At 59.9% G+C, this 56,564-nt stretch carries 52 protein-coding genes (1 of these 52 running past the window's edge); 21 read left to right on the forward strand and 31 right to left on the reverse strand.

Features of this window, described 5'->3' with window-relative positions:
* Window positions 1-11 precede the first annotated feature (11 nt).
* The 3 genes from ACM6IV_RS12770 to ACM6IV_RS12780 form a co-directional block, all read right to left on the reverse strand.
* Window positions 12-782 carry a MetQ/NlpA family ABC transporter substrate-binding protein gene (locus ACM6IV_RS12770; protein WP_414870270.1) on the reverse strand — a complete coding sequence of 257 codons (771 nt, stop codon included), beginning with the start codon at window positions 780-782 and terminating at the stop codon, window positions 12-14.
* Between the two features lie 76 nt (window positions 783-858).
* Entirely contained in the window at window positions 859-1,533 is a 675-nt protein-coding gene (locus tag ACM6IV_RS12775; RefSeq protein ID WP_414870271.1) for a methionine ABC transporter permease, read from the reverse strand.
* Window positions 1,533-2,540 carry a methionine ABC transporter ATP-binding protein gene (locus tag ACM6IV_RS12780; protein ID WP_414870272.1) on the reverse strand — a complete coding sequence of 336 codons (1,008 nt, stop codon included), beginning with the start codon at window positions 2,538-2,540 and terminating at the stop codon, window positions 1,533-1,535. Before ACM6IV_RS12780 ends, ACM6IV_RS12775 begins: the two co-directional genes overlap by 1 nt.
* 261 nt (window positions 2,541-2,801) lie before the next feature.
* Between ACM6IV_RS12780 and katE the strand changes: the two genes are divergently transcribed.
* Window positions 2,802-4,943 carry a catalase HPII gene (gene katE / locus ACM6IV_RS12785; protein ID WP_414870753.1) on the forward strand — a complete coding sequence of 714 codons (2,142 nt, stop codon included), beginning with the start codon at window positions 2,802-2,804 and terminating at the stop codon, window positions 4,941-4,943.
* A gap of 123 nt (window positions 4,944-5,066) precedes the next feature.
* Here katE and ACM6IV_RS12790 read toward each other — a convergent pair whose 3' ends face one another.
* The 4 genes from ACM6IV_RS12790 to ACM6IV_RS12805 are packed head-to-tail and all read right to left on the reverse strand — an operon-like array spanning window position 5,067 to window position 7,866.
* On the reverse strand, window positions 5,067-5,780 hold the full coding sequence (locus tag ACM6IV_RS12790) for a PA5502 family lipoprotein (RefSeq protein ID WP_414870273.1): 714 nt from the start codon (window positions 5,778-5,780) through the stop codon (window positions 5,067-5,069).
* 37 nt (window positions 5,781-5,817) lie between these two features.
* Window positions 5,818-6,606 (reverse strand): zinc ABC transporter permease subunit ZnuB, encoded by a 789-nt coding sequence (gene znuB / locus ACM6IV_RS12795; RefSeq protein ID WP_150595857.1) that lies wholly within the window; start codon window positions 6,604-6,606, stop codon window positions 5,818-5,820.
* Window positions 6,599-7,384, reverse strand: coding sequence for a zinc ABC transporter ATP-binding protein ZnuC (gene znuC / locus ACM6IV_RS12800; protein WP_414870274.1), 786 nt, complete (start codon window positions 7,382-7,384; stop codon window positions 6,599-6,601). Before znuC ends, znuB begins: the two co-directional genes overlap by 8 nt.
* On the reverse strand, window positions 7,384-7,866 hold the full coding sequence (locus ACM6IV_RS12805) for a Fur family transcriptional regulator (protein WP_007911760.1): 483 nt from the start codon (window positions 7,864-7,866) through the stop codon (window positions 7,384-7,386). The genes znuC and ACM6IV_RS12805 overlap by 1 nt, the downstream gene beginning before the upstream one ends.
* Window positions 7,867-7,932: 66 nt before the next feature.
* Between ACM6IV_RS12805 and ACM6IV_RS12810 the strand changes: the two genes are divergently transcribed.
* Window positions 7,933-8,853: a zinc ABC transporter substrate-binding protein gene (locus ACM6IV_RS12810; protein ID WP_414870275.1), complete on the forward strand. Its 921-nt coding sequence runs from the start codon at window positions 7,933-7,935 to the stop codon at window positions 8,851-8,853.
* 87 nt (window positions 8,854-8,940) lie between these two features.
* Here ACM6IV_RS12810 and ACM6IV_RS12815 read toward each other — a convergent pair whose 3' ends face one another.
* On the reverse strand, window positions 8,941-9,894 hold the full coding sequence (locus tag ACM6IV_RS12815) for a homoserine kinase (protein WP_414870276.1): 954 nt from the start codon (window positions 9,892-9,894) through the stop codon (window positions 8,941-8,943).
* 54 nt (window positions 9,895-9,948) lie between these two features.
* Entirely contained in the window at window positions 9,949-10,239 is a 291-nt protein-coding gene (locus tag ACM6IV_RS12820; RefSeq protein ID WP_064389732.1) for a DUF2782 domain-containing protein, read from the reverse strand.
* A gap of 74 nt (window positions 10,240-10,313) precedes the next feature.
* Here ACM6IV_RS12820 and polA point away from each other — a divergent pair, with 74 nt between their 5' ends.
* Window positions 10,314-13,118, forward strand: coding sequence for a DNA polymerase I (gene polA, locus ACM6IV_RS12825; protein ID WP_414870277.1), 2,805 nt, complete (start codon window positions 10,314-10,316; stop codon window positions 13,116-13,118).
* A 411-nt stretch (window positions 13,119-13,529) separates the two neighbouring features.
* On the opposite strand, the gene yihA is transcribed toward polA, so the two are convergent.
* Window positions 13,530-14,171 (reverse strand): ribosome biogenesis GTP-binding protein YihA/YsxC, encoded by a 642-nt coding sequence (gene yihA, locus ACM6IV_RS12830; protein WP_123470193.1) that lies wholly within the window; start codon window positions 14,169-14,171, stop codon window positions 13,530-13,532.
* A gap of 191 nt (window positions 14,172-14,362) precedes the next feature.
* Here yihA and ACM6IV_RS12835 point away from each other — a divergent pair, with 191 nt between their 5' ends.
* From ACM6IV_RS12835 to ACM6IV_RS12865, 7 genes are all read left to right on the forward strand, one after another.
* Window positions 14,363-14,668 (forward strand): c-type cytochrome, encoded by a 306-nt coding sequence (locus tag ACM6IV_RS12835; RefSeq protein ID WP_045123119.1) that lies wholly within the window; start codon window positions 14,363-14,365, stop codon window positions 14,666-14,668.
* A 30-nt stretch (window positions 14,669-14,698) separates the two neighbouring features.
* On the forward strand, window positions 14,699-15,310 hold the full coding sequence (locus ACM6IV_RS12840; RefSeq protein WP_016986443.1) for a c-type cytochrome: 612 nt from the start codon (window positions 14,699-14,701) through the stop codon (window positions 15,308-15,310).
* A gap of 187 nt (window positions 15,311-15,497) precedes the next feature.
* Complete coding sequence (locus tag ACM6IV_RS12845) at window positions 15,498-16,139, forward strand: thiol:disulfide interchange protein DsbA/DsbL (protein WP_414870278.1); 642 nt, start codon at window positions 15,498-15,500, stop codon at window positions 16,137-16,139.
* 14 nt (window positions 16,140-16,153) lie between these two features.
* Window positions 16,154-17,032 carry an endonuclease/exonuclease/phosphatase family protein gene (locus ACM6IV_RS12850; RefSeq protein WP_414870279.1) on the forward strand — a complete coding sequence of 293 codons (879 nt, stop codon included), beginning with the start codon at window positions 16,154-16,156 and terminating at the stop codon, window positions 17,030-17,032.
* Window positions 17,029-19,095, forward strand: coding sequence for a GGDEF domain-containing protein (locus ACM6IV_RS12855; RefSeq protein ID WP_414870280.1), 2,067 nt, complete (start codon window positions 17,029-17,031; stop codon window positions 19,093-19,095). The genes ACM6IV_RS12850 and ACM6IV_RS12855 overlap by 4 nt, the downstream gene beginning before the upstream one ends.
* 101 nt (window positions 19,096-19,196) lie before the next feature.
* Window positions 19,197-19,979 carry an N-acetylmuramoyl-L-alanine amidase gene (locus ACM6IV_RS12860; protein ID WP_414870281.1) on the forward strand — a complete coding sequence of 261 codons (783 nt, stop codon included), beginning with the start codon at window positions 19,197-19,199 and terminating at the stop codon, window positions 19,977-19,979.
* Window positions 19,980-20,055: 76 nt separating this feature from the next.
* Window positions 20,056-21,669, forward strand: a complete 1,614-nt coding sequence (locus tag ACM6IV_RS12865; protein WP_414870282.1) for an EAL domain-containing protein — start codon at window positions 20,056-20,058, stop codon at window positions 21,667-21,669.
* Here ACM6IV_RS12865 and ACM6IV_RS12870 read toward each other — a convergent pair.
* Window positions 21,666-23,453, reverse strand: a complete 1,788-nt coding sequence (locus ACM6IV_RS12870) for an ATP-binding protein (protein WP_414870283.1) — start codon at window positions 23,451-23,453, stop codon at window positions 21,666-21,668. The genes ACM6IV_RS12865 and ACM6IV_RS12870 overlap by 4 nt on opposite strands.
* A 10-nt stretch (window positions 23,454-23,463) precedes the next feature.
* Entirely contained in the window at window positions 23,464-24,810 is a 1,347-nt protein-coding gene (gene algB / locus ACM6IV_RS12875) for a sigma-54-dependent response regulator transcription factor AlgB (RefSeq protein WP_016986437.1), read from the reverse strand.
* Between the two features lie 428 nt (window positions 24,811-25,238).
* Between algB and ACM6IV_RS12880 the strand changes: the two genes are divergently transcribed.
* From ACM6IV_RS12880 to ACM6IV_RS12900, 5 genes are all read left to right on the forward strand, one after another.
* Window positions 25,239-25,523, forward strand: coding sequence for a hypothetical protein (locus tag ACM6IV_RS12880; RefSeq protein ID WP_414870284.1), 285 nt, complete (start codon window positions 25,239-25,241; stop codon window positions 25,521-25,523).
* Window positions 25,524-25,595: 72 nt separating this feature from the next.
* A complete protein-coding gene (locus ACM6IV_RS12885) occupies window positions 25,596-25,760 on the forward strand; it encodes a DUF1328 domain-containing protein (protein WP_003177151.1) in 165 nt (54 codons plus the stop codon).
* Window positions 25,761-25,762: 2 nt separating this feature from the next.
* Window positions 25,763-26,227, forward strand: a complete 465-nt coding sequence (locus tag ACM6IV_RS12890; RefSeq protein WP_414870285.1) for an inhibitor of vertebrate lysozyme family protein — start codon at window positions 25,763-25,765, stop codon at window positions 26,225-26,227.
* A 702-nt stretch (window positions 26,228-26,929) separates the two neighbouring features.
* Window positions 26,930-28,261, forward strand: a complete 1,332-nt coding sequence (gene gltP, locus ACM6IV_RS12895; protein ID WP_414870286.1) for a glutamate/aspartate:proton symporter GltP — start codon at window positions 26,930-26,932, stop codon at window positions 28,259-28,261.
* A 199-nt stretch (window positions 28,262-28,460) separates the two neighbouring features.
* Window positions 28,461-29,690: a nucleoside recognition domain-containing protein gene (locus ACM6IV_RS12900; protein ID WP_007911793.1), complete on the forward strand. Its 1,230-nt coding sequence runs from the start codon at window positions 28,461-28,463 to the stop codon at window positions 29,688-29,690.
* 118 nt (window positions 29,691-29,808) lie between these two features.
* Here the strand turns inward: ACM6IV_RS12900 and ACM6IV_RS12905 are convergent, their stop codons facing one another.
* From ACM6IV_RS12905 to ACM6IV_RS12945, 9 genes are all read right to left on the reverse strand, one after another.
* Window positions 29,809-30,432, reverse strand: coding sequence for an ABC-type transport auxiliary lipoprotein family protein (locus tag ACM6IV_RS12905; RefSeq protein ID WP_414870287.1), 624 nt, complete (start codon window positions 30,430-30,432; stop codon window positions 29,809-29,811).
* Entirely contained in the window at window positions 30,429-31,367 is a 939-nt protein-coding gene (locus ACM6IV_RS12910; protein ID WP_414870288.1) for an MlaD family protein, read from the reverse strand. Before ACM6IV_RS12910 ends, ACM6IV_RS12905 begins: the two co-directional genes overlap by 4 nt.
* 1 nt (window position 31,368) lies before the next feature.
* Entirely contained in the window at window positions 31,369-32,172 is an 804-nt protein-coding gene (locus tag ACM6IV_RS12915; protein ID WP_414870289.1) for an ABC transporter ATP-binding protein, read from the reverse strand.
* On the reverse strand, window positions 32,169-33,317 hold the full coding sequence (locus ACM6IV_RS12920) for an MlaE family lipid ABC transporter permease subunit (RefSeq protein ID WP_414870290.1): 1,149 nt from the start codon (window positions 33,315-33,317) through the stop codon (window positions 32,169-32,171). Before ACM6IV_RS12920 ends, ACM6IV_RS12915 begins: the two co-directional genes overlap by 4 nt.
* Window positions 33,318-33,371: 54 nt before the next feature.
* Window positions 33,372-34,400, reverse strand: a complete 1,029-nt coding sequence (locus ACM6IV_RS12925; RefSeq protein WP_414870291.1) for a DUF5924 family protein — start codon at window positions 34,398-34,400, stop codon at window positions 33,372-33,374.
* Between the two features lie 191 nt (window positions 34,401-34,591).
* The gene (locus ACM6IV_RS12930) at window positions 34,592-35,986 is read right to left on the reverse strand and encodes a M16 family metallopeptidase (RefSeq protein WP_414870292.1); all 1,395 of its coding nucleotides are present in this window, start codon (window positions 35,984-35,986) and stop codon (window positions 34,592-34,594) included.
* Window positions 35,987-36,154: 168 nt separating this feature from the next.
* Window positions 36,155-37,813 carry a Na/Pi cotransporter family protein gene (locus ACM6IV_RS12935; RefSeq protein WP_414870293.1) on the reverse strand — a complete coding sequence of 553 codons (1,659 nt, stop codon included), beginning with the start codon at window positions 37,811-37,813 and terminating at the stop codon, window positions 36,155-36,157.
* Window positions 37,814-38,141: 328 nt separating this feature from the next.
* A complete protein-coding gene (locus ACM6IV_RS12940; protein WP_258710775.1) occupies window positions 38,142-38,909 on the reverse strand; it encodes a TerC family protein in 768 nt (255 codons plus the stop codon).
* 85 nt (window positions 38,910-38,994) lie between these two features.
* A complete protein-coding gene (locus tag ACM6IV_RS12945) occupies window positions 38,995-40,302 on the reverse strand; it encodes a CitMHS family transporter (RefSeq protein ID WP_414870294.1) in 1,308 nt (435 codons plus the stop codon).
* Window positions 40,303-40,623: 321 nt separating this feature from the next.
* Between ACM6IV_RS12945 and ACM6IV_RS12950 the strand changes: the two genes are divergently transcribed.
* Entirely contained in the window at window positions 40,624-41,025 is a 402-nt protein-coding gene (locus tag ACM6IV_RS12950) for a GFA family protein (RefSeq protein ID WP_414870295.1), read from the forward strand.
* Here the strand turns inward: ACM6IV_RS12950 and ACM6IV_RS12955 are convergent, their stop codons facing one another.
* Window positions 41,026-41,352 (reverse strand): DOPA 4,5-dioxygenase family protein, encoded by a 327-nt coding sequence (locus tag ACM6IV_RS12955; RefSeq protein WP_414870296.1) that lies wholly within the window; start codon window positions 41,350-41,352, stop codon window positions 41,026-41,028.
* Window positions 41,353-41,433: 81 nt separating this feature from the next.
* On the opposite strand from ACM6IV_RS12955, the gene ACM6IV_RS12960 reads away from it, so the two are divergent.
* The gene (locus ACM6IV_RS12960; protein WP_414870297.1) at window positions 41,434-42,099 is read left to right on the forward strand and encodes an NAD(P)-dependent oxidoreductase; all 666 of its coding nucleotides are present in this window, start codon (window positions 41,434-41,436) and stop codon (window positions 42,097-42,099) included.
* A 72-nt stretch (window positions 42,100-42,171) separates the two neighbouring features.
* On the opposite strand, the gene ACM6IV_RS12965 is transcribed toward ACM6IV_RS12960, so the two are convergent.
* Window positions 42,172-43,122 (reverse strand): choline sulfate utilization transcriptional regulator, encoded by a 951-nt coding sequence (locus ACM6IV_RS12965; RefSeq protein WP_414870298.1) that lies wholly within the window; start codon window positions 43,120-43,122, stop codon window positions 42,172-42,174.
* A gap of 114 nt (window positions 43,123-43,236) precedes the next feature.
* Here ACM6IV_RS12965 and betC point away from each other — a divergent pair, with 114 nt between their 5' ends.
* The 3 genes from betC to ACM6IV_RS12980 all read left to right on the forward strand — a co-directional run bounded on the left by betC (window position 43,237) and on the right by ACM6IV_RS12980 (window position 47,637).
* Window positions 43,237-44,751 carry a choline-sulfatase gene (gene betC / locus ACM6IV_RS12970; protein WP_414870299.1) on the forward strand — a complete coding sequence of 505 codons (1,515 nt, stop codon included), beginning with the start codon at window positions 43,237-43,239 and terminating at the stop codon, window positions 44,749-44,751.
* A 16-nt stretch (window positions 44,752-44,767) separates the two neighbouring features.
* Window positions 44,768-45,688, forward strand: a complete 921-nt coding sequence (choX, locus tag ACM6IV_RS12975) for a choline ABC transporter substrate-binding protein (protein WP_414870300.1) — start codon at window positions 44,768-44,770, stop codon at window positions 45,686-45,688.
* Window positions 45,689-46,068: 380 nt separating this feature from the next.
* Window positions 46,069-47,637 carry a SulP family inorganic anion transporter gene (locus ACM6IV_RS12980; RefSeq protein WP_414870301.1) on the forward strand — a complete coding sequence of 523 codons (1,569 nt, stop codon included), beginning with the start codon at window positions 46,069-46,071 and terminating at the stop codon, window positions 47,635-47,637.
* A 116-nt stretch (window positions 47,638-47,753) separates the two neighbouring features.
* Here ACM6IV_RS12980 and aroE read toward each other — a convergent pair whose 3' ends face one another.
* Window positions 47,754-48,575: a shikimate dehydrogenase gene (gene aroE / locus ACM6IV_RS12985; RefSeq protein ID WP_414870302.1), complete on the reverse strand. Its 822-nt coding sequence runs from the start codon at window positions 48,573-48,575 to the stop codon at window positions 47,754-47,756.
* A 9-nt stretch (window positions 48,576-48,584) separates the two neighbouring features.
* On the reverse strand, window positions 48,585-49,499 hold the full coding sequence (gene hemF, locus ACM6IV_RS12990) for an oxygen-dependent coproporphyrinogen oxidase (protein WP_414870303.1): 915 nt from the start codon (window positions 49,497-49,499) through the stop codon (window positions 48,585-48,587).
* Window positions 49,500-49,649: 150 nt separating this feature from the next.
* Between hemF and ACM6IV_RS12995 the strand changes: the two genes are divergently transcribed.
* Window positions 49,650-50,627, forward strand: a complete 978-nt coding sequence (locus ACM6IV_RS12995; protein ID WP_414870304.1) for an NADPH:quinone reductase — start codon at window positions 49,650-49,652, stop codon at window positions 50,625-50,627.
* A gap of 35 nt (window positions 50,628-50,662) precedes the next feature.
* Here ACM6IV_RS12995 and ACM6IV_RS13000 read toward each other — a convergent pair whose 3' ends face one another.
* From ACM6IV_RS13000 to ACM6IV_RS13025, 6 genes are all read right to left on the reverse strand, one after another.
* Entirely contained in the window at window positions 50,663-51,985 is a 1,323-nt protein-coding gene (locus ACM6IV_RS13000) for a phenylacetate--CoA ligase family protein (RefSeq protein ID WP_414870305.1), read from the reverse strand.
* Window positions 51,975-53,243 (reverse strand): aminotransferase class I/II-fold pyridoxal phosphate-dependent enzyme, encoded by a 1,269-nt coding sequence (locus ACM6IV_RS13005; RefSeq protein WP_414870306.1) that lies wholly within the window; start codon window positions 53,241-53,243, stop codon window positions 51,975-51,977. Before ACM6IV_RS13005 ends, ACM6IV_RS13000 begins: the two co-directional genes overlap by 11 nt.
* Window positions 53,240-54,334, reverse strand: a complete 1,095-nt coding sequence (locus ACM6IV_RS13010) for a DUF3419 family protein (protein WP_414870307.1) — start codon at window positions 54,332-54,334, stop codon at window positions 53,240-53,242. The genes ACM6IV_RS13005 and ACM6IV_RS13010 overlap by 4 nt, the downstream gene beginning before the upstream one ends.
* Before the next feature lie 42 nt (window positions 54,335-54,376).
* Window positions 54,377-55,111, reverse strand: coding sequence for an iron-containing redox enzyme family protein (locus ACM6IV_RS13015; protein WP_414870308.1), 735 nt, complete (start codon window positions 55,109-55,111; stop codon window positions 54,377-54,379).
* Window positions 55,089-55,757, reverse strand: a complete 669-nt coding sequence (locus tag ACM6IV_RS13020; protein ID WP_414870309.1) for a hypothetical protein — start codon at window positions 55,755-55,757, stop codon at window positions 55,089-55,091. The genes ACM6IV_RS13015 and ACM6IV_RS13020 overlap by 23 nt, the downstream gene beginning before the upstream one ends.
* A 268-nt stretch (window positions 55,758-56,025) precedes the next feature.
* Window positions 56,026-56,564, reverse strand: partial view of an L-threonylcarbamoyladenylate synthase gene (locus ACM6IV_RS13025; RefSeq protein WP_064389694.1) — the 3' portion only. Its footprint extends 19 nt past the window's final position; only the last 539 of its 558 coding nucleotides appear in the window; its start codon lies off the right edge, out of view — the gene reads right to left on this strand; the stop codon is at window positions 56,026-56,028.

Consider the following 56,564-nt stretch of genomic DNA (forward strand, 5'->3'; position numbering starts at 1 on the left):
CAGCCACCCAATCAGAACGCCGGCAATACCGCGCCTTTGTACTTCTCGGTAATGAATTTCTTCACTTCCGGGCTGTGCAGGGCAGCAGCCAGTTTCTTCATCGCGTCGCTATCCTTGTTGTCCGGGCGGGACACGAGGATGTTCACGTACGGCGAATCATTGCCTTCGATCACCAGCGCATCCTTGGACGGATCGAGCTTGGCTTCCAGCGCGTAGTTGGTGTTGATCAGCGCCAGATCGACCTGAGTCAGCACACGCGGAATGGTCGCGGCTTCCAGCTCACGGATCTTCAGGTCTTTCGGGTTGGTCGCGATGTCTTTGACGGTCGACAGGATGTTGGTCGGATCCTTCAAAGTGAGCACGCCCGCCTTGGCCAGCAGCAACAGGGCACGGCCGCCGTTGGTGGCGTCGTTCGGGATCACCACGTTGGCGCCGCCCGGCAGTTCTTCGAGCTTCTTGTACTTGTTCGAGTACGCGCCCAGCGGCTCCAGGTGCACGCCGGTAACGGCGACGAGGCTGGTGCCCTTGGCCTTGTTGAACTCATCGAGGTATGGCTGGTGCTGGAAGAAGTTGGCGTCCAGACGTTTTTCCGCGACCTGTACGTTCGGCTGAATATAGTCGGTGAAGACTTTGACCTTCAGATCCACGCCTTCTTTGGCCAGCGCTGGTTTCACGAACTCGAGGATTTCCGCGTGCGGCACCGGGGTGGCCGCAACGGTCAGGGTTTCGGCGTGGGCCGAGAATGCTGCAACGGCAGCAAAAGCAGCGATCAGTTTTTTCATTCAGCTAACTCCTTATGAGGCGCCCGTCTGGCGCCTGCCAGCGAATGGCCGGCTCATCTGTTCAATACAAAACCGGTTATTTGCGCGAGAAATGCACGACCAGTCGATCACCGACCATCTGCAACACTTGCACCAGAATCAACAGCAACACCACGGTGACGATCATTACGTCAGTCTGGAAACGCTGGTAACCGAAACGGATGGCCAGGTCACCCAGACCACCGGCGCCGACCACACCGGCCATCGCCGTGTAGGACACCAGTGTAATCGCCGTCACCGTAATCGCCGCGAAGATGCCCGGGCGGGCTTCCGGCAGCAAGGCGTTCATGATGATCTGCCGGGTGGTCGCACCCATCGACTGAGTCGCTTCGATGATGCCGCGGTCGACTTCACGCAGCGCGGTTTCCACCAGACGCGCGAAAAACGGCGTCGCGCCGACCACCAGTGGCGGAATTGCACCGGCCACGCCTAGCGACGTACCGGTGATCAGCACGGTGAACGGGATCATCACGATCAACAGAATGATGAACGGCAGCGAGCGCAGGATGTTCACCGCCAGCGACAAGAATGCGTAGAGACCGCGGTTTTCCAGCAACTGGCGCGGGCTGCAGAGGAACAGCAACACGCCCAGCGGCAGGCCGAGCAACACGGTGAACAGCAGGGAACCGCCGAGCATCAGCATCGTATCGCCGGTGGCCAGCCAGATTTCGTACCAGTCGATATTGGTGAAGAAACTGATCAGGTCTTCCATTAGCGCAATACCTCCATGTGAACGTCAGCGGCGGTGAAGCGGGCGAAGGCCGCTTCCATGTCGCCACCGGTGACGGCGAGGGTCAATTGCCCGTAAGGAATGTCTTTGATGCGGTCGATGCGACCGGCGAGGATGCTGTAGTCGACCCCGGTCTCCCGGGCGACCGTACCGAGCAACGGCGCGTAGGTCGCTTCGCCCTGAAAGGTCAGACGCACGATACGGCCGGGCACGTGAGCGAAGTCATCGCGCTGCTCGCTTTCGTCGATCTGCTCGCTTTCCTGGACGAAACGCTTGGTGGTCGGGTGCTGCGGATGCAGGAATACATCCGCCACCGAACCTTGCTCGACGATCACGCCGGCATCCATCACCGCCACTTGATCGCAAACGCGACGGATCACATCCATCTCGTGGGTGATCAGGACGATGGTCAGTTTCAGTTCGCGGTTGATCTCGGCCAGCAGTTGCAGGACCGACGCGGTGGTCTGCGGATCGAGGGCACTGGTGGCCTCGTCGCACAGCAGAATCTTCGGCTTGGTCGCCAGGGCGCGGGCGATGCCAACGCGCTGCTTCTGGCCACCGGACAATTGCGCCGGATATTTTTTCGCGTGGTCGGACAGACCGACTCGCGCGAGCAACTCGGCGACACGCTGGTCAATCTCGCTGGTCGACAGTTCGCCAGCCAGGGTCAGCGGCAACGCAACGTTGTCGGCCACGGTCTTGGAGGCGAGCAGGTTGAAGTGCTGGAAGATCATCCCGACTTGCTGGCGGAAACGGCGCAGGCCGTTGGCGTCCAGCGCGGTGACTTCTTCGCCGTCGACGATGATCTTGCCGCCGCTGGAATCTTCCAGGCGATTGATCAGACGCAGCAGGGTACTTTTGCCCGCACCGGAATGGCCGATCAGGCCGAACACCTGCCCGTTCTCGATAGAGAGACTGGTCGGATGCAGCGCGGGAATATCCTTACCGGCGACGCGGTAAGTCTTGTGGACGTTTTGAAACTCGATCACGTAGCGAACCTTGTGGGGCGCGTTAGAAAAGGATCAGCGGTTAGCCGGGCGCGCATTTTAGCCTGTCCGTATAGAGGTTCTTAGCATTTATTTCGCAATTAACCTTCGATTTGGCAATAACAAGATCAAAGGTCATAAAAAAGGAACGTCCAAAGCGCCTCATCAGTCATTAGGTAAGCGACTTGAAAACCCCGGGTGCCGTGCCCGGGAACCACTCAAGAGTCCCCGGTAAGGGATCGGGGTCAACCGAGGAGTTTACGTCTGATGAGCAAGAAGCCTACGACCGACAAAAGCCAGCTGGCCGGAACCGATACCCTGGACCGAGCCAACACCAACGCCAAACTCGACAGCCTGGAGAAGTTTCGCTCCGACGCCACCGGCCAGGCCCTGCGCACCAACCAGGGCGTGAAGATCGCCGACAACCAGAACACGCTCAAGGCCGGTCCGCGTGGGCCGTCGCTGCTTGAAGACTTCATCATGCGGGAAAAGATCACGCATTTTGACCATGAACGCATTCCGGAGCGCATCGTTCATGCGCGCGGCACTGGCGCCCACGGTTTCTTTCAAGCCTACGAGAACCATTCAGAGCTGACCAAGGCCGGTTTCCTGCAGGATCCGGGGAAAAAGACTCCGGTGTTCGTACGCTTTTCCACGGTGCAGGGCCCGCGCGGTTCCGGCGATACCGTGCGTGACGTGCGTGGTTTCGCGGTGAAGTTCTTCACCGACGAAGGCAACTTCGACCTAGTCGGTAACAACATGCCGGTGTTTTTCATCCAGGACGCGATCAAATTTCCCGACTTCGTCCACGCGGTGAAACCCGAGCCGCACAACGAAATCCCTACCGGCGGCTCGGCCCACGACACGTTCTGGGACTTCGTGTCCCTGGTGCCGGAATCGGCGCACATGGTGATCTGGGCGATGTCCGACCGGGCGATCCCGAAAAGCTTGCGCAGCATGCAGGGCTTCGGTGTGCACACCTTCCGCCTGATCAACGCCGAAGGTAAATCGCGTTTCGTCAAATTCCACTGGCGCCCTACCGCCGGCACCTGCTCGCTGGTATGGGATGAGGCGCAGAAGCTTGCCGGTAAAGACACCGACTACCATCGCCGCGACCTCTGGGAAGCGATCGAGATGGGCGACTACCCGGAATGGGAACTGGGCGTGCAGATCATCGAAGAGGAAAACGAACACGACTTCGATTTCGACATCCTCGACCCGACCAAGATCATCCCCGAAGAAATCGTGCCGATCACGCCGCTGGGCAAAATGACCCTGAACCGCAACCCGGACAATTTCTTTGCCGAGACCGAACAGGTTGCGTTCTGCCCTGGCCACATCGTGCCGGGTATCGACTTCTCGAATGACCCGCTGCTGCAAGGTCGGCTGTTTTCCTACACCGACACGCAGATCAGCCGACTCGGCGGGCCGAATTTTCATGAGTTGCCGATCAACCGTCCGGTGGCGCCGTTCCATAACGGCCAGCGCGATGCGCAACATCGCACCACCATCGATAAGGGCCGCGCTTCTTATGAGCCCAACTCGATCGACGGCGGCTGGCCGAAGGAAACGCCACCGGCGGCTCAGGACGGTGGTTTCGAGAGCTATCCGGAACGCATCGACGCAGCGAAGATCCGCCAGCGCAGCGAGTCGTTCAGCGATCACTTCTCCCAGGCCCGACTGTTCTTCAACAGCATGAGTGACCACGAGAAAGAGCACATCATCGCCGCCTATAGCTTCGAGCTGGGCAAGGTCGAGCGTGAATTCATTCGTGCCCGTGAAGTGAACGAAATCCTCGCCAACATTGACCTGACCCTGGCCAAACGCGTCGCGGAAAACCTCGGTTTACCAGCGCCGACTCAAGGTACCGTCGAAGTACGCAAGACCTCGCTGGAGCGCTCGCCCGCACTGAGCCAGGCCAACCTGCTGCCCGGCGATATCAAGACGCGCAAAGTGGCGATTCTCGCGGCCAACGGTGTTGATGCTGCGGCGATCGATGCGATGAAAAAAGCCCTGGAAGCCGAAGGCGCACACGCGAAACTGCTCGGTCCGACCTCGGCACCAGTGAAAACCGCTGATGGGAAGGCATTACCGGTGGATGCCTCGATGGAAGGCATGCCTTCTATCGCGTTTGACGCGGTATTCGTGCCGGGTGGCGCCGCCTCAATCACTGCATTGAGCGGCGACGGCGTGGCGCTGCATTACCTGTTGGAGGCCTACAAGCATCTGAAGGCGATTGCGCTGCACGGTGAAGCCAAGCAACTGCAGGACCTGCTCAAGCTGGATGCGGATGCGGGGTTGTTGCAGGGCAAGGATGTGCCGGGGTTGACCAAGCCGTTTTTCGCGGCGATCGGGCAGCATCGCGTCTGGGCGCGGGAGCCTAAAGCGAAAGCCATTCCTGCTTAAAAACTTCGTTGGCTCAAAAGACGCTTTCGCGAGCAAGCTCGCTCCCACAAGGGATCTCTGGTGAACACAGATTTTGTGTCAGGCCCGAGATCAAATGTGGGAGCGAGCTTGCTCGCGAAGGTTTTAAGGTTTACGCGGACTCAAGACCATCTGCGCCGGTACTGTGCGCAGAGTTTGCTTCACAATCTTAAGATCAAAATCCGGATTCAATTTCTTGACCCGTTTGGTCAGCAACGTCGCCAGCCACGGATAGTCATTGGTTCGTGGCGCCTGAATGGTCACGGCACACTCATAATTCACCACATCGGCGGCGATTGCATCGAGTTGCCGGCGAAGTTTGCGACTATCGGTGATGTTCAACGCAACCGTCGTGCTCTCGGCGGTCGGATCGATCACCTTCGCTTTCGGCTTGGCCTCGGCTGCCAACAACGCCGCTTCAGCCTTTTCCAGCTCAGCCTTGCGCGCTTCGGTAATGGCGCCATTGACGCCACCGGTCAGCGCCGGCGCTTTCGGCATCAGCGCGCGCGCACGGCTGAGCGCCGTAGCGGCAGCATTCACATCACCCTTTTGCAACACGATCTGGCTGCGACGCAGATACGCTTCGGCCAGTTGCCGCTGGTATTGCTCAAGGGATTGGTCGTTTGGGGTTTCTTTCTGCAAAGTGGCCAATTGGTCTTCTGCCGTGGCCAGTTCGCTGCTGGCCAGGCTTTGCTCCAGCTGTGCGATGGCCGTAGCCCGCGCATCGGGGACTTCAGCCACCGGCGGCGTGCTTTGGCAGGCGCCCAGCAGCACGGAAAATGCGACAAGGAGCAGATAACGGGAGGCGAACGGCTTCATTCCTGCGACTCTCTATTTGCGCAAAAAGCGGCCAAGTCTACACCCCACGACGGGGCAGAACAAAACTCAACAGAAACAGTGCGGCCGCCGTCACAACGATTGACGGCCCCGCCGGGGTGTCCTTGAACCATGACAGCGCCAGCCCGCCACACACGGCAAGCATGCCCAGCAGGCTCGCGCCGAGTGCCATTTGCTCCGGCGAGCGGGCGTGACGTTGTGCCGCAGCCGCCGGGATGATCAACAGCGAGGTGATCAGCAACACCCCGACGATTTTCATCGCCACCGCGATCACCACCGCGATCAACAGCATCAGCGCCATGCGCAAACCCGCCACCGGCAGACCTTCAACCCTGGCCAGCTCTTCGTGCACGGTGATCGCCAACAGCGGTCGCCATAGCGTCACCAGCAGCACCAGCACCGCCGCACTGCCGCCAAGGATCCATGCCAGATCAGTCGGACTGATCGCCAGCAGGTCGCCGAACAGATAGGCCATCAGGTCGATCCGCACTTCATGCATGAAGCTTAGTACTACCAGGCCGAGAGAGAGCGTGCTCGGTGCGAGAATTCCCAACAGCGTGTCGGACGCCAGTGGTTGGCGCTGTTGCAGCGTAACCAGCAGCACTGCCAGCAGCAGGCATCCGACCGTCACCGCGACCGTCGGGCTGACATCCAGCAGAAAGCCCAACGCCACACCGAGCAAGGCAGCGTGGGACAAGGTGTCGCCGAAATACGCCATGCGCCGCCAGACCACGAACGAACCCAACGGTCCTGCAACGATCGCCAATGCCAGACCTGCAAGCAGGGCATACAACAGAAAATCAGCCATGCTTGCAGTTGTCTCCGTGAACATGAGGTTGGCCAATCACCGGCCCTTTGACCACCGAACCGTGCAGGTCGTGAGCGTGGTCGTGATGGTGGTGATAAACCGCCAGGCTCTGCGCATTCTTGCCGAACAGCTCGACGAACGCCGGATCGCCGCTGACCTGCTCGGGATGCCCGGAGCAGCAGACGTGACGGTTGAGGCAGACCACTTGGTCGGTGGTGCTCATCACCAGATGCAGATCGTGAGACACCATCAGCACGCCGCAGCCATGGCGATCGCGCAGACGGGTGATCAGGCTGTACAACTCGGCTTGCCCGGCAACATCGACGCCTTGCACCGGCTCATCCAGCACCAGCAATTGCGGCTCGCGCAGCAAGGCGCGAGCGAGCAGCACGCGCTGCATCTCGCCGCCGGAAACGCTTTGCACCGGGCTGTCGATGACGTGTTCGGCGCCGACTTCTTTCAGCGCCGCCAGCGCACGCGGACGGTCAACACCGGGCACCAGGCGCAGAAAGCGCAGCACCGAAAGCGGCAAGGTCGGATCGACGTGGAGTTTTTGCGGCATGTAACCGACACGCAGCTTCGGCTTGCGCCAGACGCTGCCGCTGTCCGGTTTCAACAAACCAAGCACGGCGCGCACCAGCGTGGTCTTGCCGGCGCCATTGGGGCCGATCAGGGTGACGATCTGCCCCGGCTCGACGCTCAGCTCGATATTGTCCAGCACAGCCTGCCCGGCAAACGTGACGGCGACCTGCTCCAGACGGATCAGCGCGTTGCTCATCAAGCCCCCTGGCAACCGGAGCACAGGCCGACGACTTCGACGGTCTGCGCTTCGACGATGAAACCGACGTCTTTGGCGCTGTTGATGATCGCGTCGCTGATCACTTTTTGCTCAAGTTCGATGGCGGCATGACAGTCGCGGCAAATCAGGAACTGGCCCTGGTGCGCGTGTTCCGGGTGCACGCAGCCAACGAAAGCGTTGAGCGAGGAGATACGATGCACCAGGCCGTTTTCCAGAAGGAAATCCAGCGCACGGTACACGGTTGGCGGCGCAGCGCGGCGGCCATCCTGCTCGCTCAGCACGGCAAGAATGTCGTAGGCGCCCAGCGGCTTGTGGCTCTGCCACACCAGTTCCAGCACCCGGCGGCGCAACGCGGTCAGGCGCAAGCCTTTCTGGGCGCACAAGGTATCGGCCTCGGACAAAGCGCTATGCACGCAATGTGAGTGGTCGTGGGGACGGCTGGCAATCGGTGTAATAGGCATGGGCGGCGACGAGTTTTGATAGAGACGTTATTATGTTACCCGTTCTCGCCTCCTTGAGTGGTCATCGTGTCCCGACTTTTTTCTGTTTTTGTGGCGTTTGTCGCCAGTTTTCTGCTGATCGGTTCGGCTCAGGCCGAGGTCAAAGTCCTTACCAGCATCAAACCGTTGCAGCTGATTGCAGCAGCCGTGCAGGACGGCGTAGCGATTCCCGAAGTGCTGCTGCCGCCCGGTGCTTCGCCACACAATTACGCGTTGCGCCCATCCGACGTACGGAAGGTGCAATCGGTGGATCTGCTCTACTGGATCGGCCCGGACATGGAAGGTTTCCTGCCACGCGTGCTGAACGGTCGTACGCTGCCGAGCGTGGCCGTGCAGGATTTGCCGGGGATGCATCTACGCCGTTTTGCTGAAGACAGCCATTCCCACGCCGAAGAGGCTGACGAGCATGATCACGATCACCGCCCGGGCACGCTGGATGCGCATTTGTGGTTGTCGCCGGTCAATGCGCGGGTGATTGCCGACAAGATGGCGGCTGACTTGAGCGCTGCGGACCCGGCGAATGCCGAGCGTTATCAGAGCAATGCCAAAGCATTCGATGAGCGTCTTGATGCGCTTGATCAGCGTTTGAAAAAGCGTCTGGCCAGCGTTGAAGGCAAGCCGTACTTCGTTTTTCACGAGGCGTTTGATTATTTTGAAGAGGCTTATGGCCTGAAGCACGCTGGCGTGTTCAGTGTGGCCGCCGAAGTGCAGCCGGGGGCGCAACATGTCGCGGCGATGCGCAAGCGCTTGCAGGAGACAGGGAAGACCTGCGTGTTCAGCGAACCGCCGCTGCGTCCGCGTCTGGCGGAAACATTGGTGGCTGGCCTGCCGGTGAAACTGGCTGAGCTGGATGCGCTGGGCGGATACACCCCGGCGACGGCTCAGGGCTATGAGCAGGTGCTGGAGAAGCTGGGTAATGATCTGGCGGGATGCCTGGAATCGCTTTAAGGCTGATTCGGCTTCGCCTCAATCGCGAGCAGGCTCACTCCTACAAGAGATCACCTAACCCCTGTAGTGAGCCTGCTCGCGATGCTTTTAAAGAGCGAAAGGCAACGGTGTGTGAACCTGCTGCCGCTGCGCCAGCCGCTGCTCAAACTCTTTCGGATCGTGAATCAACACATCCTGCCCGGCAAACTGCTCCGCCGCGATCAACCGCGACAGCCAGAACCGCACACAGGCCACGCGCAGCATCGTCGGCCACAACTCAGCCTCCGCCGCCGTGAACGGGCGCAGCGCGGCATAAGCGCCTAGAAATGCGCGGGCACGCGGCCCATCGATCAAACCGTCCTCGTCCGAACACCAGTCATTCAAGGCAATCGCCACGTCATAGAGCATCGGTCCCGAGCAGGCGTTGTAGAAGTCGATCAGCCCGGTCAGGTGCGTGCCTTCAAACATCGCGTTGTCGCGGAAAAGATCGGCGTGAATGTTCGCTCGAGGCAGCGCGAGAATCTTGTCTTTGCGCTCGGTGATTTCCTCCAGCGCCTTGTGCAGCAGCGCTCGCGGCTCCTCGCTCAGGTGCGAGAGAAATTCGCGGCCCTCCTCCAGCATCCAGTCCAGGCCACGATCGGTCTTGCGCTTGATCATGCGCTCGCCCTGGGTCGCCAGGTGCAGGTGCGCCTGCAATTCGCCGACCTGCGCGCAATGCTGCGCATTGGCGACCTTGATGTGCTTGCCGGACAGGCGCGGCTGCAGCAGCGCCGGTTTGCCCTTCAGCTCACGCAACGCCACGCCGTCGGTGGTGCGCAGTGCGTACGGTACCGGCAGATCGGCTTCGTGCAGCACGTCGAGCAACTCGATGAAGAACGGCATCTCCTGCACCGGGCCGCGCTCGACCAGGGTCAGGACGAACTCGCCCTGCTCCAGGCTGATAAAGAAATTGGTGTTTTCGCTGCCGGCGGCGATCCCCTGGAAATCAAGCAGACGGCCAAGCCCGTAAGGGGCGAGAAAGGTTTCCAGCTCGGGCCGAGCCAGGGGAGTGAACACAGACATGTTTTAACTGCCAGTACGGGCACCGCCAATCACGGCGCCGGGTGAATTAAAAATCTACTTCCATTCGAAAATCTTCCACGACGGAATCAGCATATCCGGCTGATCCGAGCGGATGAAGTTTGCATCCGTCCCGTCTGCGCGCACCAGAAAGTACGGTGGCGCGCCCTTCGGCGTGACTTTGATCGCGTACAGGAACCCGTTTTGACGGTACTCCTGAATCGTCTTGTCGCCTTCCGTGCGAATGGTGACCTCAGGATCTCCCGACGGCGCATCATCCGCCGCCATCGCGGCCAACGGTGAGGCAGCAATCAGACCGACCAGCAGCAAGCGATTTAACGTACGCATGATAACCTTGTCCCTTTGTCGTCAACGGTCCGGCTATTCTAGCCCCGGACCCGCCGAAAAGGTTGATCCTGCTCATGAGCCAAGCCCCCCTCGTCCTGGTGGACGGTTCGTCTTACCTGTACCGCGCCTTTCACGCGCTGCCACCGCTGACCACCTCCAAAGGCCTGCCGACCGGTGCGGTCAAAGGCGTGCTGAACATGCTCAAGAGTCTGCGCAAGCAGTACCCGGACAGCCCGTTCGCGGTGGTGTTCGACGCCAAGGGTGGGACATTTCGTGATGAGATGTACGCCGAATACAAAGCCAACCGCCCAAGCATGCCCGATGACATGCGCGTGCAGATCGAGCCGCTGCACCAGAGCGTGATCGCCCTCGGTTTCCCGCTGTTGTGCGTGGACGGCGTCGAGGCCGATGACGTAATTGGCACCCTCGCCCGCAGCAGCGCGGCGGCGGACCGTCCGGTGATCATCTCCACCGGCGACAAGGACATGGCACAACTGGTCGACGGCCACATTACCTTGGTCAACACCATGTCCGGTAGTTCGATGGATGTGGAGGGCGTGAAGGAGAAATTCGGCGTCGCTCCCGAGCAGATCATCGATTATCTGGCCCTGATGGGCGACTCTTCCGACAACATTCCGGGCGTTCCGGGCATCGGTCCGAAGACGGCTTCCGGCCTGCTGGTCGGGGTCAATGGCGGTCTGACCGAGCTGTACGCCAATCTCGACATCGTCCCGACTCTGCCGATTCGCGGCGCGAAAACCCTGCCGGCCAAGCTCGAAGAACACAAGGAGATGGCCTTCCTCTCCTATCAACTGGCGACCATCAAGGTCGACGTGCCGCTCGACATCAGTCTCGACGACCTGCAAATGGGCGCGGAAGACCCGGCCAAGCTATACGAGCTGTACACCCTGCTGGAATTCAAGAGCTGGCTGAACGACCTTGATCGCGACGCCAAGCGCCTGGAACTGAGTACGGCCACCGAGCCTGCGCCGGCCGGCGACCTGTTCAGCGCACACGCAGAAGAAAACCCTGCCGCTCCGACCGAAGCCGCGTATGAAACCATCCTCGATCAGGCGCGTTTCGACGTCTGGCTGGAAAAACTCAACAACGCCAAGCTCTTCGCCTTCGACACCGAAACCACCGGCATCGACGCGCAGCAGGCGCAACTGGTCGGTCTGTCGTTCGCCGTGCAGGCCAACGAAGCCGCGTACATTCCGCTCACCCACTCCTACATTGGCGTGCCGGAACAACTGGATCGCGACACCGTGCTGCGCGCACTCAAGCCGATTCTCGAAGACCCGAGCAAGCTCAAGGTCGGCCAGCACGCCAAGTTCGACATGAACATCCTGGCCAACTGCGCCATCGGCGGCGATCAGAACCAAGGCATCAACGTGCGCGGCATCGCCTTCGACACGATGCTTGAGTCTTATGTGCTCAACTCCACCGCCACCCGTCACGACATGGACAGCCTCGCGCAGAAGTATCTGGATCACACCACCGTGAGCTTCCAGGACATCGCCGGCAAAGGCGCCAAGCAACTGACCTTCGACCAGATCGCGCTGGAGCAGGCCGGACCGTACGCCGCCGAAGATGCCGACATCACCCTGCGTCTGCACCAGACCTTGTTCGAAAAACTCAGCGCCATCCCGAGCCTGGCCAGCGTGCTGACCGATATCGAAATCCCGCTGGTGCCAGTGCTGGCGCGCATCGAGCGCCAGGGCGCGTTTGTCGACGCTGAACTGCTCGGGATCCAGAGCATCGAGCTGGGCAACAAAATGGTCGCGCTGGAGCGTGAGGCCTTCGAGATCGCCGGGGAAGAATTCAACCTTGGCTCGCCGAAGCAGCTGGGCGTGATTCTCTACGAGAAACTCGGCCTGCCGGTGCTGAAGAAGACCGCCAAGGGTCAGCCTTCGACTGCTGAAGAAGTGCTGGCGAAACTCGCTGAAGACGATCACCGCTTGCCGAAGGTGCTGATGGAGCACCGCTCGATGAGCAAGCTGAAAAGCACCTACACCGATCGCCTGCCGGAGCAGATCAACCCGCGCACCGGGCGTATCCACACCTCCTATCATCAGGCAGTAGCATCGACCGGGCGTTTGTCCTCCAGCGATCCAAACCTGCAGAATATCCCGGTGCGTACCGCGGAAGGCCGGCGTATCCGTCAGGCGTTCGTCGCGCCGAAAGGCTACAAACTGTTGGCGGCGGACTATTCGCAGATCGAACTGCGGATCATGGCGCACCTGTCCAGGGACGAAGGCCTGATGAACGCCTTCCGCGACAATCTGGACGTGCACACCGCGACCGCTGCCGAAGTGTTCAAGGTCGAGCTCAACGAAGTGACCTCCGACCAGCGCCGTAGCGCCAAGGCGATCAACTTCGGTCTGATCTACGGTATGGGCGCGCAGAAGCTCGGCAAGGACATCGGTGTCGATACCAAGACTGCCAAGGCCTACATCGACACCTACTTTGCCCGTTATCCAGGCGTGCGTGAGTACATGGAGCGCACCCGCGCGCAGGCGGCGGATCAGGGTTATGTCGAAACCTTCTTCGGCCGTCGTCTGTATCTGCCGGAAATCAACTCGAACAAGCCGCAGGAACGCGCCGCCGCCGAACGCACGGCGATCAACGCGCCGATGCAAGGCACCGCCGCCGACATCATCAAGAAAGCCATGGTCGCGGTGGATCACTGGCTGGCGACTTCCGGGCTGGACGCCAAAGTGATCCTGCAGGTACACGATGAACTGGTGCTGGAGGTTCGCGAGGATCTGGTCGAACAGGTCAGCGCCGAGATTCGCGTACACATGAGCGAGGCGGCGAAACTGGACGTACCGCTGTTGGTCGAAGTCGGTGTGGGCAACAACTGGGATGAGGCTCACTGAGCCTTCTGAGCACGGTTTGTCGCGACCTGTTGTCGCGGCAACGCCCGGTAATCCGTGCTTATTGCGAAAAGCGCTTGGGATTATTCCAAAGCTTTTTGAAAAAAATCTGAACTAATCTGGAAGGACACCACTCAGAGATACTGAATGGCTGGTGAAGCCCTTCGATGCTCCTATGTTGTGTTAAGTGTTGGCAGATATCTGAACCCCGCCCTAGCGGTTCGGAACTTAAACCCCGGAATTTCTCCCTCCCCAATGAAATCCGGGGCTTTTTTTGCCCGAAAATTGGCTGTAGCACGCTCAGACTGCGTTGAAAGCACAGCTAAAAATGCTCATTTAGGTACCCTAAACTCCGCTTTTTAACGGTGCTTTCGCCTTGCCTGAGCGCACCACAGCCAATTTTCTAATCCCTGTTTACTCAGCCGCCTCGGCGCCTTTGTCTGCCAGTTCCATCCAGCCGGCCAGTACAGTGTAGGCCTCTTCCAGGCCCATGCGTTTTGGCGCAGAGAAGAGCTGGATGGTGACCAGATCTCCCCAGCCCTTGCGAATTTCCGACTGCACTTTGAGCAGGGTGTTCTTGGCTGCGCCGTAGGTGAGCTTGTCGGCCTTGGTCAGCAGAATGTGCATCGGCATGCCGGCGGCAACGGCCCAGTCGAGCATCAGCAGGTCGAAGTCGGTCATCGGATGGCGGATGTCCATCATCAGAATCAAACCTTTCAAACTCTCCCGGCCACCGAGATAAGCCTCGAGGTGACGCTGCCAGTGTTGCTTGAGCGGGATCGGTACTTTTGCGTAACCGTAGCCCGGCAGGTCGACCAGACGCCGATCATCGTCTAGTTTGAAGAAGTTCAACAGCTGTGTGCGACCCGGGGTTTTCGAGGTGCGCGCCAGGCTGGCGTGAGTCAGTGTGTTCAGTGCGCTGGATTTGCCGGCGTTGGAACGACCGGCGAATGCCACTTCGAAGCCTTCGTCGTCAGGGCATTGATCGACTTTGGCGGCACTGAGCATGAACGTGGACTGTTGGCACAGGCCGAGGATGGGATTCTTGAGTTGCATGGGATTTCCGATGTGGGCGGCGCCGGGATTGGGCGCGGAACGCGGTGTCGCTTCCGTTTCAGTGACGCCAGTATATAATGCCGCAGATTTTGTGTGTGCTTTGTCCCAGCGAAGGATGAAGTTCACGAGAGCGACAGACCTTGATTGCGCATTAGAACGCAGAACGCTCTCAACCCTGAAAAGGTCGTTTTATGACGAAATGGCTGCTGGCTGCCGGAGTCTTGATGCCGCTTTACAGCGCACAGGCTACACAGGATCCGGAAGCTGTGTACAACCGTGTTTGTGGTGCCTGTCATTCCGGCCAACTACCCATGGCGCCCGAAAGAGGCGATCAGGAAGCTTGGACGCCGAGGTTGGCGAAAGGTATGGGGACGCTGGTGCAACACGTGACCCAGGGTTTCAAGGCGATGCCGCCGCGTGGTTTGTGCATGGACTGCAGTGCCGAGGATTACCAAGCCATCATCCTGTGGATGAGCGCGAGTAAGCCCGGTCCATAACTTAACCCTTAGCCGTAGTTGGATTAGCTGATGAACAAATTGATCGTGAGTCTGCTGTTGACCGTGGGAATTTCAGGCTTCGCCCATGCTGCCGGTGATGCCGCAGCGGGCCAGGCAAAAGCCGCCGTTTGCGGAGCCTGCCATGGCCCGGACGGCAACAGCATGGCGCCAAACTTTCCGAAACTGGCCGGTCAAGGTGAACGCTACCTGACCAAGCAGCTGCACGACATCAAGTCGGGCAAGCGCACCGTTCTGGAAATGACCGGGCTGCTGACCAACCTGAGCGATCAGGACCTGGCCGACATCGCCGCCTACTTCGCCAGCCAGAAAGGCAGCGTCGGCGCGGCCGATCCGAAGATCGTCGCCCGCGGTGAAGCGCTGTTCCGTGGCGGCAACCTGGCCAAGGGCCTGCCTGCCTGCACCGGTTGCCACTCGCCGAACGGTGCCGGCAACGCCGCTGCCGGTTTCCCGCATCTGGGTGGCCAACACGCTCAATACATCGCCAAGCAACTGACCGATTTCCGCAAGGAAGAAGGCGGCCGCAACAACGACGGCGACACCATGACCATGCAGACCATCGCCAAGCGCCTGAGCGACGAAGACATCGCTGCAGTCTCCAGCTACATTCAAGGCCTGCACTAAGCGCACTTGGCAGCGATGGATCTCGTGCAACGTTAACGCTCGATTAATCCGTCGCAGCAAGTATAAAAAGGGTGGCTTTGGCCGCCCTTTTTTGTGGCCGCTGCCGTTACACTACAGAACTCATGCCCGCCAGGATCTGTCTGAAAACAGGTCGCGCGAGGCGACCCAAATTGTCCAGGAGTAAAGCATGCGTAATCTGATCATCAGCGCCGCTCTCGTCGCTGCCAGCCTGTTCGGCGTGACCGCCCAGGCCGCCGAAGCACCGGCCGCCCCTTACGTCGAGCTGGCCAACCCGGTACCGGTTGCGAAGCCTGGCAAGATCGAAGTGGTCGAACTCTTCTGGTACGGCTGCCCGCACTGCTACGCCTTTGAACCGGTAATCAACCCATGGGTCGAGAAACTGCCATCGGACGTCAACTTCGTGCGTATCCCGGCCATGTTCGGCGGCCCTTGGGACGCTCACGGCCAGATGTTCCTGACCCTGGAAGCCATGGGTGTCGAGCACAAGGTTCACAACGCCGTGTTCAACGCAATCCAGAAAGAACACAAGAAGCTGACGGACAAGAACGACATGGCTGACTTCCTCGCCACCCAAGGCGTGGACAAGGATAAATTCCTCGCGACTTTCGACTCGTTCGCCATCAAAGGCCAGATCATCAAAGCCCGCGAGCTGGCCAAGAAATACGAAATCACTGGTGTGCCTACCATGATCGTCAACGGCAAATACCGCTTCGACATCGGCTCTGCCGGTGGTGCCGAGCAAGCACTGAAACTGGCTGACGACCTGGTCGCCAAAGAGCGAGCGGCAACCAAGGCTGCCGCCAACTAAGCGCGGCAACCGCCATGCGCCGCTGGAAGTCGGAACGCATCGTTGGCCTGCATGATCCGCAGGTCAACGAGCACCATCTGGCATCGACGGGCCTGCCCGCAGACCAGCGTCTGCGCTTGCTCAGTTTCAATATCCAGGTCGGCATCAGCACCGAGCGCTATCGGCACTACCTGACCCGCAGCTGGCAGCATCTGCTGCCGCACACCGGGCGCTCAGGCAATCTGCAAAAGATCGGTAACCTGCTGAGCGACTTCGATCTGGTCGCCCTGCAGGAAGCCGATGGCGGCAGCCTCCGTTCGGGCTACGTCAATCAGGTGGAACATCTGGCCCAGCTCGGCGCCTTCCCTTACTGGTATCAACAACTCAATCGCAACCTCGGCCGACTGGCCCAGCACAGCAATGGCGTGCTCAGTCGCCTGCGCCCGTGGGCGATTGAAGATCACCCGCTGCCCGGCCCGAAAGGTCGCGGCGCGATTCTGCTGCGGTTCGGCGAAGGCCCGGAAGCGTTGGTGGTAGTGATGATGCACCTGGCCCTTGGCGCGCGAACGCGCAGTCTGCAACTGGCCTATATTCGTGAGCTGATCGGTGGTTACAAGCACCAGGTGTTGATGGGCGACATGAACACCCACGCCAGCGATCTGCTGCAACATTCTCCGTTACGCGATCTCGGCTTGCTCGCCCCGCAGGTAGAAGCGACTTTCCCCAGCTGGCGCCCGCAGCGTTGCCTTGATCATATTTTGCTCAGCCCGACCCTGACCCTGGAAAAGGTCGAAGTGCTGGCGCAACCGATTTCCGATCACCTGCCGGTCGCGGTAGAGATTCGTCTGCCGGGTTCGCTCACGGCCGATGCATTGCCCGCGTTGAGTCCTGCCCCTCGCGGAACCCCTGAATGAGCGACGACGCCCAGCGCTGGAAAGAGAAGTACCTCAAAAGCATCGAACAACAGGACAAGCTTGAACGGCGGTGGGCCGCCAGGCTCGACTTGCTGCGACGCGGTCTGGTGCGCAGCACACTGGCGGCCGAAGGCACAGACAAGGTCGTTGATCAGTGCATGAAAGAGATGCGCGATGTCGTGCGCACCGACGACATGGACGCCGGCCTCGCCGCCCTGTTGCCGCGGCTGGAAAAAGCCGTGCTCGATTCCGAGCAGCGCCGCGAAACCCGCATCGATCAAGTCAGCACCGCGCTGACGTCGCTGGTCACCCAGTTGCAGGCCCTGCCGCTGCCCCGTGAAGTTGCTCAGCCACTGAAGAAATTCGCTAAACAGCTGGATAGCCGCGTCGGTTCGGCGCGGGAAATGCCCTTGCTGCTGAGTGAACTCAGCGGCTTGCAAGGCAAAGCGTTGAGTCAGTTGGAGACGCCGGCAGAACCGGGACGCCCAGGATTGTTGCAGCGTTTGTTTGGTAGCCGTGACAGCGAAGAAGCGCCAGCCCCGAGCGCAGAAGCACCCGCGCCAACTCCGGCACCACGTGATGCGCAAGCGTCTGCCGCATCAGAAGCCGAGTCAGAACCAGCGCCCCTGCAGACTGCCGCTGTTGCAGAGCCGGTCATCACCGCTCCCGTGATCAAACAACCCGAGTCCGCGATTAAGATACCCTCACCGCTCTCGGAACCTCAGCCGGAACCTGACGTGGTCGCGTTTGAACCACCCCTCGCCAGCGAAGCGGCGCCCATTGCCGCTGAAGCAGCACAGGCCGGACCTGAAGTGGCCATGACACCCAGTATCACGCCGACACCTGTCACGGTCTCCAGCTTCAACCCCGACGAATTGATCCACCCCGGCGATCGGACAGCACTGATACTCGACAGCCTGCCCCTACCCGAACCGATTGCTCAGGCACTGGCCGCCATCGACCCGGAGCAGCCCGAACACGACATCCTGTTCGCCCTGCCGGACACCCCGGAGCCGTCCTACAGCTCCGTGGCCAAGCACATCGAAGACACCCTGATCGGCCTGCTCGACGATCTGACCCTGCCGGAACGCCACCGCCCGCAAGCCGAAGCCATGCGCGAACGGCTCAAACACGGCTTGAACTGGTACGAACTGATCCCGATCCTCGACGATCTGGCGACTTTGATGCTGGCGATCACCGACAGCGGTCAGCACGAATTCGAAGCCTACCTGCAGCAACTCAACGAACGCCTCGAAGCGTTCCAGAGCAACCTGCAGGCGGCCAGTGAAGGCCATGCCGACAACAGTTCGGCGGCGAAGGCCATGGACACGCAGATCCGCGAGCAAGTCGACGGCTTGCAGTCCAGCGTGCAGCAAGCAGCCGATCTGGAGGACCTCAAGCATGTGCTGGAGAACCATCTCGAAGGCTTGCTCGGCACCATGGATCACCACCAGAAGCAGCGCGATGCTCGCGAACAGGAAGTTGCCGCGCGGCTCAAAAGCCTTTCCGAACGCGTGGCGCATATGGAGCAGGAAGCCCAGGGTTTCCGCGAACATCTTGAAGTACAAAGGCAGAAAGCCTTGATCGATCCGCTCACCGGCCTGCCCAATCGCGCCGCGTGGAGCGAACGCCTCGAGCATGAGATCAAGCAGTGGCAACAGCACGGCAACACCCTGAGCCTGGCCATGCTCGACCTTGATCACTTCAAACGCATCAACGACAACTACGGCCATCTGGCTGGCGACAAGGTGCTGAAAATCATCGCCACCGTGCTGCGCAAGCGTCTGCGCGGCTCGGATTTCATCGCTCGGTTTGGCGGAGAGGAGTTCGTTCTCCTGATGCCGGCGACGCCGCCAGCGGTCGGCGCCAAGTTGCTGGAAACCCTGCGCGCCGCAATCGAAGCCTGCCCGTTTCACTTCAAGGGCGAACGCGTGACGATCACCCTTTCCATGGGCCTGGCGACATTCCGTGCCGGAGAACACAGCGATCTGGTGCTCAAAAGAGCCGATCAGGCGCTGTACCGGGCGAAAAACGCAGGACGCAATCGGGTTGAGCAGGGCTGAGTAAATTGTCCCATTTTGTTTAAATCCGCCGGCTGACCCTCCGGACGCAAGGCATTACGTTACACTGTTGCATTACTGTCTTGCGTGTATTGTCCTCTGCTATGAAATTCTTTGCCCTCATCGCGTCGTTGCTCGTTCTGGCCGGTTGTACCAGCACCCCTCGTTACGACACCAGCCACCCTTCGGCCAATTACGACAGCCGCATCCAGTTTGTGGTCGTCCATTACACCTCGGCCTCGCTGGAGCGTTCGCTGCAGTTGCTGACCCACGGCGAAGTCAGCAGCCATTACCTGATCGGCGACGACAAGAGCGGCACCATCTACAAGCTGATGGACGAAAACCAGCGCGCCTGGCACGCCGGCGAGAGCCAATGGCAGGGCCGTACCTGGCTCAATTCCAGCTCGATCGGCATCGAAATCGTCAATCCGGGGTTCAAGGACACGCCGACCGGACGGCTGTGGTATCCGTACAGCGAAGCGCAGATTCAATCGCTGATCGTACTGCTCAAGGACATCAGCAAACGCAACGGCATCAGCCCGCAGCACATCATCGGCCATAGCGACATCGCGCCGCTGCGCAAGCTTGATCCCGGGCCGTTGTTTCCGTGGAAACGCCTCGCCGCCGAGGGTTTGGGCCTGTGGCCAAATGAACAAGCCGTGGCGCGCCAGCAAGCGCTGTTCAACAGCAGCGAACTGCCGAGCATCAGCTGGTTCCAGGCACAACTGGCGCACTTGGGATATGACACGCCGCAAACCGGCGAACTGGACGTCGCGACGCGTCATGTCCTCGCCGCCTTCCAGATGCACTTCCGCCCTTCGCGCTTCGATGGCACGCCGGATGCGCAAACAGCAGCGCTGTTGCTGGTACTGAACCAGACAAAATAATGACGCCCGCCCGACGGTCAGGGCGAAATCGCAATCAGCAGCTATAACTCATTGGTAATTCTTCGGATATTCCTTGATGGCTGCTACCCGAGAGACGCTGCGTAGCTGGTTTTATCGCCCCTGGTTTTTGGCGATGATCGCGGCTGTCCTCAGTGCCAGCCTGCTGATCGCCGGCGGAATGTTCGTGGCGATGCGCCAGGTCGAGCAAAGTGAAAGCCAGCAAATGAACGCGCAAGGCGAACGGTTCCTCGCTCGCCTCGAACAATTGTTCGGCCAGTTGCGTGAAAGCCTCGATGATCTTGAAGCGCAGCCATTGCGCAGCTGTGACGATGAAATGATCGCCACCCTGCAACAGGTCACCTTCAACTATCGCTTCGTCTATGAAGCAGCTTATATGGACGCCTCGCGGACCTGCTCGAACCGTCCGCGCCAGGAAGGCCTGTCGATGGTCCGCGCGCCGGACATCAAAGGCCCCACTTACAGTTATTGGCTGAACACCACCACCGAACCCGATGAAAACCGTGCGGCGCTGATGCTGGGACGCGGCAATTTCCGCGTGGCCACCTCGCGCGGGCATCTGACCGACATGGTCGACCTGTCGCCCGGCAGCAGCCTGCTGGTGGTGCTCGATCATGGCACCCGGGCCATCCCCGTACTTGGCACGGCGCAAGCCTGGCCGCCCGTGGAACATTGGCCACCGAAAAGTCGCGATGCCCTGCAAGTCACGCAAACCCGGCTGATCTACCGCATGCCCACGGACAACCCGGAGTATCAGCTAATGCTGATCACCCCCAGAACCGGGATGCACATTCCGGCTATATGGTGGTGGATCATCCCGGCGTGCCTGTTGCTCGGCGCCTTTGTCGGTTTTTTTGTGTTCTTACTGGTGCGCCAACGCCAGTCTCTGGATGCCGAACTTCACGGTGCGATTCGCCGTGGCGAGCTACAGGTGCTCTATCAGCCAATCTTTGACCTCGACAGCCGCAACTGCGTCGGCGCCGAAGCCCTGCTGCGCTGGCGGCGTCCCGACGGCACGCTGACCAGCCCCGATCTGTTTATTCCCATGGCAGAAAACACCGGGCAGATTCGGCAGATGACCGACTTCGTCCTGCAGCGCCTGCTGGAGCAACTGGGCCAGTTGCTGCGCGCCAATCCGCAGTTGTACATCTCGGTCAACCTGGCAGCTTGCGATGTGATGGTGCCGCGCATCGGCCAGGTCATGGCACGCCTGCTCACGCTACATCGGGTGGCCGCGCGGCAGATTGCCTTCGAGGTCACCGAACGCGGTCTGATTGACGTGGTGGTGGCGCGGGAAAACCTGCAAGCCTTGCGCAACGTTGGCCATCAGGTGTTGATCGACGACTTCGGCACCGGCTATTGCAGCCTCGCCTACCTGCAAACCTTGCCGGTCGATTGCCTGAAAATCGACAAAGCCTTTATCGATGCACTGGGCCATGACGCGGCCAGCAGCGGCGTCGCCCCGCACATCATTCATATGGCCCAGGCGCTGGATTTGAAGGTGATTGCCGAAGGCATCGAGCTGGAATCACAGGCGCAATTGCTCAGCAGCGAAGGGGTGAAATTCGGTCAGGGCTGGTTGTTCGCCCATGCGTTGAGCGCCGTGCAGTTCATCGAACTGATTACCCGTGGCCGACGCTTGGCCGGTCGGCGCATGGACGACGAAGCCTAAACGGCGAGCGCCATATAGAACTGCGTGCCCTGCCCCGGTCGCGAATAAACCCCCATACGTCCGCCATGCAGCTGGACGATTTCCTTGCACAGCGCCAGGCCCAAACCGGCGCCGCCCTTCTTGCGCCCGACCTGCACGAACGGCTCGAAGATCCGCCCCTGCTGGCCGTAGGCAATGCCTTCGCCGTTGTCTTCGACGCTGATGATCACCCGCTCGCCATGCCGACGTGCCTGCAAACGAATCTGACCATCGCGGGCGGTATGGCGCAGGGCGTTGTCGATCAGATTGTCGAGCACCCGGTCCAGTTGCGCCTGATCGGCCTGCAAACGTGGCAACGGCCCCTGCACTTCGACATTCAGGGCGATGCCTTTGACCGCTGCCGAATCGGCAAAGCGCAGCTGCGCCTGCTCCAGCAAATCTTCGATGGAGCACGGCGCCAGCGTGAGCTTCTGCAGACCGTTCTGATAACGCGAGAAGTTGAGCAGATCATTGATCAACTGCATCAGGCGCTGCATTTCCTCATTCACGGTGTCGAGCAGATCTGCCTCGCGCGACTCAGCGGGAAACTTCGCCCGTTCGCGGAACAGGCCGAACGCCATGTGCATGCCGGTGACCGGAGTCCGTAGCTCGTGGGAGGCGCGCAAGACGAATTCACTGCGTACCCGTTCGAAGGCGCGCTGCTCGGTGACGTCGTGCAGCACCATCACCGCGCCGAGGATATGGCCTTGGGTGTGGCTGACCGGCGTCAGACTATAGGTCAGCAGGCGGGATTCGCCGTCGACCTCGATACTCAAGTCCTCCGGCGCCCGCTCCAGGGTGCCGCCGCGCAGGACCAATTGCAGTTGCGCATCCAGCTCTGGCCGCTCAAGCGCCGTGCCCAACCCTTGGCCGAGACGGTCATCTTCCCAACCGAGTTGCCGCTGGGCGACCGGATTGAGGTGTTCCAGATGCCCTTGCCGGTCGATCATCAGCAAGCCGTCATCGATGCTGTCGAGCACCGCCTGCAAGCGTTGCTGACCGGCGAGCAATTCGTCGACGTTGGTCGCCTGATGCTCACGAAGTGCCTCGGCCATCAGGCCGAAACGTTTGGTTAGCTGGTTCATCTCCATCGCCGAAGAAATCGGCAGGGTCACTTCAAAATTGCCTTGGCCGATATTGTCCGCCGCTTGCGCCAGCGCCTCGATCGGCGCGCCGAAACGCCGGGCAATACCGTGGGCCGTGATGAAACCGATGATCAGCACCGCCAATCCGACAAAGCCAAGCAGACCGGCGATCAACAAGGCGCGGCTACGTGCCTCATGTTGTACCGCGTTGATGTTGTCCAGCGCCTGCTTGTGCTCGGCAATCAGCCCGTTGCGCAGGGTGTTGAAGCGCTCTCTGAAATTGGCGCTGCTGCTCATCGAGTTGGTCGGGCGAGAAAGATCGAACGCTTGCAGAAAATTCAGGTAATCCGCCTTGGCCTGACTGAATCCGTATTGCCGACCATCACCCTCTTGCTCTTGAGCGATCCCTTCGTCCAGCAACTGGAAGTAATGCTGTTTGGAGGCTTCGAACGCTGCCGGATCAGGCTTTTCCGCGAGCATGATGATCAGTTGATCGCCCAGCGACTGGCGCAGCTTGAGGCCCAGATCGAGGGTGATGAAGTTGCTGCGCACCAAGGCTTCTTGCGTCCCCGCCATCTGCATCACACTGACCAGCCCGAGCAACAGCCCGAGCAAGGCCACGGTGATCAGCGCGGAAATACTCAAGAACAAACGGGTCCGCAACTTCATCGCCAGTTTCATCGCCGGGCGCTCACAGGTTGTACTGCTTGCGCTTGCGATACAGGGTCGATGCGTCGATGCCCAGGGTCTTGGCCGCCTGGTCCAGGGTGCCGGCGGTGGCGAGCACCGCACCGATGTGCGCTTTCTCCAATTCGTCGAGACTCAATGCCGCACCGACTCTTGGCGCATTGTTGGCCGGTTGCTCGGCCATCCCGAGGTGGCTGATCTCCACGCGTTCCTGCGGGCAGATGATGCTCGCCCGCTCGACCACGTTGCGCAGTTCGCGAATGTTGCCCGGCCAGCGGTAGCCGAGCAGCGCCTCGCGCGCTTCATCACTAAAACCTCGCGCCGGACGTGCGTACTCTTTGACGAAACGCGCAAGGAAGCGATCAGCCAGGGTCAGAATGTCCTCGGCACGCTCGCGCAAGGGCGGCAGGTGCAGGGTGATGACATTCAGGCGATAGAGCAGATCCTCACGGAATCGGCCATCACGAACCATGTCTTCCAGATTGAGGTTGGTCGCCGCGAGGATGCGCACATCGGCGCGACGGGTGACTGGATCGCCTACCCGCTCGTATTCCTTGTCCTGAATGAAGCGCAGCAATTTAGGTTGCAAAGTCAGCGGAAAATCGCCGATCTCGTCGAGAAACAGCGTACCGCCGTCAGCCTGGTTGACCCGACCCAGCGTGCTTTCGCTGGCGCCGGTAAACGCACCACGGCTGTGGCCGAAGAGCTCGCTTTCCATCAGCTCGGCGGTCAACGACGGGCAGTTGATGGTCACGCAGGATTTTTTCTCGCGCTTGCTCCAGCCGTGAATCGCACGGGCCAGCTCACCTTTACCGGTGCCGGACTCGCCGAGGATAAGAATGTTGGCGTCAGTGCTGGCCACCTGACGGGCCGTTTCCAGCACGACTTTCATCGCCGGGCTGTGGGAATCGAGACCGTCCTTCGGTTTGCGGATCTCGCCTTCCAGCGCTTCGAGACGCGCCGACAGTTGGCGCACCTCCAGTTGCTTGGCGGTGGCCAGACGCAGCTGGTCCGGGCTGCATGGCTTCACCAGATAGTCGGCGGCGCCGGCCTGGATCGCATCTACCGCAGTATCGACAGCCGAATGTGCGGTAACGATCACCACGCGCATCCACGGCGCCTGAATGCGCATTTGCGCCAGCACGTCGAGACCGTTGTCTTCGCCCAGCCGTAAATCAAGGAAGCACAGGTCGAAGACCTGACGCTGCAACAGCGCCTCAGCCTGAGCCGCGCTGTTGGCTGTAGCAACCGTATAGCCTTCATCTTCCAGGCAATAACGGAAAGTACGCAGGATGGCGGATTCGTCGTCCACCAGCAGAATGCGGCCTTGATGCTCAGTGGCAGATTCCATTTTTCCTACGCTCCATAGTGATTGGTCTTGGGTTAGTCCCGGAAAAATCGGGCAAGTTGCATGGTTGATTCTGAACGATGCCAGCCATAGGAGGGTAGCTCTCTCCTGCCTTTACAGCCAATACGTTGATTTTGTTGATTTTTTAAACAATCACCGATTTGCAGGGCATTCCCTGCGTACTTTTCTGACATCCGCGCCGTACTCTCAATTCCATAAGAATGAAATCTCCTACGAAAAAATCGTGCATTGCGCACGATCCCAGGCGACCCATCGTGCAGGATGCGTCGCATACTTTTTTCGTCACGCCTCTAACATGCTGATTTTATTAGTTATTTTTCAATTAAAAAACTGGCATGCAGGCTGCAATACCTTACTCAGCCCGGGCAAAAATTGAACTGCCCTAACCGAATAAGAGTGAGGAACCCAGGATGACTCGCCAACGTGCCGCCCAAGTGCATATCTCGCCACTGCATATCCAGCAAGGTCTGTTTGGCGTATTGGCGCTGTTGATCACCCTGATTGCTTGCCAGCAATACCTGCGCTGGGAAAACAGCCAGCAGGTTGAGCCACTGATCTCGATCCAGCACAGCACGCAAACGCACTTCAGCGCCGTCAGCAGCAGCCAGGCCGAAAGCGCCTCGATGCGCATGATGGATGTCGATCAGGCGCAGCCGCTGGATCAATTGCCACGTGAAGAGCGTTGGGTTTTCTAAAGAGCACATGAATTCGGGCGCGCAGCGCCGGAACACGTAACCCCCCTAAATAGAGAAGTAAGGAGAATCACCATGTTGAGCTGGGCAATTACATTCTTGATCATTGCCATCATCGCTGCAGTACTGGGCTTTGGTGGTATCGCGGGCACCGCCACGGGTATCGCCAAGATTCTCTTTGTCGTGTTCCTGGTGATGTTCATCGCTTCCTTCTTCTTTGGCCGTCGCGGCCGAGGTTAACGATGACTGTCTTGAAGACACTGGCAGCCGCCCTGCTTCTGGGCGGTAGTGCCATGGCGATGGCGGCCAATGACGGCCAGACGCGGGTCAACGAACTGCTCGCCTCTGACGAGCAGTACCGTGAAACCTGGGAAGGCGTGATCAAAAAAGAAGAGCGTGTACCGGAATGGGTCATCAACCTGTCCGGCACCTCCGAACAACAGATGACCGCGGTCACCGAAGATGGTGACAAGTATCTGGTCGGCCCGCTCTGCGAGAATCAGGACAAGTGCCTGAACCACCGCCTCATCGTGGCGTTCAGTTTCGACAAGGATGATGCCTACGCCATGCTGGTCGACGTTCCGGAAGGCCTGCCGCAAGACAAGTCGCCGACGCGACACGCGACCTATCGCTTCTTCGGTAAACCCGACCAGGGTATGCAGGATCTGCTGATGGAAACCCTGAAGAAAGATCCCAAGTGGTACTGATTCGAACATGAAGGCAGCAGCCCTGCTGCCTTCCATTGCGCCCACCTGAGGAAGGCAGGCGCATGACCAAGGGGCCGGGACGTTCTGACTGTTACAGGGTCGGAGTGACCTACGGGTACAGGGAGTGCCTGCGCAAGGGCCGGGTCAGGGTAAAAGCTGCGCCGCAGGTTCGCCGACCCACAGTGGTTCGACGGACTTGCGCTGAGCTTTCAAGCACGCAAAATATTGATCCAGAGCGCCCAGCTCATCCTTTTTATCGCTGACACTGCACGCGAAAACATTACGCGGTGTTTCCTGGCGACCGTATATCGACAAAAAAACCGTTTAAACAGTGGGACTTCTAGTCTTGCTTCGTAGGCATTTTCCTAAAATTTTTGTCGATTTTTCTCGTTCAAAAAACAATCAACCTGCTCTGTGATGGCCGGTTCACGGCACTTATGCCGGCCGAAATGTCACAATCGAACCGGTTGGGACGCCAGTTTCACTAAAAAAAGCTCATGCCGATTCGGCATAGGGTAGGCGTTTACGGCATTAGACGGCGCCACCTTGCATCGGAATAGTTGCGCCTTTTTTCGCCTGCCGAAGAGCCGCAAATACGTGCTTCGGGGCACCTTATACGGAGGCAGATGCACAGACTTTTCCGCTAAAGAGCGTTCCAGTTCCTGCATGTGCCTGAGTCAAACGCAAGTAAGGGTAAAGATAATGAAGAAGGCAAAACTCAGCCTCGCCTGGCAGATCCTCATCGGTCTGGTTCTAGGGATTGCAATGGGTGCGTTGCTCAACCACTTCAGTGCCGAGAAGGCTTGGTGGATCAGCAACATCCTGCAACCGGCAGGCGATATCTTTATCCGTCTGATCAAGATGATCGTGATCCCGATCGTCATCTCTTCCCTGATTGTCGGCATTGCCGGTGTGGGCGACGCCAAGAAGCTCGGACGTATCGGCCTGAAGACGATCATCTATTTCGAAATCGTCACCACTATCGCCATCGTCGTCGGCCTCGTGCTAGCCAACGTGTTCCACCCCGGCACCGGCATCGACATGAGCACCCTCGGTACGGTCGACATCTCGAAGTACCAGGCAACCGCCGCCGAAGTACAGCATGAACACGCGTTCATCGAGACCATCCTCAACCTGATCCCGTCGAACATCTTCGCGGCCATGGCACGCGGCGAAATGCTGCCGATCATCTTCTTCTCCGTGCTGTTCGGTCTCGGTCTGTCGAGCCTGCAGTCGGACCTGCGCGAGCCGCTGGTGAAGATGTTCCAGGGCGTCTCGGAAAGCATGTTCAAAGTCACCCACATGATCATGAACTATGCGCCGATCGGCGTATTCGCCCTGATCGCGGTGACCGTCGCCAACTTCGGTTTCGCTTCGCTGCTGCCGCTGGCGAAACTGGTGATCCTGGTTTACGTCGCCATCGCCTTCTTCGCCTTCGTCGTGCTGGGCCTGATCGCCAGGCTGTTCGGCTTCTCGGTGCTCAAGCTGATGCGCATCTTCAAGGATGAGCTGGTGCTGGCTTACTCCACCGCCTCTTCGGAAACCGTGCTGCCACGCGTGATCGAGAAGATGGAAGCCTACGGCGCACCGAAAGCCATCTGCAGCTTCGTGGTGCCGACCGGTTACTCGTTCAACCTCGACGGTTCGACCCTGTACCAGTCCATCGCGGCGATCTTTATCGCTCAGTTGTACGGCATCGACCTGTCGATCAGCCAGCAACTGCTGTTGGTCCTGACCCTGATGGTCACCTCCAAAGGCATCGCCGGCGTACCGGGCGTGTCCTTCGTGGTGCTGTTGGCGACTCTGGGCAGCGTCGGTATTCCGCTGGAAGGTCTGGCGTTCATCGCCGGTGTCGACCGCATCATGGACATGGCCCGTACCGCACTGAACGTGATCGGTAACGCCTTGGCCGTACTGGTGATCTCGCGTTGGGAAGGCATGTACGACGACGCCAAGGGCCAGCGCTACTGGAACTCCCTGCCGCACTGGCGCAGCAAGGAAAAACTGCCAGCGGGCGAAATCTCCAAGAACTGACACAAAAACCCTGTAGGAGTGAGCCTGCTCGCGATGGCGGTGTATCAAACAACAGAGATGTTGAATGTGCCGCCCTCATCGCGAGCAGGCTCACTCCTACAGTGGACCGAGTCAGCCATACAAACCCCGGAGAAATCCGGGGTTTGTCGTTTCTGGCGACCCCGCTATCATTCGCGGCATTCTTCGGGGGATTTGACTGATGCTTAATGGCCTGTGGCTTGGCTTCTTCATCGTGGCAGCCGTGTCGGCGCTGGCGCAGTGGCTGATCGGCGGCAACGCCGGGATCTTTGCGGCGATGGTGGAAAGCATTTTCGCCATGGCCAAGCTCTCGGTCGAAGTCATGGTGCTGCTGTTCGGCACCCTCACCCTCTGGCTCGGATTTCTGCGTATTGCCGAGAAGGCCGGGATTGTCGAGTGGCTGGCCAAAGTGCTCGGTCCGCTGTTCCTGCGGCTGATGCCGGAAGTCCCGGCCGGTCACCCTGCCCTCGGCCTGATCACTTTGAATTTCGCCGCCAACGGCCTGGGTCTGGACAACGCCGCGACGCCCATCGGCCTGAAAGCCATGAAGGCGCTGCAAGAGCTCAATCCCAGCGCCACCATCGCCAGTAACGCGCAAATCCTGTTCCTGGTGCTCAACGCCTCCTCCCTGACCCTGCTGCCGGTGACGATCTTCATGTATCGCGCCCAGCAAGGCGCGCCCGATCCGACGCTGGTGTTTCTGCCGATCCTGCTGGCGACCAGTTGCTCGACGATTGTCGGCTTCCTCTCGGTGGCGTTCATGCAGCGCCTGCGGATCTGGGATCCGGTGGTGTTGGCCTATCTGATTCCGGGTGCACTGATTCTCGGTGGCTTCATGGCGCTGCTGGGCACCCTTTCGGCAACAGCATTGGCGGGATTGTCGTCGATCCTCGGCAATCTCACGCTGTTCGGGTTGATCATGCTGTTTTTGCTGATCGGCGCGCTAAAGAAGGTGAAAGTCTACGAGGCGTTCGTTGAAGGCGCCAAAGAAGGCTTCGATGTCGCGAAGAATCTGCTGCCGTATCTGGTGGCGATGCTCTGTGCGGTCGGTGTCCTGCGTGCCTCGGGGGCGCTGGATTTTGGTCTGGACGGCATTCGGCATCTGGTCGAGTGGGCCGGTTGGGACACGCGGTTTGTCGATGCGCTGCCGACGGCGATGGTCAAACCCTTCTCCGGCAGCGCGGCGCGGGCCATGCTGATCGAGACCATGAAGACCTCGGGCGTCGACAGCTTCCCGGCGCTGGTTGCGGCAACGATTCAGGGCAGCACCGAGACCACGTTCTATGTGCTGGCGGTGTATTTCGGCGCGGTAGGGATTCAGCGCGCGCGGCACGCGGTGGGGTGTGCGTTGCTGGCGGAGTTTGCTGGCGTGGTCGGGGCTATCTTCGTCTGCTACTGGTTCTTCGGCTGAACAAATAGCCAAACTGTAGGAGTGAGCCTGCTCGCGATAGCTGGGTGACAGTCACCGATGATGGTGGCTGATAGACCGCTATCGCGAGCAGGCTCACTCCTACATGGACTGTGGTGAATCAGGGCTTTTGGGGGGCGAGTCTTTGACCCTGGTCGACGGCCCAGGCGACGACTTTGGCGGTCAGGCGATCACTGGCCTGGCCAAACCCGGCCACCACCGACGGCACTTGCACATCGTTCAAAGGCTGGCGCTCTTCAAAGCGGCGACTGGCCAGAATCCGCTGGTCGTAACCGCGCACCAGCAAGGCATCAACCCGCACCACGACGCCGGCCTGCGAGCCCTGATACTCAGTCTGAAACGCCTGCAAACTGCCGCCCAACTCCAGATCCGCAGCAAAATTGCTGTCATCGGTGCTGAGCAGGGTCACCCGACCGTCCCGCGCAAAGCCGTCGAGCAAACGGTTACGCACCAGCACCGGCGCCGGATCGCTCCAGCGCGAGCCCTTATAGCTGCTGATCACATCGCCTTGCGGAATCACCGCAATCGTCGGCCGGTTCAACGCTTCGCTGGCCTGCAATTTGTTCAACCGCAGCGACCACTGCTGCTTCGCCGCTGTACTAGCCGAGGCCGGCGTCTGGGCGGTCGGCAGGCGATAGACATCCGACGGCTCGGACTCGGGCAGAATCGAACAGGCGCTGATCAGCGTGAAGCCGGCGAGGAGGGCAAGTCGAGTCAGCGTCATGGCGTGAATTCCTTGTTCTTGTCACGGCCCAGCAGGTAGCCGCTGGGATTGGCCTCAAGGCGTTGCGAGATGGCGCGCAGCGAGGTCAGCGTCTCGCGCAGTTCGCGGATTGCCGGGGCCAGGCCATTGAGGCCCTGCATGCCATTGTCGAGGGAGTTTTCGTTTTTGCTGAGCAAGGTGCTGATGGTGGTCGTGCTCTGCTCCAGCGACTTCATCGCTTGCTCAGCGCTGCCCAATGCCTGTTTGCCCTGATCGTTGATCAGGCCGTTGGCGTTGCGCATCAGCAACGAGGTCTGTTCGAGCATGCTGCCAGCTTGTTTACCGACAGTCGCCAGTTGCTGCATGGCTTGTTTGATGTCGCCGCGCTGATCGTTGATGGTGCCAGTGGTCTGTTCCAGATGGGCGAGGGTCTTGCTGACGCGTTCGACGTTCTCGGCGGAAAACATCTGGTTGGCGTTCTGCAGCAGCGCGGTGATCCCGGTCATCAAATCGTTGGAGTCATTGAGCAAGCGCGAGATAGGCGAGGGCGAGGCGACGATGGTCGGCAGGTTGCCGTCATGGCCGCGCAGCTTCGGGCTCTCCGGCGTGCCGCCGCTGAGCTGGATGATCGACGTCCCCGTGATCCCGGCCAGCGCCAGTTTGGCCTGGGTGTCTTCCTTGACCGGCGTGTCACCGGCCAGACGAATCCGCGCCAGCACCCGCCGTGGGTCTTTCGGATCGAGGCGCAGATTGATCACATCGCCGACCTTAATCCCGCTGTATTGCACCGGGCTACCTTTGGACAATCCACTGACCGCCTCGCTGAAAACAATCTCGTAATCCTTGAACTCGGTGTCGACGCTGGACTTGGCCAGCCACAGGCCGAAGAGCAGGGCGCCTGCCACCACAATCACGGTGAATAGGCCGATCAACACATGATGCGCTCGGGTTTCCATGTCAGACCTCGTTGAGCAATTTGGCGGCGTCCAGCGCCGAGCGGCCGCGCGGGCCGTGGAAGTATTCGTGAATCCACGCGTCGTTGGTTTCCGAGACGACATCGATGGGACCGGCGACCAGCACTTTCTTCTGCGCCAGCACCGCCACGCGGTCGGTAATGGTGTAGAGCGTGTCGAGGTCGTGGGTCACCAGAAACACACTCAGGCCGAGCGCATCGCGCAGGGTCAGGATCAATTGATCGAATTGCGCCGCACCAATCGGATCAAGGCCGGCGGTGGGTTCGTCGAGAAACAGAATGTCCGGATCCAGCGCCAGCGCCCGGGCCAGCGCCGCGCGTTTGATCATGCCGCCGGACAGCGACGCCGGGTATTTGTCCGCCGCCGACAGCGGCAATCCGGCCAGCGCCAGTTTCACGGCGGCCAGGTGCTCGGCGTCGTGGCGACTGAGACCGGCGTGTTCGATCAGGGGCAGGGCGACGTTTTCGGTGACGGTCAGCGACGAGAACAACGCACCTTTCTGAAACAGCACGCCGAAGCGCCGTTCGATCAGCGAGCGTTCGTGCTCGGACAGGCTCGGCAGATTTTTCCCGAAGACTTTAACTAGGCCTTCGCTGGGTCGGTTCAGCCCGACGATGCTGCGCAACAAAACCGATTTGCCGGTGCCGGAGCCGCCGACCACGGCAAGGATCTCGCCTTTGTACACGTCCAGATCGAGGTTCTCGTGCACGCTCTGGCTGCCGAAGCGATTGCACAGGCCACGGACTTCGATCACCGCCTCCGAGGGCGCGCGGGGTAAACGACTCACCAGCCCATCTCCATGAAGAACAGCGCAGCCACCGCGTCGAGCACGATCACCACGAAAATCGATTGCACCACGGCGGACGTGGTGTGGGCGCCGACCGACTCGGCGCTGCCGCTGACCTTGAAACCTTCCAGGCAACCAATCGCGGCAATCAGGAAGGCGAAGATCGGCGCTTTCACCAACCCGACGAGAAAATGCTGAATGCCGATGTCCGATTGCAGCAACGACAAGAACATCGCCGGCGAAATATCCAGCGACACCGCGCAGACCACGCCGCCGCCGACAATCCCGCAGAGCATGGCGAGAAAGGTCAGCATCGGCAGCGCCACCAGCATCGCCAACACCCGCGGCACCACCAGCAGCTCCATCGGGTCGAGACCGAGGGTGCGGATCGCGTCAATTTCCTCGTTGGCCTTCATCGAGCCGATCTGCGCGGTGAAGGCACTGGCGGTGCGCCCGGCCATGAGGATCGCGGTGAGCAGCACGCCGAATTCGCGCAGGAACGAGAAGCCCACCAGATCCACGGTGAAAATCGTCGCGCCAAAACTGGCCAGTACCGTGGCGCCGAGAAATGCCACCACTGCGCCGACCAGAAAGGTCAACAGTGCCACGATCGGCGCGGCGTCGAGGCCGGTCTGCTCGATGTGCGCGATCATCGGCGTGATACGCCAGCGCTTGGGCCGAAACAGGTTGCGGGCGATGGTTTCCATGATCAGGCCGACGAAGCCGAGCAACTGCAGGGTGTCTTGCCAGACCTTGTCGACGGCGCGGCCGATGCGCGTCAGCAACTGCACGCTGACGCTGATTTGCGGTTCCTTGATCGGCACACAGAAATCAGTCAGCGAGTGGTAGACGGTTTGCAGCAATGCGCGGTCGGCAGCGGAAAGGGTGCAATCGGGGTGTTCGGCGGATCTGCCCAGACGCTCGGAGCCGAGCAGCTCCACCAGCAATGACGCGCCGGCGGTGTCGAGGGCGCCAAGGCTGTTCAGATCGATCGGCGTGTTCGCGTCGTACTGGCCGCGGAGTTTTTCGCTCAGGTGCTTGAGTTCGGCGTAATGGGCAAGCGTCCAGTCCCCGGAGACCCGCAGACGGGCAGGGGTTATCGACGTGTCCAGTCGGGCATTACCGCTGATTGAGCTGCTGGTCATAAGCTCCGTGCTTGTTCGGCCTTTATGCGAACTAACGTAATAGCACGAACCGGATTACTTTTCTTTGGTCGCTGTGCTGTCTGTGACTTCGAAGCGCAGCACGCCGATCACCTGGCCATCCTCGGTCAACACCCGCACCTGCCATTTGCCTGCCGGGTTGCCGGGGAAGTTCTGCTTGTGCGTCCACGCCCGGTAACCTTCCTTGCGCCCGCCGTGGATGTCGAGGGCGATGCGGTCGACCTCTTTGCCGTTGAATTGCCAGACGTGATAGATCCGCTCATCCAGCCCGCGTGGCGCGTTGATCGCGGTGTAGGCGTAGAGGCCATCGCCCCGGATCTGCTCGGCGCTGACCGTGTCGAGGCTGACGCCGGGAGTGCGGTCCTGCATTTGCGTGCTGATCGCCACATCGGTCATCCACAGCGTTGCCGGCGGTACCCACGAGCGCAGCACCCAACCGACGCCCCCGATGCCGACCGTGATGCACAGAATTGCCAACGCGTTACGCACAGTGCGGATCGGGAAGATCGACGCCAGACTCGGAAACGACAACAGCACGGCAATGCCCAGCGCCCACTTGAAGCTCTGCGCGGTGGTCAGATGCATGATTACCGGCAACGCGGTGAGCAGGGCGGCGAACAGGGTCAGGGTGTGCAGCGCGAGAAACGCCCAGCGCCGTGGCGCCAGCCATTTGTAATAGAGCGGATCGACGATGGAGATCAGTGCGGCAACGCTGAGCAGGCCGGTGAAAACCAGCTGGCCACTGTTCCAGGTCGTGGTGATGAAGAAAAACGGCAGGACGAAAAACAGGCTTTCCTGATGGATCATCTGCGTCGCATAGCGCAGCAGCGGCTGGGGAATCTCGCGTTTGAAAATGCGGGTGAAGAGGCCGGTGAGGGTGTTTTCCAGCATCAGCCAGATCCAGCTGAGCAGCATGATCACGGTGATCCAGCTCGCCAGGCCCTGCTGACGGTCGACCATGATGAAACTGCCGACCCCGGAGATGAACCCGCCCAACGCAATGACCCCGGGGTAGCGCTTCATCAGTTCGAGGATGCGCTGGATCAGGCGTTGTAATTTCGACATTTTGGCGGTTCACGACTTGAGAGGGGAAATCTTCGACAGAGTAGCGCCCACCGGGCGCTGTGGCGAGGCTGCCGGTCAGTAAATTCACCGCACTACCCTGTGGGAGCGGGCTTGCTCGCGAATGCGGTGTGTCAGTCACTGAATTGTTGTATGACCCACCGTTTTCGCGAGCAGGCCCGCTCCCACATGGGTTATGGGTTAGCCGCAGATTTTCGCCGGCGGTGCAGGCGCCAAGCGATCAGGATGAGCAGCAACAAACCGATGCCACCGGCGCTCAGCCACAACACCTGGTCATCACTGATCAACGGCTTCTCGATCCGCAAATACCCCGGTTGCAGCAACAACTCGCGCATAGCCTTGTTCGCCGCTGCCAACGTCACGCCTTGCAGCTCCCGCGCCGGGTTGGCGAAGCGACCGTCCTGGTAGTCACTCAGTGCACTCCAGTAGTAATCCGCCATCGCGCTATTACCCTGCACCGCCCACGCCTGATGGGCGATCGAGGCCTGTTTGATCCGCGCGAAAGTATCCGGATCCAGGCCGTTTTTCAGCAGGTCGGCCTTGAGGTCTTCCAGCACCTGAATGGCTTCGTCAACGTCATCGCGATCCAGGTCGGCGTTCAGGCTCATGAAACCCACACCGCCAAACACTTCACGCTCGGCCCACGGCCCGTAGGACAAACCGTGGTTGAGGCGAATCTGCCGGTACAGCGCCCAGTCGAGGTAATCCTTGAGGATATCGAACGTCTGGTCGTACTGATCGTCAATCACCGGTTCCGGCACCAGCCAGTGCAGTTTGGCGCTGTCACCAACAAAGCCACGGGTGAGCGTGCGCTCATGGGCGGCGCGGGTGCTGATGTCCGGCAGCGCCCGGTGTTCGCTTGGTTCCACCGCTTCGAGCGCACCCCAAGTGCGTTCCAGATAAGCCGGCAGCAGTTTGTCGAGTTCGCCGACGACGATCAGGGTCATGTTGTTCGGCGCGTACCAGGCCTTGCGCACCTTCTCCAGCTGTTCCTGAGTCAGGTGACCGACTTCGGCGCGTTGCGGGCATTTCAGACCCAACTCGACAGCCAGCTGATTGCTCGCAGTGTGGCCGAGGTCCTGACGGTCGAGGAAACGCTGGAGTTTGGTGTAATGCCCGCCGTCCTCACGCTCGACTACCCGTTTCGCCGCGTTGATTGCGTTGTCGTCAATGCGTGTCTGGGTCAGCAGCGCGAGCAGCAGGTCGAGCACCTTGCGCTGATTTTTCGCCGGAGCTTCAATGACGAACGTGGTGTCGGCATTGCTGGTGAACGCATTCCAGTCACCGCCCAGCGCCTGCATACGCTCTTCCAGCCCACCTTCGCCGGTGGCGTCGATGCCGCTGAACAGCAAGTGCTCAAGCAGGTGCGGCAGCTCCTTGTCATCGCAGTCAAAATCATCGAGGCCAACGCCTACTACCAAGCGGATCGCCACATGCCCGCGCTCGGTGCCGGGTTTGAGCAGCAACTGCAAACCGTTGGGCAACGCATAGCCTTCGACCTGAAAACGATCCAGGGCGAAGGCAGGCAGGGAACCAAGCAACAGACAGGCGAACAACAGGCAACGCATAACAGGCTTCCGTACGGCTGATTTGGAGATCCGTGTCGTCAGTCAGGGCCCCATCGCGAGCAGGCTCACTCCTACATTTGGAATGCGTCCCTCTGTAGGAGTGAGCCTGCTCGCGATGGCGGCCTGAAGGCTGAATCAATGTAACTGACTAAACCCAGCCCCAGTCGTTCAAGGCGAATGCGTAATGTCGGCAATATCATCCGCCGCCAGCGCCCCGGTATCCGCCGTTTCCAGCACCACATACGCACTGCCGCAAAACAGCGAGTTGAGCCGCTTCATGTCGGCAATCAACTCCAGATGCAGCGAACTGGTCTCGATGCTCTGCACGATCTTGCGTTGCAACCGGCTAACATGCGCATGGGCCAGACGACGTTCCTGCGCGCGAAAGCGGCGTTTCTCACGCAGCAATTGCCGGGCACTTTCCCGGTCGCCGCTAAGGAATACCGAAAGGCCCAAACGCAGATTAGCGATCAATTGCTGCTGCAATCCGGCGAGATCCTCCAGGCCTTCTTCGGAAAACGAACGGCGCTGCGAGGTCTTCTGCTGCTGGATCTTGCGCAGCATGCGCTCGATCAGGTCCGCGGCCAGTTTCAGGTTGATCGCCAGTTCGATGATCTCGGCCCAGCGCCGACTGTCCTGCTCGCCGAGGTCTTCGCGGGGCATCTGCGCAAGATACAGTTTGATTGCACTGTACAAGGATTCGACATCATCGCTCAGCCGACGAATTTCCTGAGTGATGGCGGTCTGCTTGCCGCGCAGCACATCGAGGGTGGCGTCGAGCATGTTGTCGAGCAGATCGCCCATGCGCAGGGTTTCCCGCGCGGCGTTGGCCAGCGCCAGGCTTGGCGTGACCAGTGCGGTCGCGTCGAGGTGGCGCGGTTTGGCGGTGCCGTTGACCTCCGGCCGCTCTGGCAGCAGCCATGCGCAAAGGCGCGCCATCGGCCCTACCGACGGCAGCAGAATCAGGCAGCGCGCGGTGTTGTAGAGCAAGTGAAAGCCGATGACCATTTCCTGCGGGCTGAAATCGAGGCTGTCGATCCAGTGCACCAGCGGATCGAGCACAGGGATGATCAGCAGCAGGCCAATGAGTTTGTACAACAGACTGCCCAGCGCCACTTGCCGACCAGCGGCGTTCTGCATGCTGGTGCTCATGAAGGCGAGAATGCCGCTACCAATATTGGCGCCGATCACCAGGCCGATGGCTACCGGCAAACTGATCACCGCAGCACCGGCCAGCGTCGCGGTGAGCAGCACGGCAGCGAGGCTGGAGTAGGAAATCATCGCGAACAACGCGCCAACCAAGGCGTCGAGGAGGATGTCGCCGGTCAGCGAGGCAAAAATCACCTTCACGCCTTGAGCGTGGGTAATCGGTGCAGCGGCCTCGACGATCAGTTGCAGCGCGAGAATGATCAGGCCCAAACCGATGCTGACCCGGCCCATCTGCCCGAGGCGTGTCTGTTTGCGCGACAGAAAAAAAATCACCCCGAGGAAAATCAGCAGCGGCGACAGCCACGACAGATCGAACGTCAGCACCCGCGCCATCAGCGCGGTACCGACGTCGGCGCCGAGCATGGTCGCCAGCGCCGGAGTCAGCGCCATCAACCCCTGGCCGACGAAAGACGTCACCAGCATGGCGGTGGCATTGCTGCTCTGCACCATCGCGGTCACGACGATGCCGGCGACGAAGGCCAGCCAGCGCCTGGACATGTTCTGGCCAATCACATGGCGCAGGTTGGTGCCGTACACCCGCAGGATGCCGGTTCGGACGATATGCGTGCCCCAGATCAACAGGGCGACGGCGGAAAGCAGATTGAGCAGGGTGAGCATGCAGACCCCCTGTAGTAGCAGCGCCCCAGAGGGGCAAGTTGACGGTACCGCGCGGTTTCTACGTTTTTGATACTTAAGCTGTAGTTGGCTAACGGTCTGGGCGCCAGCATTGCACAGCTAAAGTGCGGATTGAAACAAAAGTGTCATGAAAATGGGTTCACACACCCACTCAAATCCAACACATTTCCCGTGTGTTGCCCAAAACAAATGTGGGAGCGGGCTTGCTCCCGAATGCGGTGGGCCAGCCAACATTTCAGTCGACTGACACGACGCTTTCGCGAGCAAGCCCGCTCCCACAGGGGGTATTGCGTGCGTCTGGATTACCGGGTTACTGGCCCGGAACGTCCTTGCGCAGTTTTACCGGGTCTTGCTGCTGTCGCTTCTTAGCCATTGCGCCGCGCAGTTTGATGTTGATCGCTTCCACCGCCAGCGAGAACGCCATGGCGAAGTAGACGTAGCCCTTCGGCACATGCACATCGAACGATTCGGCAATCAGCACGGTACCCACCACCAGCAGGAACGACAGCGCGAGCATTTTCAGCGACGGGTGCTTGTCGATGAATTCGCTGATCTTGCCCGACGCCAGCATCATCACCAGCACCGCCACGACGATCGCCGCGACCATCACCGGCACGTGGGAGACCATGCCGACAGCGGTGATCACCGAGTCCAGCGAGAAGACGATGTCGATAATCGCGATCTGAATGATCGTGTAAAGGAAATTGCCACCCTTGCCCGACGGCGCGTCGTCGCTTTCGTCTTCGCCTTCGAGCGCGTGGTACATCTCTTGCGAGCTCTTCCACAGCAGGAACAGGCCACCGAAAAACAGGATCAGGTCGCGGCCGGAAATGCCCTGGCCGAACACTTCGAACAGGTCGGCGGTGAGGCGCATGACCCAGGTGATCGACAGCAGCAACAGGATCCGGGTGATCATGGCCAGGCCAAGACCGAAGATCCGCGTGCGCGCCTGCATGTGTTTGGGCATGCGGCTGACCAGGATCGAAATCATGATGATGTTATCGATGCCGAGGACGATTTCCAGGGCGGTCAGGGTGAAGAAGGCAACCCAGATTTCGGGGTTGGTCAGCCAATCCATGTGTATTCCTTTGAGCGAGTGTTAAACCGAAAAAGGTCCGGGCTTCAAACTGCGAAGCCAGGACCCGAAACGGTGAGTCTTGGGCTTATAGAGTGCTGAACACCGGGAAAGTCCCCAACAGCAGTGCAGCAATCAGGATGCAGATACAAACCAGGATCGCCCATTTCAGGGTGAAACGCTGGTGGTCACCGAAATCAATACCGGCCAGGGCTACCAACAGATACGTCGATGGCACCAATGGGCTCAGCAAGTGGACGGGCTGTCCGACGATCGAGGCACGGGCCATTTCCACTGCGGTGATCCCGTAGTGGCTGGCGGCTTCGGCCAGCACCGGCAACACGCCATAGTAAAACGCATCGTTGGACATGAAGAAGGTGAACGGCATGCTCACCAGCGCCGTGATCACGGCCAGGTACGGGCCGAGAAAATCCGGAATCACTGCCAACAGGCTCTTCGACATCGCATCGACCATGCCGGTGCCGCTCAGGATACCGGTGAAGATACCCGCCGCAAAGATCAGCCCGACCACTGCCAGTACGCTACCGGCGTGAGCCGCGACGCGATCCTTCTGCATCTGCAGGCAAGGGTAGTTGACGATCATGGCAATACTGAACGCCACCATGAACAGCACCGGCAACGGCAACAGGCCGGCGATCAGGGTGCACATCAGGCCGAAGGTCAGGGCACCGTTGAACCAGATCAGTTTCGGACGGCGCGCATCGGGGAATTGCGAAACGCTGATTTCGCTATGGTCGATTTCGTCGCCGATCAGGTGCAGCTCGCCGAGACGCGCACGTTCACGTTTACCGTAGAAATAAGCGATCACCAGAATCGCGACCACACCAGCGGCCATCGCCGGGATCATCGGCACGAAAATGTCCGACGGATCGACATGCAGCGCACTCGCGGCACGGGCCGTCGGGCCACCCCACGGGGTCATGTTCATCACGCCACCGGCGAGGATGATCAGACCGGCCATGATCCGCGGGCTCATGCCGATGCGGCTGTACAGCGGCAGCATCGCGGCCACGCAGATCATGTAAGTGGTCGCGCCGTCACCATCGAGGGAAACGACGAGCGCCAGCACGGCGGTGCCGATCGAGACCTTCAGCGGGTCGCCCTTGACCAGTTTGAGGATCTTGCGCACGGCCGGGTCGAACAGGCCGGAGTCGATCATCAGGGCGAAATAGAGAATGGCAAACATCAGCATCACGCCAGTCGGCGCGAGCTTGGTGATGCCTTCGAGCATCATCGGGCCGATCTTCGGCGCAAAACCACCGAACAGGGCGAACAGGATCGGGATGATGATCAGAGCGATCAGCGCGGACAGGCGCTTGGTCATGATCAGGAACATGAACGTGATGACCATGGCGAAGCCAAGGAAAGTCAGCATGGGAATACTCCAGGCGTAGCGCGGCTAGTTGAGTGAGCGGATCGGACGGGATCAGCGCAGTACGGGAAGCACAAGGCGTACGGGCGGAGTTGAAGCGAGGAGGCGGGTTACAGAGGACATCAGAATCACCATTGTTGTTGTTAATTGGGCCGTTCGTGCGGGTATCACACGGGTTGGCCAACCGGTCTGTTGCCGGAAGTGGAGGCGATCCTAATCGGGGAAGCTTTCAGCTACCTTTCGCTGCACAAAGCGGTGAACGAACGGTCAACCGGTCGTCGGATGCGAGCCAAAGTCAATAAACACGGGAAGGGGAGCTTCAAGATGAGCCCATCGCACAGCGGCGGCTGCCACTGCGGACACATTCGTTATCAGTTCAGCGGGGTGTTGCAGGACATCGCCCATTGCCATTGCTCGATTTGCCGCAAGGTCAGTGGCGGTATCGTCACGACCTGGATCACCGTGCCGGCAGCGAATTTTCAATGGCTGGCCGGCACCCCGGCGCGTTATGAGTCGTCGGCCAGTTGCGCGCGGTTCTTCTGCCCGGACTGCGGCGCGCAACTGGCGTTGGTGACGCTGCTCAGCCCGCAGAGCATCGACGTGACCATCGCCACCCTCGATCACCCCGAGCAGGCGCCCGCCGAACGCCACATCTGGACCGACAGCCAACTGCCGTGGCTGCATCTGGATGAGCATCTGCCGGGCGAAGCCGAAGAAACGATCTGATCAGAAAACCGACAGATTCAGCGGCCGGATCGCGCCCATCCAGATCGCATGTTCGGTGTGGTCCAGCAAGTCATCGCCAGTGTCCGGGTGCAGAAACACCACCAGACCTTTTCGATTCAGCGCCAGCCAAGGCAGCACCTCGCCGATCAGCTCAGGGCCGAAGGCCAATTGGCAACTCCAGTCCGGATGCGGCCCGACCGGGCGCTCGTGAACGCGGCCCATCTTCAACGCAAACAATTGCGCGGCCCACTCGCACAAGGTCCGCGCCTGGTCGATGGTTTGCGCATCGAAATAGATATGGGCGTGATAGCCCTTGATTCCTTGCATCGTGTCATCTCGCAATCGGTTCGAACCCTTGGCAGTTTCCACCGTCACAGGCCATATAGGACAACTATAAGGAAAACAGCCATGAAAAATGCCGAAACCCCAGTGGTGAAAGTGGTGCTGTATGGTGCCATGGCCAGCCTGGGCGGTGCGTTGATGGCTGAATTGCTGCGCCGTCAGCACGAAGTCATTGCCATTCTCGACGATCTTACCGCGCTCGCACCGCGCCCGGGATTGAGGACGAAAACCGGCGACTTGTTCGATGCCGAGCGGGTCAATCAGAGCGTCGCCGGCAGTTCGGCAGTGATTTGTCTGTTGGACGCGCCAGGACTGCCGTTCAGCAGCGACCACGTTGAACGTTCGGTGACGCTTGGGCCGGTCGAACAGGTGCTGGCCGTCGACGCGCTGGTTGAAGGCCTGCAACTGGCGAGCGTGCCGCGCCTGTTTCTGGTCGGTAATTTCGGCGTGCTCGACGAACCTGACAGTGACGACCGCCTGCAACGGCATGCCGCCGAGGAAATCCTTGAAGCTGTCCAAAGCAGCGCCCTGGGCTGGACGCTGGTCAATGCGCCGCATGGCGTCGCCGGGCTGACCATTGAGCATTTCAGTCAGGTCGGCGGCAATCTGGAACCGGGTCTGGCCGAACCGCTGGAGCGTCTGAATCGCGTGGCCGTGGGGATTGCCGATGAGCTAAGGCTGAATTTGCACGTGGGTGAACATGTAAATTTTGTGGCGGCGTCAGACTCGTAAAAGATCGCCGCTTTCGGCAGCTCCTGCATGAGATCGGTGTAGAAGCTGCCAAAGGTGGTGATTTTTTGACCTTCACACCGCAATCGAAGGCAGCGCCAGCCCACTCAAGGATTGCGCGCTGCTCGCCTGCTCCGCCATCAACCAATCGACAAACTGCTGAATCAGCGCGCCCCGGCGCTTGCGCTGTGGCAGGACCACGTAATAACCGAGGCGCGACAGGGTCGTTTCAGCGATGGGCCGGCACAATAAACCTTGACTCAGCAAGTTATCCACAAGGTGCCGCCAACCGATCGCCACGCCTTGGCCGCCAATCGCCGCTTGAATCAACAGCGTGTAATTGTCGAAGCGCAATTGCCCCGGCGCCGGCGGCGAAGTGATGCCCAACTGGCGAAACACCCCACTCCAGTCAAACCAGTTGCTGCTGTTTTCACCCCGCAGGTGCAGCAATGGAAACTCCAGCAACGCCTGAGCAGGCAAGGGCAGGGCGCGATCCTTGAGCAATTGCGAGCTGCACACCGGAAACACTTCTTCGCTGAACAACCAGTGACTTTCGCCCTGCTTGAAGCGCCCGTCGCCAAACAGGATCGCCACATCGATATCGGTGCGCAGCATATTGTGGTTGCGTTCGCTGGTCACGAGGCTGACGTCGACCTGTGGATTGGCTTCGTGAAAGCGGTGCAAACGTGGCATCAACCAATAGGCGGCGAAGGCAAAATCGGTGGCGACCTGCAGCACCTCGTGTTGTTGCTGTGCGCTGATTGCGCTTAGTCCTGCATCGATATTCTGCAATCCGAGGGTAACTTGCTCGAACAGGATCGCCCCCGCTTCCGTCAGTTCGATGCCTCGGTAGATCCGGTCAAACAGCCGCGTGCCGAGCTGTTCTTCCAGCCGTTTGATCTGCTGACTGATTGCCGGCTGCGTGGTGCCAAGCTCAACCGCCGCGGCGGTGAAACTGCGCTGGCGGGCCGCCGCCTCAAAGGCGCGCAACAGGTCGAGGGACAGATCTCCCAAAGCGTCATACATAAGCTGTGCTTATCCTAGTTATTGTCCTGCGCGGGCTTTACCGGATACAGCATGGACTTCATGCTCGATCGCAGCAATGTCGCATAAATTTTCACTATGGAATGCCGCGATCACATGAAGCGCAAGAATATTCTTTTCATCATGGCCGATCAGATGGCCGCGCCAATGTTGCCGTTCTACGGCCCGTCGCCGATCAAACTGCCGAATCTTTCCCGCCTCGCCGCCCAAGGCGTGGTGTTCGATGCCGCTTACTGCAACGGTCCACTATGCGCGCCCTCACGTTTCACCCTGGTCAGCGGCCAGTTGCCGAGCAAGATCGGCGCCTACGACAACGCGGCCGACTTCCCCGCCGACATCCCAACCTACGCGCACTACCTGCGCCGTCTCGGCTACCGCACCGCGCTGTCCGGCAAGATGCATTTCTGCGGCCCCGACCAGTTGCATGGTTATGAAGAACGCCTGACCAGCGATATCTACCCGGCGGACTACGGCTGGGCGGTGAACTGGGATGAACCGGATGTTCGCCCGAGCTGGTATCACAACATGTCTTCGGTACTGCAGGCCGGGCCGTGCGTGCGCACCAATCAGCTGGATTTCGACGAAGAGGTGGTGTTCAAGGCGCAGCAGTATCTGTTCGATCACATCCGTGAGGATGGCGACCACCCGTTTTGCCTGACTGTGTCAATGACTCATCCACACGACCCGTACACCATTCCCAAGGCATTCTGGGATTTGTACGACGATGCCGACATCCCGCTACCTGCAACCCCGGATCAACACGAACTCGATCCGCACTCCCAGCGCCTGCTCAAGGTTTATGACCTGTGGGATAAACCGCTGCCTGTGGATAAGATCCGCGATGCGCGCCGGGCGTATTTCGGCGCATGCAGCTATATCGACGCTAACGTCGGCAAACTTCTGCAAACGCTGGAAGAAACCGGACTGATCGACGACACCATCATCGTCTTCTCCGGTGACCACGGCGATATGCTCGGTGAGAAAGGCCTTTGGTACAAAATGCACTGGTACGAGATGGCGGCCCGCGTGCCCCTGTTGATAAGTGCCCCAGGCCAGTTCACTGCCGGACGGGTCAGTGCCGCCGTGTCGACCGCAGACCTGTTGCCAACCTTCGTCGAATTGGCCGGCGGCTTACTGGAACCCGGCTTGCCGCTGGATGGCCGGTCACTGGTATCGCACCTGCAAGGGCAGGGTGGTCATGACGAAGTGTTCGGCGAATACATGGCCGAAGGCACCATCAGTCCATTGATGATGATCCGACGCGGTCCCTACAAGTTTATCTACAGTGAAAGCGACCCTTGCCTGCTCTTTGATATACACAATGATCCGCGTGAACTGGAAGAACTCAGCCAATCACCACAACATCGTCAACTTTTCGAAGATTTTCTCGGCGAAGCGCGGGCCAAGTGGGACATTCCGGCCATTCATCGGGAGGTGCTGGCCAGCCAACGCCGTCGCCGATTCGTCGCCGACGCCTTAACCATCGGCAAGCTGAAGAGCTGGGATCACCAGCCACTGGTGGACGCCAGTCAGCAGTACATGCGCAACCACATCGACCTTGATGATCTGGAACGCAAAGCACGTTATCCACAACCCTGCCAAAACCAATAATGTTAAGGGGAAGTCCATGCGTAAGTTATCCACAGTAGTGACGGTTGGCCTGCTCGCGCTGAGCAGCGCTGCGGCCTACGCCGAGCAAAGTTGCGACACGGTGAAAATGGCCGACCCGGGCTGGAGCGACATTGCCGCGACCAACGCGATCACCGGGTTTCTGCTGGACGGCATGGGCTACAAGGCCAAGGTCGACACCCTCGCGGTGCCGATCACCTTTGGCGGTTTGAAGGACGGCCAGGTGGATGTCTTTCTCGGCAATTGGATGCCGGCGCAACAGGGCTTCTACGACAAGTTCGTCGCCACCGGCGATGTCACGCAACTGGCGAAGAACCTCGACGGCACCGAATTCACCCTCGCCGTGCCGGACTACGTGTGGGACGCGGGTGTACATAACTTTGCCGACCTGAACAAATACGCGGACAAGTTCGAGCGCAAGATCTACGGCATTGGTTCAGGCGCGCCGGCGAACATTTCGCTGCAGGAAATCATCAAGAAGAATGATTTCGACATGGGCCAGTGGAAGCTGATCGAGTCCAGCGAGCAGGCGATGCTGGCTGAAGTGTCGCGGGCGGTGAAGAAACAGAAATTCGTCACCTTCCTCGGCTGGACGCCGCACCCGATGAATGTGCAGTTGAAGATGCGTTATCTGAAGGGCGGCGAAAAGTACTTCGGCGACACCGGCAGCGTGTTCACGTTGACCCGCAAGGGCTATGCCGAGGCCTGTCCGAACGTGGGTAAATTGCTGACCAATCTGTCGTTCACTCAAGAGATGGAGAACAGCATCATGGCCGAGGTGGTGAACAAGAAAGTCAGCAATGCCGAGGCGGCGAAGGCGTGGATCAAGGCCAATCCGGCAGTGCTGGACAAGTGGCTGGACGGGGTGAAGACCGTGGATGGCAAGGATGCGCTGGCGGCAGTGAAAGCGAAGCTGTGATCGTGCGGCTGTTAGGCATTGTGCTCGGCTTGAGATTTTTGCCCCCTCACCCCAGCCCTCCCGAAACGTCGGACCGCCCCCAGAAGGGCGAGGGGGAAAGGGAGCCGATCTTTATGCTGTTCAGAACCTGAGTTCGATTGGATATTTCAGGTCAGCGTACCTCCCTCATCCACCTCGGTCAGTCCCCTCTCCCTCCATGAGAGGCCCAGGGTGAGGGGCTCTTGCTGTTTCAGAACCCGAGTACGACCTGATTTTTCAAGTCGATGTATTCAGTCCAGACACCTCGGTCAGTCCCCTCTCCCTTTGGGAGAGGGCTAGGGTGAGGGGCCTTTCCCCTGACACCCTGATAACCTTGAACAAACCCCCAACCGCGAGGACCCATGGCCTTCCCCAGCCGCCACTCTCTCTTCCCCTTCCTCACCTGGCTACCGCGACAAACCCGCGCCAGCGTCGGACGGGATCTGGTCGTCGGCCTCAGCGGTGCGATTCTCGCGTTACCCCAGTCGATCGCCTATGCGTTGATCGCCGGTCTGCCACCCGAATACGGCCTCTACGCGGCGATCATCCCGGTGCTGATCGCCTGTCTGTGGGGTTCGTCGTGGCATTTGATCTGTGGCCCGACGGCGGCGATTTCGATTGTGCTGTTTGCCAGTGTCAGCCCTTTAGCGGTTCCAGCCTCGCAGGACTACATCACCCTGATCCTGCTGCTGACCTTGCTGGCGGGGATATTCCAGTGGCTGCTCGGTTTGCTGCGCTTTGGCGCGCTGGTGAATTTCGTCTCGCATTCGGTGGTACTGGGGTTCACCCTCGGCGCGGCGGTGGTGATTGCCATCGGGCAGTTGCCGAACCTGTTAGGCCTGGAGTTACCGGCGAAAGCCACAGCACTGGCCAGTTTGATGGATCTGCTGCAACACCTGCGGGCTGTGGATAAACCTTCGCTGGTATTGGGTCTGGTCACGGTGGTCGTCGGCCTGCTGCTCAAACACCTGCTGCCGCGCTGGCCGACGTTGTTGATCACGCTGGTGCTGGCCAGTTTGCTGGCGTGGCTGTGGCCGGGCATGTTCGGCCACGTGCATCGGGTCAGCGCGTTCGTCGGGCGCTTGCCGCCGTTCAGTGCCTTGCCACTGGATCTGGACTTGATCTTGCGGTTGCTGCCGAGTGCAGTGGCGGTGGGCATGCTCGGGCTTGTCACCAGTCTGTCGATTGCACGCTCGATTTCGGCACGTTCGCAGCAGTTGCTCGATGCCAATCAGGAAGTCCGCGCGCAGGGTTTGTCGAATATTGTCGGGGCGTTCTTTTCAGGGTCTTTGTCGGCCGGATCGTTTACCCGTTCCGGCCTCAGTTACGAGGCGGGCGCTTGTTCGCCGCTGGCGGGGGTGTTTTCTGCGATCTGGGTGGCATTGTTCGCGATGTTTGGCGCCGGGCTGATTGCGCACATTCCGATCCCGGCGATGGCCGGCAGCATTCTGTTGATCGCCTGGGGGCTGGTCGATCACCGGGGCGTTCGCGCCTTGCTGCGGGTCAGCCGCGCCGAGTTTGTGGTCATGGCCCTGACCTGCCTGGCAACCTTGCTGCTGGAATTGCAGACGGCCATTTATGCCGGGGTGCTGGCCTCGCTGTTCTTCTACCTCAAGCGCACCTCGCAACCGCGCGTGCAGCATTGGCGCGACGGCGAAGACGATGTGTTGCGTGTCGGCGGCTCGATCTTTTTCGGCGCCAGCCATTACCTGCAAGTGCGTCTGCAACGGATGCATGGCGCACGCGTGGTGATCGAGGCGCAGCAGATCAACTTCATCGATTATTCAGGGGTGGAGATGCTGCATCAGGAGGCGCGGCGGTTGTTGAGCCAGAATCGCAGTCTGACCTTGCGCCGGGCGCGGCCGCAGGTGGTCGAAGAGTTGCGGAAGCTGGAAGGGCCGGAGAAATGCCCGATCCGCTTTGAAGACTGATTGGCGATAGAGGTAATCCGTGTGGGAGCGAGCCTGCTCGCGAAGACGGCGATACATCCAAAATTGATGTGTCAGACAGACCGCTTTCGCGAGCAGGCTCGCTCCCACAGGGTGATTTATTGGGCCAACTGGCGGCGTAGCTCGGCCAATACCGGCGCGGTATCCGGGCGCACACCACGCCACAGGAAAAACGCCTCGGCCGCCTGCTCCGCCAACATCCCCAAGCCATCCATCACCACCGCAGCGCCATGCTCACTGGCCCAATGGCAGAACGCCGTCGGCTCCTTGCCATACATCATGTCGTAGCACAGGGTCTTGCCTGGATCGATCAGGCTCGGCGCAATTGGCGGCACATCGCCGGTAAGGCTGGCTGACGTGGCGTTGATGATCACGTCCACTGGCTCACGCAACCAGTCGAAACCACTGGCTGACACCGGCCCGAGGTCGCAGAACAACTCTGCCAGCAGCTCAGCCTTGTCCACCGTGCGGTTGGCGATGATGACCGAGGACGGTTTTTCCGCCAGCAATGGCTCCAGCGCCCCGCGCACCGCACCACCAGCACCAAGCAGCAGGATACGTTTACCGGTCAGGCTGAACCCGGCGTTCACCGTCAGATCGCGCACCAGCCCGGCGCCGTCGGTGTTGTCACCGAGCAGCGAGCCATCGGCCAGTTTGCTCAAGGTGTTGACGGCACCGGCACGCTGCGCGCGCGCGGTCAGGCTGTCGGCCAGGCGATAGGCGTCTTCCTTGAACGGCACGGTGACGTTGGCACCGCGCCCTTCCTGGAAGAACGCCGTGGCGCAGGCGGCGAAATCGTCGAGCGGCGCCAACAACGTGCTGTAGTCGAGGCGCTGGCCGGTCTGCTGGGCGAACAGCGTGTGAATCATCGGCGACTTGCTGTGGCCGATCGGGTTACCGAAAACGACGTAGCGATCCATCAGAAATCCTCAGGCCTCGGCCAGCCAGTCGCGGTCCTGCAGGAAGTACTCGGTGAGGCGTGCTTCTTCGCTGCCAGGTTCGGCCTTCCAGTCGTAGCCCCAGCGCACTTGCGGCGGCAGTGACATCAGGATCGATTCGGTACGCCCGCCCGATTGCAGACCGAACAAGGTGCCACGGTCATAGACCAGGTTGAACTCGACGTAACGGCCGCGGCGGAATTCCTGGAACTCACGTTGCTGAGCGGTGAAGGCATCGTTTTTGCGGCGCTGCACGATGGGCAGATAGGCCTCGATGTACGCGTCGCCGATGGCGCGCATGAAGGCGAAGCTGGTGTCGAAGTCCCACTCGTTCAGGTCATCGAAGAACAGGCCGCCGATGCCACGTGGTTCATGGCGATGCTTGATGTGGAAGTAGCTGTCGCACCAGGCTTTGTAGCGCGGATAAACGTCTGCCCCGAACGGCGCGCAGGCCTGTTCGGCAACGCGGTGCCAGTGGATGCAATCTTCTTCATTGCCGTAATACGGAGTCAGGTCAAAGCCGCCGCCGAACCACCAGACCGGCTCTTCACCTTCTTTCTCGGCAATGAAAAAGCGCACATTGGCGTGCGACGTTGGTACGTGCGGGTTGTGCGGATGAATCACCAGCGACACGCCGAGGGCTTCAAAACCACGACCGGCCAGTTCCGGGCGATGGGCGCTGGCCGAAGGCGGCAGACCACTGCCGAAGACATGGGAAAAGTTGACGCCGCCCTTTTCGATCAGCGTGCCGTTCTCGATCACGCGGGTGCGACCGCCACCGCCAGCAGGCCGGGTCCAGGCGTCTTCAACGAAGCGCGTGCCGCCGTCTTCGGTTTCGAGCGCCGCGCAGATGCGGTCTTGCAGGTCGAGCAGATAGGCCTTTACGGCGTCGGTGCGGGTCGTCATGGCTTCACCTTGAATCGGGCGGCGCCCCGGCAAACGGGCGACGCAAATGGGCGCGTAGCATACCACCGCACAACAGCCCGCCGCAGTTGACGAAGATCAAGCATGGGAGTTGGATAGAGGGCTCACAAAAGACCCAAGGAGAGCAGGCAGATGGCAAAGCGTATCCAGTTCCGCGCCCACGGCGGCCCCGAAGTGCTCGAATATGTTGATTACCAACCCGCAGCACCCGGCCCGAATCAAGTGCGCGTGGCCAACAAGGCGATCGGCCTGAACTTCATCGACACCTATTACCGCAGCGGTCTGTACGCACCGCCCGCCTTGCCGTCCGGCCTGGGTGCTGAAGGTGCAGGCATCGTCGATGCCGTGGGCAGCGACGTCACCCGCTTCAAGGTCGGCGATCGCGTGGCGTACGGGAGCGGCCCGTTGGGGGCCTACAGCGAATTGCATGTGCTGCCCCAGGACAATCTGGTGCACCTGCCCGACGAGATCAGTTTCGAAACGGCCGCCGGGGTTATGCTCAAAGGCCTGACCGTGCAATACCTGCTGCGCCAGACCTATGAGCTCAAGGGTGGCGAAACCGTGCTGTTTCACGCCGCCGCTGGCGGTGTCGGTTCACTTGCCTGCCAATGGGCCAAGGCTTTGGGCGTGAAGCTGATTGGCACCGTCAGCTCCAAAGAGAAAGCCGAGCTGGCCAAGGCCAATGGCGCTTGGGCGACGATCGATTACAGCCACGAAAACGTTGCGCAACGCGTGCTGGAATTGACTGACGGCAAGAAGGTGCCGGTGGTCTACGACGGCGTCGGCAAGGACACTTGGCTGACGTCCCTCGACAGCGTGTCGCCGCGGGGCCTGGTCGTGAGCTTCGGTAATGCTTCCGGCGCCGTGGACGGGGTGAACCTGGGCATTCTTGCCGCCAAGGGTTCGCTCTATGTCACCCGCCCGACACTGGCGACATATGCCAACAATGCCGAGAACCTGCAGCGGATGGCGGATGAATTGTTCGAGATGATCATCAGCGGCAAATTGAAGGTGGACGTCAGCCAGCGTTACCCACTGGCAGATGCGGCGAAGGCGCAAACCGAACTGTCGGCGCGGCGCACCACCGGCTCGACCGTCCTGTTGCCCTGACCCGTAGTCAGCCAGCGAAGCCCCCGGACGAGTCTTCATGACTCGCCCGAGGCGCCTCGCAATTCAACAAAGAATGGCGTTTTGCCGGCCACGGTGGTTGCAAAGTCACCACGAGCCAGACGCCGCACCTGCAAGCCCAGCACACCTGGCAGTCCGAGCAATGCGCTTGCTTGCGCTTCGTTGCGCAAGGCCTCTTCGATAACGCGTTCTGCACCGGCCGGCAATCGCTCCTGCGCGATAAGCAGCCGCATATGCGCGCCGTCGGCCTGTCGATCAATCTGCACCTGCACGTCCGAAGCATGCAGTTCGGGCAACGCGTCTGCGAGCACGCTCAGAACCTGTCGCTGAGTGATGAGCGCACCGCCCAGCTTGATCGAGCTCTCGACTCGCCCCTCTAGCTCCAGTATTGGAAGAGCGCTGCCACAGGCACAGTTCGCTTGCCTGCGGAGTATTCGGCCACGATCGCCGATGCGGTACCGCAGTAAAGGCACCTGATCGGGCAGCAGAGGCGTCAGCAGAAACTCGCCGGTTTCACCGTCGGCTAGCGCTCGCAGGCTGACGGGATCAACCACTTCCAGCAGTATCGCGTCCGCATGCAGATGGTAGAAGCCATGCTCAAGGTGCGCGCATTGGAAGCCGATCGGTCCGGTCTCCGTCGAGCTATAGCCCAACGACCGTATGCTCAGGGCCGGCCAGTCCCGGGCCAATTGTTCGCGCTGGGACTGACGACAGGGTTCACCAATGTAGTAGAGCCATCTCAGACTGCTCAACTGCGCCTTATCGACATCGGCATGATTGAAAAGCGCCGCCGCAAAAGAGGGGGTGCAGATCAGTGCATCGGCGGCTTGGGCATGAATCAACCCGGCTATGCGCTGAATACCCATCAGCGCACCCGCCGGCAGCAGACGGGCGCCAATGTGCTGAACGATCGCTGCCGCGTATTGAAAGGCTCCCTGCATTTCACCGGGCGTCAAGCAGTTGATGACGACACGCGGATGTTCGTCGGTCGCAGCAAACATCCGCGCGCCCAAGGGTACGATGCTGTCGTTGAACGCCCAGGAATGGGTGATGTGCTTGCGATTGCCGGTGCTGCCACCCGAGGTCAGGGTCAGCCCACCACCAGGTGTGCAGTGCGATGCCTCGCTGATTTGTGTAAACAGCAAACCACCCTGTTCGTCTTCCACCGCCAGGATCGGCAACCGATGCAGATCCTCTGCGCTCTGTACGTGTCGAAGCTGCGGATACAACGTGCAGAACCATGGCAGTGATCGCGCATGGGCCAACTTTCTCGCGAAGGCCTCTGTCGCAGCCGCGTGAACGGCCGTCGAACTGGCATGCATCATCGGGTCACTGCGCATGACGCGGTTCTCCCTGACGAATGCCCAGCTCAGCGAACCCGTCCTTGACGGCGCTGGCCAGTTGCTCCAACTGCGCCTGACGGTGATTGGCGCTGACGGCCAATCGCAGGATAGCTTCACCTTTGGCCACCACCGGAAACAACGCCGTAGTGACGGCGATGGCATGCCGCCGCAGGTGCAACGCCAGACTGATGGCATCACGCTCGGCGCCGACCCGGACGAAACGTATGGGGGAAGCAATCTGGTGGTTGCCCAGCACCGGTCCGAGCAGATCATCAATGATCGCCACATTTCGCCATAACGACGCCTGCAACTGACCCAACTGCGCAGAAAGGTGGATTCTCGCTGAAGCGACTGCCGCGCCGACACCGCCCATCGACAGTGGCCCACCGAAGGTATACGTCGACGCATGGCGCCGGATCAGCTCGGCATCGGCCGCCGTCAGCACGGTAATCGCACCGCCGGTCGCACCGAAAGCCTTGGACAATGACGACAGCAGGATCAAGCGATCGCGTAACGGCTCAGCAGCAGCCACAAGGGCATAACCTCCCCCTGTTTCGCCATGAATCGACGTGCCGTGAGCATCATCCGCATACAGATAGCCCTCAAATCGCTCGGCCAGTTGCAGCAGGCGGTTGACGGGATAAAGCCCGCGCATCGAGCCAATGCTGTCAGTCAGGATAATGGGTGTATTGCCAGCGGCGACGGCTGCGGAACAGGCATCTTCAACTTGCTGAAGATCACTGCAATCGCAGCGCTGCACGGGGCCGAACTGCCAGAGAATGCCTTGCAGAACTTGCATCGAGGCATGGGCCGCTCGATCAACGATCCAGCCGGGGCCACGACGCATGGGATACGACGGCAACTCACCGGAGCCCAGCAGCGGCAGACACCCCAGATGGGCGCTGCCCACTGAGTTGAACGTCACCGTATGCCCCTGGAAAATGCGGTTCAGTTGCTCGTCGAGTTCACGCATCGGCGGTAGCAATGCGCGGGTCCGGGCAGCCGCGAATTGCACACCGAAAGACTCGACCGCTTGCACAGCGCCTTGAATCAGACGCGGATCGCTCTCGAGTCCCAGATAGGAGCAGGAGAGAAACTCGGTCAACTGCTCGCCACTGCCCAACGTGATGAGCTTGCCCTCGCGCTGCACCAGTTGCAGGCCATTGAGTCCGGCATCGAACAATTGCTGCTGATCGTCACGGGCCTGACGCACACGGTTCCTGACCCAATTGACGGTAGGATGAGGTGTATTCATCGAGATACCTGCACAGGTGATGTCTGGCGGTAGACCTGCACTCGCCAGAGTTGGGTTGTTTCGCGCGCGATTGCGTCCTGATACTGCTCGGTGACGTCGCAGAAGCCTGTGCGATCAGGCTGGACCACATGCAAATGGCCGCGAATGACCACATGTGCATGCTTGCTCAAGGCAGGCTGAATCCGCTGAAGAACACCGGTGCCGACCGCCGGGGGCATGAATGACGGAACGTCGGAAAGCGAGACAAAATCGACATCACGGTGCTGCATGATGCAGTCGACAATGTCGCCCTGCACCACGGTCAACTCACACCCCGAAAGCGCCTTGCGAGCCTGCTGGAAAACCTGCGGATCACATTCAAGCGGAAAGCCCTGCGGATACCGCAGTTCACCGAAAAACAGCATTTGCAGGAAAAAGCTCTCGCGCACGATCTGCGTGGTGAACAAGGTATGGAAAATGCCCAGATAGGCCTTGCGGGAGCTGATCCCCAGGTTGTTGCGAGGAAATGCCCCTCGGTACAGCAGCGAATTGAGCACAGCCGCATTTCCCAACAAGGCGATCACAGCCTTCCAGCGCATGCGCGGGAAGTGGCTTCGGTAATACGCCGCTTGCTCACCCAGGTCACGGCACTGGAAGATTGCTCGGCCCGCCTTGCCAGTGAACAGTCCGTTGACCTTGGCCAATCGTTGCAGGGTCTGCTCGAAGGCCCCGAGGTAGATCGGCGGTTGCCAATGGCGGGAATTAAACAGGTCAGCCAGCCAGCGGCGATCCTGCGACGGCAGGTCCAGATGGCGAAAAATGGACTGGCGCCGTCGCGCCGGGATGCCTGACCGGTAACCCATGAAGTCCATGAATGCCTCGTGGTCGGTCTGCTCCAACAGGGCAAACCGCAAGCGGGTAAAGGCCAGTTGCGGCGCACTGATATCCGCGCAAGTCATGCGGGCCGGGCTGCGGGCCAGCAATGACAGCATCCGACCACCACAACCAGCAACACCCGCTACGTGCCCGGCATGCTTGGGGAGAATGGCGTACTCAAGCGCCGTGTCTTCATCCCCCAGCGCGTAGTTCAACCGCTTGAAGTAATCAGCCATCTCGACCTCCGGTTGCCCGGCGTGAAAATGAACGTGCAGGCGTCATGATTTATCCAGGGCGCGAAGGAATTCGTAGCGGGGCGCAAGGCCGTTTTGCCAGGCCTCATACTGCTCATAGACGGCCTCGAGCATGTTGCCGGTGAGGCGCAGACTGGTTTCCATTACCGTGGCAATGGCATCCCAGTCAGCCGGGTGCTTGCAGGTGCGCTGCAAAATGAGTTTGATCTCGTTGAAGTGCTCGACATCAATATCTGAATGAGCGATGAAGAAGGTCAATTGTGCAGGTTTCAGCGCCAGTGTTTCGCTCAGTTTATCGATGAGCGGAGTAATAAAGTGATAGGCGTTTTCCGCCCAATAACTGTATCCAAGTCGTTGTAGCGGATTACCGGTAAAAGAAATCCAATACAAATAGGCAATCAACACTTCAGTTTCAGGAAGTGCCGGCGGTATATCAAATGCCTCATTTTTCAACCCGAGACTCATGACATCATGCAGCGCCATTTTTTCATGACCGACTTCTTGTGCTGCATGTTCAAAACAGAACTTCGCATAAACAGCATTATCGGCATGCCGCACACCGACCAGCCCTTGGTTTCGCGCATTGTGTGCGGTGTAATGAAAGGTCTCGATCATGTAGATCGCATATAACGCTCTGGAGACACTGCCCTCGCGGATTGCCTTGACCAGCCGGGAGCTATCCAGAATATCGGCCCATGCTTTTTCGATGCGCTGATCGAGCATGATCAACTGTTGTTCAAAACTGACGGATGCATTCATCGCGACTCTCCGGGTAGTTGGCGTTTAGGGGGCAGGGTTGTTGAAGCGCTGTGAGAATTTGTCGCCACTCAGCTGACAGCAACCAGTAGTCGCCGCGAGCGCGATGTTCGATATGAAGTGAATTCGAGGTGATTGGGGTCAGGCCGAAACGCTGGAACAGTCGCCGTTGCGGCGACCTGCACAAGGCAGTAACCCCCTGATAGCCGCGATCGATCGCCCATTCTGTAGCGGCGGCAAGCAACGCATTGACAGGCACCGGCCGGTGTTGTTGCGAATGGGTGATCAGGCGGCTGAACTCGACATGCCGCGCCAGCGCCACAGTCGGCGAAACATACTGGTGCGCCAGCGACGCCCATTCGAACGGCGAGGGGGTCACTCGCAGCACCGCGTTCAGTTGATCGCGCTGGTACAGCAGAAAATGGGTACTGCGCGATGAGATCGCCAGCCTTGTTTCAAGTGCCCGAGCTCTGGACGTCAGCATGTAATGCTTTAATCGGAGACGAAACTGCCGGCCAATGAACTGTTCAAATTCGCGGGTATCGGCCCCCGTTTCAAGAATAGCGATACGATAATCGGCGTGTTGCTTTTTCAGTGTCTCCTGAAGACCCTGCAAATAATCCTTGAGTTGCAAGTCAGTAGTATCCATTCCTTCTCCGCAGACGTTAACTTATCGAAGTTTTCTGAGCGCATTGAAATAATGGATGCTTTTGGCAATATCGCCACTGCGCGACTTCTGATAATGACGTGGGAAAAGTTACTGAAACTTCCAGCTTATAGATTTATCTGACACACAGCAGAACTCCATAAACAACAGATTGTTTAAGTTTTAGAGTTTGATAAAAAATATCGCAGACAGAAAAAACTCCTCGTCACTTCAGCCGAGGAGTTCAAAAGAAAATGAGGCAGACTTCAGGTCAGTCGGGACGAATGACCTTACCCGTCGCCAGATCGCGGATGACGCTAGGGTTTTTCCGGCCACCGAGGCTGCCGCCCAACACCAGATCCACCTGGCCACGGAAATATTGCTCAACGCGCAATCGGGTACGCGCCGCCGGGCGACCCTGCGGGTTGGCAGAGGTCGAAATCAGCGGCCCGACCATCGAGCACAGATCGCGCACTTGCGGATGATCACTGACCCGCAACGCCACGGTGTCGTGCATGCCAGTCACCCATTCCGGAAGCAAGCCCTGGTGCGGCACCAGCCAGGTGTTCGGCCCCGGCCAGGTGCTGGCCATGCGGTCGATCCATTCTTGCGGGAAGTCTTCGAACAGGAAGTCGAACTGGCGAATGTTGTCGGCCACCAGAATCAGACCTTTGACCACCGAACGATTTTTGATCGCCAGCAACCGATCCACGGCCTCTTCGTTCCACGGGTCGCAACCCAGCCCCCAGACGGCTTCGGTTGGATAGGCAATCACCGCCCCGGCGCGAATCTCTCGTGCGGCTTGTTGCA

It is taken from the genome of Pseudomonas sp. IT-347P (genome assembly GCF_949768005.1).
Lineage (GTDB): Bacteria > Pseudomonadota > Gammaproteobacteria > Pseudomonadales > Pseudomonadaceae > Aquipseudomonas.

Bases quoted from the DNA above. Each gene is read 5' to 3' on its own strand.
- ACM6IV_RS13000 (WP_414870305.1), bottom strand. From the start codon at position 51,985: ATGCGCAGTGACCCGATGATGCATGCCAGTTCGACGGCCGTTCACGCG.
- ACM6IV_RS12890 (WP_414870285.1), top strand. From the start codon at position 25,763: ATGACTGTCTTGAAGACACTGGCAGCCGCCCTGCTTCTGGGCGGTAGT.
- ACM6IV_RS12850 (WP_414870279.1), top strand. From the start codon at position 16,154: ATGCGCCGCTGGAAGTCGGAACGCATCGTTGGCCTGCATGATCCGCAG.
- ACM6IV_RS13005 (WP_414870306.1), bottom strand. From the start codon at position 53,243: ATGAATACACCTCATCCTACCGTCAATTGGGTCAGGAACCGTGTGCGT.
- algB (WP_016986437.1), bottom strand. From the start codon at position 24,810: ATGGAATCTGCCACTGAGCATCAAGGCCGCATTCTGCTGGTGGACGAC.
- ACM6IV_RS13015 (WP_414870308.1), bottom strand. From the start codon at position 55,111: ATGAATGCATCCGTCAGTTTTGAACAACAGTTGATCATGCTCGATCAG.
- ACM6IV_RS12885 (WP_003177151.1), top strand. From the start codon at position 25,596: ATGTTGAGCTGGGCAATTACATTCTTGATCATTGCCATCATCGCTGCA.
- ACM6IV_RS12940 (WP_258710775.1), bottom strand. From the start codon at position 38,909: ATGGATTGGCTGACCAACCCCGAAATCTGGGTTGCCTTCTTCACCCTG.
- ACM6IV_RS12840 (WP_016986443.1), top strand. From the start codon at position 14,699: ATGAACAAATTGATCGTGAGTCTGCTGTTGACCGTGGGAATTTCAGGC.
- gltP (WP_414870286.1), top strand. From the start codon at position 26,930: ATGAAGAAGGCAAAACTCAGCCTCGCCTGGCAGATCCTCATCGGTCTG.
- ACM6IV_RS12900 (WP_007911793.1), top strand. From the start codon at position 28,461: ATGCTTAATGGCCTGTGGCTTGGCTTCTTCATCGTGGCAGCCGTGTCG.
- ACM6IV_RS12920 (WP_414870290.1), bottom strand. From the start codon at position 33,317: ATGACCAGCAGCTCAATCAGCGGTAATGCCCGACTGGACACGTCGATA.
- ACM6IV_RS12815 (WP_414870276.1), bottom strand. From the start codon at position 9,894: ATGTCTGTGTTCACTCCCCTGGCTCGGCCCGAGCTGGAAACCTTTCTC.
- ACM6IV_RS12855 (WP_414870280.1), top strand. From the start codon at position 17,029: ATGAGCGACGACGCCCAGCGCTGGAAAGAGAAGTACCTCAAAAGCATC.
- polA (WP_414870277.1), top strand. From the start codon at position 10,314: ATGAGCCAAGCCCCCCTCGTCCTGGTGGACGGTTCGTCTTACCTGTAC.
- ACM6IV_RS12835 (WP_045123119.1), top strand. From the start codon at position 14,363: ATGACGAAATGGCTGCTGGCTGCCGGAGTCTTGATGCCGCTTTACAGC.
- ACM6IV_RS12960 (WP_414870297.1), top strand. From the start codon at position 41,434: ATGAAAAATGCCGAAACCCCAGTGGTGAAAGTGGTGCTGTATGGTGCC.
- ACM6IV_RS12950 (WP_414870295.1), top strand. From the start codon at position 40,624: ATGAGCCCATCGCACAGCGGCGGCTGCCACTGCGGACACATTCGTTAT.
- betC (WP_414870299.1), top strand. From the start codon at position 43,237: ATGAAGCGCAAGAATATTCTTTTCATCATGGCCGATCAGATGGCCGCG.
- ACM6IV_RS12935 (WP_414870293.1), bottom strand. From the start codon at position 37,813: ATGCTCACCCTGCTCAATCTGCTTTCCGCCGTCGCCCTGTTGATCTGG.
- ACM6IV_RS12770 (WP_414870270.1), bottom strand. From the start codon at position 782: ATGAAAAAACTGATCGCTGCTTTTGCTGCCGTTGCAGCATTCTCGGCC.
- ACM6IV_RS12805 (WP_007911760.1), bottom strand. From the start codon at position 7,866: ATGCCTATTACACCGATTGCCAGCCGTCCCCACGACCACTCACATTGC.
- ACM6IV_RS12790 (WP_414870273.1), bottom strand. From the start codon at position 5,780: ATGAAGCCGTTCGCCTCCCGTTATCTGCTCCTTGTCGCATTTTCCGTG.
- ACM6IV_RS12820 (WP_064389732.1), bottom strand. From the start codon at position 10,239: ATGCGTACGTTAAATCGCTTGCTGCTGGTCGGTCTGATTGCTGCCTCA.
- znuC (WP_414870274.1), bottom strand. From the start codon at position 7,384: ATGAGCAACGCGCTGATCCGTCTGGAGCAGGTCGCCGTCACGTTTGCC.
- ACM6IV_RS12980 (WP_414870301.1), top strand. From the start codon at position 46,069: ATGGCCTTCCCCAGCCGCCACTCTCTCTTCCCCTTCCTCACCTGGCTA.
- ACM6IV_RS12865 (WP_414870282.1), top strand. From the start codon at position 20,056: ATGGCTGCTACCCGAGAGACGCTGCGTAGCTGGTTTTATCGCCCCTGG.
- ACM6IV_RS12775 (WP_414870271.1), bottom strand. From the start codon at position 1,533: ATGGAAGACCTGATCAGTTTCTTCACCAATATCGACTGGTACGAAATC.
- ACM6IV_RS12910 (WP_414870288.1), bottom strand. From the start codon at position 31,367: ATGGAAACCCGAGCGCATCATGTGTTGATCGGCCTATTCACCGTGATT.
- ACM6IV_RS12930 (WP_414870292.1), bottom strand. From the start codon at position 35,986: ATGCGTTGCCTGTTGTTCGCCTGTCTGTTGCTTGGTTCCCTGCCTGCC.
- znuB (WP_150595857.1), bottom strand. From the start codon at position 6,606: ATGGCTGATTTTCTGTTGTATGCCCTGCTTGCAGGTCTGGCATTGGCG.
- ACM6IV_RS12955 (WP_414870296.1), bottom strand. From the start codon at position 41,352: ATGCAAGGAATCAAGGGCTATCACGCCCATATCTATTTCGATGCGCAA.
- ACM6IV_RS12945 (WP_414870294.1), bottom strand. From the start codon at position 40,302: ATGCTGACTTTCCTTGGCTTCGCCATGGTCATCACGTTCATGTTCCTG.
- ACM6IV_RS12995 (WP_414870304.1), top strand. From the start codon at position 49,650: ATGGCAAAGCGTATCCAGTTCCGCGCCCACGGCGGCCCCGAAGTGCTC.
- ACM6IV_RS12870 (WP_414870283.1), bottom strand. From the start codon at position 23,453: ATGAAACTGGCGATGAAGTTGCGGACCCGTTTGTTCTTGAGTATTTCC.
- ACM6IV_RS13010 (WP_414870307.1), bottom strand. From the start codon at position 54,334: ATGGCTGATTACTTCAAGCGGTTGAACTACGCGCTGGGGGATGAAGAC.
- yihA (WP_123470193.1), bottom strand. From the start codon at position 14,171: ATGCAACTCAAGAATCCCATCCTCGGCCTGTGCCAACAGTCCACGTTC.
- choX (WP_414870300.1), top strand. From the start codon at position 44,768: ATGCGTAAGTTATCCACAGTAGTGACGGTTGGCCTGCTCGCGCTGAGC.
- ACM6IV_RS12905 (WP_414870287.1), bottom strand. From the start codon at position 30,432: ATGACGCTGACTCGACTTGCCCTCCTCGCCGGCTTCACGCTGATCAGC.
- hemF (WP_414870303.1), bottom strand. From the start codon at position 49,499: ATGACGACCCGCACCGACGCCGTAAAGGCCTATCTGCTCGACCTGCAA.
- ACM6IV_RS13020 (WP_414870309.1), bottom strand. From the start codon at position 55,757: ATGGATACTACTGACTTGCAACTCAAGGATTATTTGCAGGGTCTTCAG.
- ACM6IV_RS12860 (WP_414870281.1), top strand. From the start codon at position 19,197: ATGAAATTCTTTGCCCTCATCGCGTCGTTGCTCGTTCTGGCCGGTTGT.
- ACM6IV_RS12845 (WP_414870278.1), top strand. From the start codon at position 15,498: ATGCGTAATCTGATCATCAGCGCCGCTCTCGTCGCTGCCAGCCTGTTC.
- ACM6IV_RS12925 (WP_414870291.1), bottom strand. From the start codon at position 34,400: ATGTCGAAATTACAACGCCTGATCCAGCGCATCCTCGAACTGATGAAG.
- ACM6IV_RS12965 (WP_414870298.1), bottom strand. From the start codon at position 43,122: ATGTATGACGCTTTGGGAGATCTGTCCCTCGACCTGTTGCGCGCCTTT.
- aroE (WP_414870302.1), bottom strand. From the start codon at position 48,575: ATGGATCGCTACGTCGTTTTCGGTAACCCGATCGGCCACAGCAAGTCG.
- ACM6IV_RS12880 (WP_414870284.1), top strand. From the start codon at position 25,239: ATGACTCGCCAACGTGCCGCCCAAGTGCATATCTCGCCACTGCATATC.